Here is a 53465-nt window from a genome sequence, read left to right as displayed (position 1 = left end):
AACTCGGATGCATGACCTCAGTGCGCGGGCCGCGGCATTGTGCTGACCGGTCTAACTACTGCGGTCCTCTGTGGCGTCGAAGCGCTTTCCGCTCGTTGATGGAGCGGTTGGCGCAATTTCGCTTTGCGCGGATTGATTTGCGCAGGGCGGCCCCGTCGGGCGGGTGGCTCGAAAGAATTTGCGGTCCCGGCAACGGGCTGCGGCAAGACAGTGGATCCGGAAGGGTCTGCGCTAGAACAAAGGGTAAGGCCAGGATGCCGACGATCAACCAGCTGATCGCTCAACCGCGGGAAGTGCAGAAGTCGCGCAAGAAGGTGCCGGCGCTGCAGCAGTCGCCGCAGAAGCGTGGTGTTTGCACCCGCGTCTACACCACGACCCCGAAGAAGCCGAACTCGGCGCTTCGTAAGGTCGCCAAGGTGCGTCTGACCAACGGCTTCGAGGTGATCGGCTACATCCCCGGCGAGGGTCATAACCTCCAGGAGCACTCGGTGGTCATGATCCGCGGCGGCCGCGTCAAGGACTTGCCCGGCGTGCGCTACCACATCCTCCGCGGCGTTCTGGATACCCAGGGCGTCAAGAACCGTAAGCAGCGTCGTTCGAAGTACGGCGCGAAGCGTCCGAAGTAAGCGGGAACCAGCTCAATGTCTCGTCGCCACTCAGCGGAAAAGCGCGAAGTTCTTCCCGATCCGAAGTTCGGGAACATCATCGTCACGAAGTTTATGAACTCGGTGATGTACGCCGGCAAGAAGTCGGTCGCGGAAGGTATCGTCTACGGTGCGTTCGGCATCATCGAATCCAAGACCAAGCAGAACCCGCTCGGCGTGTTCGAGCAGGCGCTCGAGAACGTCATGCCGACGATCGAGGTTCGCTCCCGCCGCGTCGGCGGCGCGACCTACCAGGTGCCGGTCGAGGTTCGCTCGACCCGCCGTCAGGCGCTGGGCATCCGCTGGCTGATCTCGGCCGCGCGCGAGCGCAACGAGAAGACCATGACCGAGCGGCTTTCGGCTGAGTTGCTGGATGCGTCGAACAACCGTGGGAACGCCGTCAAGAAGCGTGAAGACGTGCACCGGATGGCGGAAGCCAACCGCGCCTTCTCGCACTATCGCTGGTAACGGCGAAACAAACGGACTCGCAAGGAACACCCCATGCCCCGCCAACATGCCATCGAGGACTACCGTAACTTCGGTATCATGGCGCATATCGACGCCGGCAAGACGACGACGACCGAGCGCATCCTCTACTACACCGGCAAGAGCCATAAGATCGGCGAAGTGCACGAAGGTGCCGCGACGATGGACTGGATGGAGCAGGAGCAGGAGCGTGGCATCACGATCACCTCGGCTGCGACCACCGCCTTCTGGGCCGGCAAGCGCCTGAACATCATCGACACTCCCGGCCACGTCGACTTCACCATCGAAGTCGAGCGTTCGCTGCGCGTGCTCGACGGCGCCGTCTGCGTGCTCGACTCGAACCAGGGCGTCGAGCCCCAGACCGAGACCGTCTGGCGCCAGGGTGACAAGTACAAGGTTCCGCGCATCGTCTTCGCCAACAAGATGGACAAGATCGGTGCGGACTTCTTCAAGTGCCTGTCCGACATCGTTGACCGTCTGGGCGCCAAGCCCGTCGCGATCCAGCTTCCGATCGGTGCCGAGAACAACTTCAAGGGTCTCGTTGACCTCGTGAAGATGAAGGGCGTCGTCTGGAACGATGAAGCGCTCGGCGCGAAGTTCGACTATGTCGACATTCCGGAAGACTTGGTCGACCAGGCCAAGGAATACCGCGAGAAGATGGTGGAAGCCGCCGTCGAGCTCGACGACGACGCCATGGCCGCCTATCTCGACGGCAAGGAGCCGGACGAGGCGACCCTCAAGCGCCTGATCCGCAAGGCGGTGCTGACCGGTGCGTTCTATCCCGTGCTGTGCGGTTCGGCCTTCAAGAACAAGGGCGTGCAGCCGCTGCTCGACGCCGTCGTCGACTACCTGCCGTCGCCGCTCGATGTGCCCGCGATCAAGGGCACCGACGACAAGGGCAACGAAGTCGTGCGCAAGGCGGACGACAAGGAGCCGCTGGCGCTGCTCGCGTTCAAGATCATGGACGATCCGTTCGTCGGCACCATCACCTTCTGCCGCATTTACTCCGGCGTTCTGCAGAGCGGCACCGGCGTCGTGAACTCGACCCGCGAGAAGAAGGAGCGGATCGGGCGCATGCTGCTGATGCATGCGAACAACCGCGAGGACATCAAGGAAGCCTATGCCGGCGACATCGTCGCGCTGGCCGGCCTGAAGGAAGCGCGCACCGGCGACACGCTGTGCGATCCGGACAAGCAGGTGATCCTGGAGAAGATGGAATTCCCCGAGCCGGTCATCGAGATCGCGATCGAGCCGAAGTCCAAGGCCGACCAGGAGAAGCTGGGCGTGGCGCTGGCCAAGCTCGCTGCGGAAGATCCGTCCTTCCGCGTGTCGACCGACCACGAGTCCGGCCAGACCATCCTCAAGGGCATGGGCGAACTCCATCTCGACATCAAGGTCGACATCCTCAAGCGCACCTACAAGGTCGACGCCAACATCGGCGCGCCGCAGGTGGCCTTCCGTGAGCGCGTCACCAAGCGGGTCGAGCACAGCTACACCCACAAGAAGCAGACCGGCGGTACCGGCCAGTTCGCGGCCGTGTCGTTCATCGTCGAGCCGAACGAAGCCGGCAAGGGCTACGAGTTCGAGTCGAAGATCGTCGGTGGCGCGGTGCCGAAGGAATACATCCCCGGCGTCGAGAAGGGCCTCGAGAGCGTGCTGTCGTCCGGCGTGGTCGCGGGCTTCCCTGTGGTCGACGTCAAGGTGCAGCTCGTCGACGGCAAGTATCACGACGTCGACTCGTCGGCGCTCGCCTTCGAAATCGCCTCGCGCGCCTGCTTCCGCGAAGCGCTCCAGATGGGCAAGTCCGTCCTGCTCGAGCCGATCATGAAGGTCGAAGTGGTGACCCCGGAAGACTACACCGGCTCGGTCATCGGCGACCTGAACTCCCGGCGCGGTCAGATCCAGGGTCAGGACATGCGCGGCAACGCCAACGTCATCAACGCGATGGTGCCGCTCATGAACATGTTCGGTTACGTGAACAATCTGCGCTCGATGAGCCAGGGTCGCGCGACCTTCACCATGCAGTTCGATCACTACGCAGAAGCGCCGGCCAACGTGTCGGCAGAAGTCCAGAAGAAGTTTGCCTGATTGTCGTCGGTCTCAAGCTGACGATTGAACGGAGAGTCAAATGGCCAAAGCAAAGTTTGAACGTACCAAGCCGCACTGCAACATCGGCACCATCGGTCACGTGGACCATGGCAAGACGTCGCTGACCGCGGCGATCACCAAGATCCTCGCCGAGACCGGCGGCGCGACGTTCACCGCGTACGATCAGATCGACAAGGCGCCGGAAGAGAAGGCTCGCGGCATCACCATCTCGACCGCGCACGTCGAGTACGAGACCACGAACCGCCACTACGCCCACGTCGACTGCCCCGGCCACGCCGACTACGTCAAGAACATGATCACCGGCGCCGCCCAGATGGACGGTGCGATCCTGGTCGTGTCGGCCGCTGACGGCCCGATGCCGCAGACCCGCGAGCACATCCTGCTCGCCCGCCAGGTCGGCGTGCCCGCGCTGGTCGTGTTCCTCAACAAGTGCGACATGGTCGACGATCCGGAGCTGCTCGAGCTCGTCGAGCTCGAAGTCCGCGAGCTGCTCTCGAAGTACGAATTCCCCGGCGACAAGATCCCGATCATCAAGGGTTCGGCGCTCGCCGCTCTCGAAGATTCCGACAAGAAGCTCGGCCACGACGCCATCCTCGAGTTGATGCGCAACGTCGACGAGTACATCCCGCAGCCGGAGCGTCCGATCGACCAGCCGTTCCTGATGCCGGTTGAAGACGTGTTCTCGATCTCGGGCCGCGGCACCGTCGTGACCGGCCGTGTCGAGCGCGGCGTCGTCAAGGTCGGCGAGGAAATCGAGATCGTCGGTCTGCGTGCGACCCAGAAGACCACCGTCACCGGCGTCGAAATGTTCCGCAAGCTGCTCGATCAGGGCCAGGCCGGCGACAACATCGGCGCGCTGCTCCGCGGTACCAAGCGTGAGGACGTCGAGCGCGGTCAGGTTCTGGCCAAGCCCGGTTCGGTCAAGCCGCACACCAAGTTCAAGGCCGAGGCCTACATCCTCACCAAGGAAGAGGGCGGTCGCCACACCCCGTTCTTCACCAACTACCGTCCGCAGTTCTACTTCCGCACCACCGACGTGACCGGTGTCGTGCACCTGCCGGAAGGCACCGAGATGGTGATGCCGGGCGACAACATCGCGATGGAAGTGCATCTGATCGTGCCGATCGCGATGGAAGAGAAGCTCCGCTTCGCGATCCGCGAAGGCGGCCGCACCGTCGGCGCCGGCGTCGTCGCCTCGATCATCGAGTAACAAGCGAATAGGGAATGGTGAGTGGCGAATAGGGATTTCTATTCGCTACTCGCTACTCGCCACTCACTAAAGAAAGCACGGCAATGAACGGCCAAAATATTCGTATCCGTCTCAAGGCGTTCGACCATCGTATCCTCGATACGTCGACCCGTGAGATCGTGAACACGGCGAAGCGCACCGGCGCGCAGGTCCGCGGACCCATTCCGCTGCCTACCCGCATCGAGAAGTTCACCGTCAACCGTTCGCCCCACGTCGACAAGAAGAGCCGCGAACAGTTCGAGATGCGCACTCACAAGCGCCTGCTCGACATCGTCGATCCGACCCCGCAGACCGTCGATGCTTTGATGAAGCTCGATCTGGCCGCCGGTGTCGACGTCGAGATCAAGCTCTGAGCAAGACCCCGAAAAGTGGGCAACGGTTTTCGGACCGGGTCTTGCTCACAACGAAGATTAGCTAGTCCGCAAGGACAGAAAGAACAGGAAGCAAGCCGATGCGCTCCGGAGTGATCGCACAAAAGGTCGGGATGACGCGGGTCTTCACGGAGGCCGGCGAACATATCCCCGTGACCGTGCTGAAGCTCGGCAATTGCCAGGTCGTAGGCCACCGCACCGAAGAGAAGAACGGTTACGTCGCGCTCCAGCTCGGTTCTGGCAGCCGCAAGACCGTTTACATGCCCAAGGCCGAGCGCGGCCAGTTCGCCGTCGCCAAGGTCGAGCCGAAGCGCCGGGTCGAGGAATTCCGCGTCACCGCGGATGCCATGATCCCGGTCGGCGCCGAGATCCAGGCCGACCACTTCGTCGTCGGCCAGTTCGTCGACGTCACCGGCACCTCGGTCGGTAAGGGCTTTGCCGGCGGTATGAAGCGCTGGAACTTCGGCGGTCTGCGCGCCACGCACGGTGTGTCGATCTCGCACCGCTCGATCGGCTCGACCGGTGGCCGTCAGGACCCCGGCAAGACCTGGAAGAACAAGAAGATGCCCGGCCACATGGGTGTCGATCGCATCACCACGCTCAATCTTCGTGTCGTCCAGACCGATGTCGAGCGCGGCCTGATCCTCGTCGAAGGCGCCGTTCCCGGCTCCAAGGGCGGCTGGATCCGCGTGCGCGACGCCGTCAAGAAGCCGCTGCCGAAGGAAGCTCCGAAGCCCGGCAAGTTCAAGGTTGCTGGCGACGCGGAAGCCGCTCCGGCTGCGCAGGAGGCGTGAGATGGAATTGAAGGTCACCACCCTCGAAGGTAAGGAAGCCGGCTCGGTCCAGCTGTCCGACGCCATTTTCGGCCTCGAGCCGCGCGAGGACATCATCGCGCGCTGCGTCCAATGGCAGCTCAACAAGCGCCAGGCCGGCACGCACAAGGCCAAGGGCCGCGCCGAGATCTGGCGCACCGGCAAGAAGATGTACAAGCAGAAGGGCACCGGCGGTGCTCGTCACGGCTCGGCCCGCGTGCCGCAGTTCCGTGGCGGCGGCCGTGCCTTCGGTCCGGTGGTGCGCTCGCACGCCACCGACCTGCCGAAGAAGGTCCGCGCGCTCGCGCTGAAGCATGCGCTCTCGGCCAAGGCCAAGGACGGCGATCTCGTCGTGATCGAGAAGGCCGCGCTGGAAACCGCCAAGACCAAGGCGCTGCTCGGTCACTTCTCGGGCCTGGGGCTCACCAACGCGCTCATCATCGATGGCGCCGAGCTCAATAACGGCTTTGCCGCGGCGGCCCGCAACATCCCGAACATGGACGTGCTGCCGATCCAGGGCATCAACGTCTATGACATCCTGCGCCGTCAGAAGCTCGTTCTGACCAAGGCCGCCATCGATGCGCTGGAGGCGCGCTTCAAATGACGAAGAACATCGAGCCTCGCCACTACGACGTGATCCTGTCGCCGGTTGTGACCGAAAAGGCGACGATCGCCTCGGAGCACAACAAGGTGCTGTTCAAGGTGGCCGCAAAGGCGACCAAGCCGCAGATCAAGGAAGCGATCGAGAAGCTGTTCGACGTCAAGGTCAAGAGCGTCAACACGCTGGTCCGCAAGGGCAAGGTCAAGGCCTTCCGCGGTAATCTCGGTTCGCAGTCGAACACCAAGCGCGCGATCGTGACCCTCGAAGAGGGCCACCGGATCGACGTCACCACCGGTCTGTAAGGTCGTACGACGATGGCACTGAAGACATTCAATCCCACGACGCCGGGCCAGCGCCAGCTGGTCATGGTCGATCGTTCGGCCCTGTACAAGGGCAAGCCGCTGAAGGCGCTCACCGAGGGCAAGAAGTCCTCGGGCGGCCGCAACAACACCGGTCGCATCACCGTGCGCTTCCGCGGCGGCGGTCACAAGCAGACGCTGCGCACCGTCGACTTCAAGCGCGAGAAGGTCGACGTCCCCGCGATCGTCGAGCGGCTGGAGTATGATCCGAACCGCACCGGCTTCATCGCCCTGATCAAGTATCAGGACGGCGAACAGGCCTACATCCTGGCGCCGCAGCGCTTGGCCGTGGGTGACACCATCATCGCCGGCAACTATGTCGACGTGAAGCCGGGTAACGTGATGCCGCTCGGCAACATGCCGGTCGGCACGATCATCCACAACATCGAGGTCAAGATCGGGAAGGGCGGCCAGCTCGCCCGTTCCGCGGGCACCTACGCCCAGCTCGTCGGTCGTGACCAGGACTACGTCATCATCCGCCTGAACTCGGGCGAGCAGCGCCTGGTGCACGGCCGTTGCCGCGGCACGATCGGCGCGGTGTCGAACCCGGATCACATGAACACCTCGATCGGCAAGGCCGGTCGCAAGCGTTGGATGGGCCGTCGCCCGCACAACCGCGGTGTTGCGATGAACCCGATCGACCATCCGCACGGCGGTGGTGAAGGCCGTACCTCGGGCGGTCGCCACCCGGTCACCCCGTGGGGCAAGCCGACCAAGGGCAAGAAGACCCGCACCAACAAGTCGACCAACAAATTCATTCTCCTAAGCCGCCACAAGCGGAAGAAGTAAGGAACGCCGGACATGGTTCGTTCAGTCTGGAAAGGCCCGTTCGTCGAGGGTTCTCTGCTCAAGAAGGCAGATGCCGCGCGCGCGTCCGGCCGTCACGACGTCATCAAGATCTGGAGCCGTCGCTCGACGATCCTGCCGCAGTTCGTCGGCCTGACCTTCGGCGTCTACAACGGTCAGAAGCACGTGCCGGTGGCCGTCAACGAGGAAATGGTCGGTCACAAGTTCGGCGAGTTCTCGCCGACCCGGACCTTCCATGGCCACTCCGGCGACAAGAAAGCCAAGAAGGCTTGAGGATTAAACGATGAGCAAACCTAAGCGCGAACGGAGCCTCGCCGACAATGAGGCCAAGGCGGTCGCCCGGATGCTGCGGGTGAGCCCGCAGAAGCTCAACCTGGTCGCCCAGCTCATTCGCGGCCGGAAGGCGTCTGCCGCGCTCGCCGACCTGCAATTTTCGCGCAAGCGGATCGCGGTCGACGTGAAGAAGTGCCTGGAATCGGCTATCGCCAATGCCGAGAACAACCACGATCTCGACGTCGACGATCTCGTCGTGGCGCAGGCCTTCGTCGGCAACGGCCTCGTGATGAAGCGCTTCGCCGCCCGCGGCCGTGGCCGCTCGGGCCGTGTCTACAAACCATTTTCGCAGCTGACGATCATCGTTCGTCAGGTCGAAGCCGAAGCAGCCGCTTAAGGGCGCAGGAGAACACGATGGGTCAAAAGATCAATCCGATCGGTCTGCGTCTCGGCATCAACCGGACCTGGGATTCTCGCTGGTTCGCCGGCAAGCAGGAATACGGCAAGTTGCTGCACGAGGACGTCAAGATCCGCGAGATCCTGCACAAGGAGCTCAAGCAGGCGGCCGTCGCCCGCATCGTGATCGAACGTCCGCACAAGAAGTGCCGCGTCACCATCCACTCGGCCCGTCCGGGCGTGGTGATCGGCAAGAAGGGCGCCGACATCGACAAGCTGCGCAAGAAGGTCGCGGACATCACCTCGTCCGACGTCGTCATCAACATCGTCGAGATCCGCAAGCCGGAGCTCGATGCGACGCTGGTGGCCGAGTCGATCGCGCAGCAGCTCGAGCGCCGCGTGGCGTTCCGCCGTGCCATGAAGCGCGCCGTGCAGTCGGCGATGCGTCTCGGCGCGGAAGGCATCCGCATCAACTGCTCGGGACGCCTGGGCGGCGCGGAAATCGCGCGCATGGAGTGGTACCGCGAAGGTCGCGTGCCGCTGCACACGCTGCGCGCCGACATCGATTACGGCGTTGCGACCGCGTTCACGACCTTCGGCACCTGCGGCGTCAAGGTCTGGATCTTCAAGGGTGAGATCCTCGAGCACGATCCGATGGCCCAGGACAAGAGAATGGCCGAGGGCGAGACGGGCGGCAGTGGTGATCGTGGTGGCCGTCAGCGCCGCGATACGGCTGCAGCCTGATCTGCACCAAGAATTTGAGGGCTTAAAGCCATGATGCAACCTAAGAAAACGAAGTTCCGGAAGGCGCACAAGGGCCGCATCCACGGCGTTGCGTCTTCGGGCGCGACGTTGGCGTTCGGCCAGTTCGGCCTGAAGGCGACCGAACCTGAGCGCGTCACCGCGCGCCAGATCGAAGCCGCCCGCCGCGCGCTGACCCGCCACATGAAGCGCGCCGGCCGCGTCTGGATCCGCGTGTTCCCCGACGTTCCGGTGTCGAAGAAGCCGGCCGAAGTCCGCATGGGCTCCGGCAAGGGCTCGCCGGAACTGTGGGTCGCGCGCGTCAAGCCGGGCCGGGTGCTGTTCGAGATCGACGGCGTCAACACCCAGATCGCGCGTGAGGCGTTGACCCTGGCGGCCGCCAAGCTGCCGATCAAGACGCGCTTCGTCGAGCGCATTGCGGAGTAATGGCCATGGCCCAGATGAAGATCGAAGACATCCGCGCGATGAGCCCCGACCAGCAGGATGACGCCATCCTGAACCTGAAGAAGGAGCGCTTCAACCTGCGCTTCCAGCGCGCCACCGGGCAGCTCGAGAACACCTCGCGCCTGCGCGAGGCTCGCCGTGACATCGCCCGGATCAAGACCGTCGCCGCGCAGACGCGCGCCAAGAAGAAGTAAGAGGCTTACGAAGATGCCGAAACGTACTTTGCAGGGCGTGGTCGTCAGCGACAAGCAAGCCAAGACCATCGTGGTGCGCGTCGATCGCCGTTTCACGCACCCGATCTACAAGAAGACGATCCGCCGTTCGAAGAATTATCACGCGCACGACGAGAGCAACCAGTTCAAGCCGGGCGACGTGGTGTGGATCGAGGAATCGAAGCCGATTTCAAAGTTGAAGCGCTGGGTCGTGATCCGGGGCGAGCACAAGAAAAGCGCCTGATCTGTTGGCTTTAGCCGACTGATTTCAGGGAAATGTTGAGCGCCGGCTGGGCTGGCGCAAAGAGAAAGAGGACGAGGTGCATCAATGATTCAGATGCAGACCAACCTCGACGTGGCCGACAATTCTGGCGCACGCCGTGTCATGTGTATCAAGGTGCTGGGAGGCTCCAAGCGCCGCTACGCGACGATCGGCGACATCATCGTCGTCTCGATCAAGGAAGCTATCCCGCGTGGCAAGGTGAAGAAGGGCGACGTGATGAAGGCCGTCGTGGTGCGCGTCCGCAAGGACATCCGCCGCGCCGACGGTTCGGTCATCCGCTTCGACCGCAACGCCGCCGTCCTGATCAACAACCAGGCCGAGCCGGTCGGCACCCGTATCTTCGGGCCGGTGCCGCGCGAACTGCGCGCCAAGAACCACATGAAGATCATTTCGCTCGCGCCGGAGGTGCTGTGATGGCTGCGAAGATCCGCAAGGGCGACAAGGTCGTCGTGCTGACCGGTCGCGACAAGGGCCGCACCGGCGAGGTGTTCGAGGTGCGTCCCGACGCCGGCACCGCGCTCGTGCGCGGCATCAACATGGTCAAGCGTCACCAGAAGCAGACGCAGGCCCAGGAGGGCGGCATCATCTCGAAAGAGGCGCCGATCCAACTGTCCAACATCGCGTATGTCGGCAAGGACGGAAAGCCGACCCGCATCGGATTCAAGATTCTGGCGGACGGCAAGAAGGTCCGCATCGCCAAGAGCTCGGGAGCTGAGATCGATGGCTGAGGCCGCTTACACGCCGCGCCTGCGCGCGGAATATGATGCGAAGATCCGCACGGCTCTGACCGAGAAGTTCGGTTACGAGAACGTCATGCAGGTTCCGCGTCTGGACAAGGTCGTGCTGAACATGGGCGTTGGCGATTCCGTCAACGACCGCAAGAAGGCCGAGACCGCCGCTGCCGAATTGACCCAGATCGCCGGCCAGAAGGCGATCGTGACCTATTCGCGCATCGCGATCGCGACCTTCAAGCTGCGTGAGAACCAGCCGATCGGCTGCAAGGTCACGCTGCGCAAGGCACGCATGTACGAGTTCATCGATCGCCTGGTGACGGTCGCGCTGCCGCGCGTCCGCGACTTCCGCGGCCTGAACCCGAAGAGCTTCGACGGCCGCGGCAACTACTCGCTCGGCATCAAGGAGCACATCATTTTCCCCGAGATCGACTTCGACAAGGTCTCGGAAGCCCGCGGTATGGACATCACCGTCTGCACCACGGCCAAGACCGACGAAGAGGCGAGGGCCTTGTTGACCGCTTTCAATTTCCCGTTCCGGCAGTGAGACGCTGACCTAAAGCCTCTCAAACGCGGATACCCAGGAGCCAAGCATGGCAAAGAAGAGTTCAGTCGAGAAGAACAACCGGCGCAAGCGGATGGTGAAGAACGCCGCCGCCAAGCGCGAGCGGTTGAAGGCGATCATCGCCGATAAGAAGCTGCCGATGGAAGAGCGCTTCGCTGCGACGTTGAAGCTGGCGGAAATGCCGCGCAACTCGTCAGCGACCCGCATCCGTATGCGTTGCGAGCTGTCGGGCCGCCCGCGCTCGAACTATCGCAAGAACAAGCTGTCCCGTATCGCGCTGCGCGATCTTGGCTCCAGGGGCATGGTCCCGGGCCTCGTGAAGTCGAGCTGGTAAGGAGGGTCGTTTAGATGTCTACGCACGATCCAATCAGCGATCTGATCACCCGCATCCGCAACGCGCAGATGCGCTCCAAGACCAAGGTCTCCACGCCCGGCTCGAAGATGCGGGAGAACGTGCTCGAGGTCCTGAAGTCCGAGGGCTACATCCGCGGTTATGCCACGCTCGAGCATCCCTCGGGCCGCAGCGAGATCGAGATCGAGCTGAAGTATTTCGACGGCGAGCCTGTCATCCGCGAGATCGAACGTGTTTCCAAGCCCGGGCGTCGCGTCTACGCCTCGGTGAAGGCTCTGCCGCGGGTCAACAACGGGCTCGGCATTTCGGTGTTGTCGACGCCGAAGGGGATCATGGCCGACCACAGCGCGCGCGACGCGAATGTGGGCGGTGAAGTCCTCTTCACGGTGTTCTGAGAAGGATTTTTCATCCATGTCACGTGTTGGCAAAAGGCCTGTGGCGGTTCCGTCGGGTGTTACCGCGACCGTTGATGGGCAGACCGTCAAGATGAAGGGGCCGAAGGGCCAGCTTCAGTTCGTCGTCCATGACGACGTCGAGGTGAAGCTCGAGAGCGGCCAGATCAAGGTCAAGCCGCGGGCAGAGACCAACCGCGCGCGGGCCCTGTACGGCACCGCTCGCGCCCAGGTCGCTAATCTGGTCGAAGGTGTCACCAAGGGCTTCGAGAAGAAGCTCGAGATCACCGGCGTCGGTTACCGCGCTGCGATGCAGGGCAAGAACCTCCAGCTCGCGCTCGGCTACAGCCACGACGTGATCTATCCGATCCCGGAAGGCATCACGATCGCTGTGCCGAAGCCCACCGAAATCACCGTGTCGGGCAGCGACATCCAGCGCGTCGGCCAGGTTGCGGCCGAGATCCGCGCCTATCGCCCGCCGGAGCCCTATAAGGGCAAGGGCGTGAAGTATGTTGGCGAATTCATCTTCCGCAAGGAAGGCAAGAAGAAGTAACGGAGCCGGTCATGTCGAAAGCCAAGGTTACGAATGCCCGGCGCAAGCGGAGTGTGCGGCTGAAGCTGCGCCGCTCCGGTGGCGGCCGTCCGCGCTTGTCGGTGTTCCGCTCGTCCAAGCACATCTACGCCCAGGTCATCGACGACCTCAAGGGCGAGACGCTGGCCTCTGCCTCCTCGCTCGAGAAGTCGATGCGCGACGGCGGCAAGACCGGCGCCGACATCGATGCGGCGAAGGCGGTCGGCAAGCTGCTGGCCGAACGCGCTGCCGAGAAGGGCGTCAAGGAAGTCGTGTTCGATCGCGGCAGTTATCTCTATCACGGGCGCGTCAAGGCTCTTGCCGACGCCGCGCGTGAGAGCGGGCTGAGCTTCTAACAGAATTTGAGGATTGAGGCGTAAGCCTCTGAAGGATTGGAAAAACCATGGCAGCTGAACGCGAACAACGTGGTGGACGCGATCAACGCGGCGGCGGACGTGAACGCAGGGAGCGCGAGGAGCGCGACAGCGAGTTCGTCGACAAGCTCGTCCACATCAACCGCGTGGCCAAGGTCGTCAAGGGCGGCAAGCGCTTCGGTTTCGCAGCGCTGGTCGTGATCGGCGATCAGAAGGGCCGCGCCGGCTTCGGTCACGGCAAGGCGCGCGAAGTGCCTGAGGCGATCCGCAAGGCGACCGAATCCGCCAAGCGCAACCTGACCCGCGTGTCGCTGCGCGAGGGCCGCACGCTCCATCACGACATCGCCGGCCGTCATGGCGCGGGCCGTGTCTACCTGCGTGCCGCCCCGGCCGGTACCGGCATCATCGCCGGCGGCCCGATGCGCGCCGTGTTCGAGACGCTCGGCGTCCAGGATGTGGTGGCGAAGTCGATCGGCTCGTCGAACCCGTACAACATGGTTCGCGCGACCTTCGACGCGCTGAAGCATCAGGATTCGCCGCGCTCGGTCGCTGCCCGCCGCAACATCAAGGTGTCCACCCTCCAGTCCCGTCGTATCGGCGGCGACGCCGAGGCGGCTGCCGACTAACGGAAGCTTTTCGGAGTAGACTCCCATGGCCAAGGCCGCAAAGACGATCAAGCTCGAGCAGACCGGCAGCGCGATCCGCCGCCATCACTCGCAGCGCTCGACGCTGATCGGGCTCAAGCTCAACAAGATCGGCCGCACCAGCGAATTGCCGGATACCCCGGCGGTCCGCGGCATGATCGAGAAGGTTCACCATCTCGTCCGCATCGTCGACGAGAAGTAAGAAGCGGCGCAGGATCCCGAAAAGCGGGCACCCGGTTTTCGGTGAAGATCGTGCGCAAGACACAAGGAGAAGGGCGATGAAGCTCAGCGATATCGCCGACAACGCCGGCTCGCGCAAGAAGCGTATGCGCGTCGGCCGCGGCATCGGTTCGGGCAAGGGCAAGCAGTCCGGCCGCGGCGGCAAGGGCCAGACCGCGCGTTCGGGCGTGCGCATCAAGGGTTTCGAAGGCGGCCAGATGCCGATGCATCGCCGTCTGCCCAAGCGCGGCTTCAACAACATCTTCCGCGTCGAGTTCGCCGAGATCAATCTCGACCGGCTCCAGGAAGCGGTCGATGCCAAGAAGATCGACGCCGGCAGCGTCGTGAACGTCGAGGCCCTGGTGAAGGGTGGCGTGCTGCGCCGCGCCAAGGCCGGCCTGCGCCTGCTCGGGCGCGGCGAGCTCAAGTCCAAGCTCAACATCGAAGTGCACGGCGCCTCCAAGACCGCGATCGCCGCGGTCGAAAAGGCCGGCGGTTCGGTGAAGATCCTCGCCCCGGCCAAGGAAGAAGGCGAGGCGGCGTAACAACTGCGTCATTGGCCCGCGCCACGCGGGCCTTTACGCATGCGGGACGATGGACTTATCGAAGCCGAGCCCCAGATAATGTCCGGCGTCCGCTAAAGTAGCCCGGCCGCGGGCATGACGGCGCAACAGGCGGCGGGAGAAAGTCCAAGATGGTCTCTGCAGCGGAACAACTGGCAGCCAATCTCAATTTCGGCGCGTTTGCCAAGGCCGACGAACTGAAGAAGCGCATCTGGTTCACCCTGGGTGCGCTGCTCGTTTATCGGCTGGGCACCTACATCCCGCTGCCCGGCATCGATCCCAACATCTGGGAACAGGTGTTCCGGTCCCAGGCGGGCGGCATCCTCGGCATGTTCAACATGTTCGCCGGCGGCGGCATCCACCGCATGGCGATCTTCGCGTTGAACATCATGCCGTACATCTCGGCCTCGATCATCATCCAGCTCCTGACCACCGTCTCGCCGCAACTCGAGGCGCTGAAGAAGGAAGGCGAGGCCGGCCGCAAGACACTGAACCAGTACACCCGTTATCTCACCGTTATCCTGGCCGCGTTCCAGTCCTACGGCATCGCGGTGGGCCTCGAGGGCGCCGGCAACGTCGTCAGTGATCCCGGCATGTTCTTCCGCCTGTCGACGGCGATCACGCTGACCGGCGGCACCATGTTCCTGATGTGGCTGGGCGAGCAGATCACCTCGCGCGGCATCGGCAACGGCATCTCGCTGATCATTCTGGCCGGCATCGTCGCCGAGCTGCCCGCCGCGCTCGCCAACATGCTCGAGCTCGGCCGTCAGGGTGCGATGTCGACCGGTCTGATCCTGGTCGTCATCATCATGGCAGTCGCCGTGATTGCCTTCATCGTGTTCATGGAGCGCGCGCAGCGCCGCCTGCTGATCCAGTATCCGAAGCGCCAGGTTGGCAACAAGATGTTCGAGGGCCAGTCCTCGCATCTGCCGCTCAAGCTCAACACCTCGGGCGTGATCCCGCCGATCTTCGCGTCCTCGCTGCTGCTTCTGCCGACCACGGTTGCGAACTTCAACGCGGGCAGCGGGCCGGAATGGTTCCAGTGGATCACCACCCAGCTCGGCCACGGCCGTCCGCTGTTCCTGATCATGTATCTGGCGCTGATCGTGTTCTTCGCCTTCTTCTACACCGCGATCGTGTTCAACCCGACCGAGACCGCGGACAATCTGAAGAAGCACGGCGGCTTCATTCCGGGCATTCGCCCCGGCGAGCGCACCGCCGAATACATCGACTACGTGCTGTCGCGCATCACTGTGTTAGGTGCGATTTATCTGGCGATCGTCTGCTTGATCCCGGAGATCCTGATCTCCTACGCCTCGGTGCCGTTCTACTTCGGCGGCACCTCGCTGCTGATCGTCGTCAGCGTCACCATGGACACGGTGGCGCAGGTGCAGGGCTATCTGCTGGCGCATCAGTACGAAGGCCTGATCCGCAAGTCGAAACTGCGCGGACGCCGACGCTAAGCGCGGCGTCTCCTGAAGGCGGCGCGATTGCGCCGCCGATTCGCCGTGCGAGCAACGCGCGGCGCCTGCACGGCACCAGCCAGCCATCGGCCGCATCGGCAGAGCTGCTCTCACTGCAGCGCAATCACAGATTTCAAAGCCCTTCTTGGCGTCAGCCCATCCGCTCCCCTATGATATGGGTGGCGGCGCAGCGCCGATTATGGTTTGCACTGTCCTTGATATCTTCAAACACAGGTGCGCGACGTATCGCTCACCAATCCGGGGGGCGTACGCCGATGAGAATTATACTTCTGGGACCGCCGGGGTCGGGCAAGGGGACCCAGGCGCAGCTCTTGGTGCAGCGCTATGGCATCGTCCAGCTCTCGACCGGCGAGATGTTACGCGCGGCCGTTGCGGCCGGAACGCCGGTCGGGCTGAAGGCCAAGGAGATCATGGCCGGCGGCGGCCTCGTGCCCGACGAGATCGTGGTCGGAATCATCTCCGACCGAATCGACCAGCCAGACGCCAAGAACGGTTTCATCCTCGACGGTTTCCCGCGCACAGTGCCGCAGGCCGAGGCGCTGGACGAGCTGCTCAAGCACAAGCATCTCAAGCTCGATGCGGTGATCGAGCTGCGCGTCAATGAAAGCGCGCTGCTGAATCGCGTCGAGACCCGCGTCGCCCAGATGCGCGAGCGCGGCGAGGAGGTCCGGGTCGACGACACCCCGGAGGTCCTGACCAAGCGCCTCGCCAGCTACCGCAGCCAGACGGAACCGCTGATTCACTACTATTCCGAGCGGCGGAAGCTCTCGACCATCGACGGCATGATGGCCATCGACGAGGTCACCCGCGCCATCCACCGCCTGCTCCTGGCGCTTGGGGCGGTCGAGCCCAAGACCCATGCCAGAAGTGCGGCCAAGGCGGCCCCGGCCAAGAAGGCCAAGGCGGGGAAGAAGGCGGCCGTAAAACCGGCGAAAACGACCAAAAAGGCTGCCAAATCCGGTAAAAAGGCCGCCAAGAAAGCCGTGAAGGGCACAGGGAAGGCAACCAAGAAAACGGCAAAGAAGGCGGCCAAAAAGACCGCCAAGAAGGCTGTCAAAAAGGGTGCCAAAAAGGCCGCAAAAAAGGTCACGAAAAAGCGAGCTAAACGCTAGCAGCGGTTGACGAAAGCCCCCGGAATCCCTTAATAAGCCCCGCATCCAAGTCGGATAGTTTCAGACGATGCCGGGCCCCAGGAAGACCGGGGGTGGGCGTCGTGTTCGCGTTTGTGAACACCTGCCCGAGAAAGCAAGCACTTAAAGCCCGATCCTGACGAGGATCGGCGACAGGAGAGAAGGCCGTGGCCCGTATTGCCGGCGTGAACATTCCCACCAATAAGCGCGTGCTGATCGCGCTCCAGTACATCCATGGCATCGGCCCGAAGATCGCCGGTGACATTATGGAGAAGGTGAAGATCCCCGAGGATCGTCGCGTCAATCAGCTCAGCGACGCCGAAGTGCTCCAGATCCGCGAAGTGATCGACCGCGACTATCTCGTCGAGGGCGATCTGCGTCGTGAGGTCGGTATCAACATCAAGCGTCTGATGGACCTCGGCTGCTATCGCGGCCTGCGTCATCGTCGCGGTCTGCCGGTGCGCGGTCAGCGCACCCACACCAACGCGCGCACGCGCAAGGGCCCGGCCAAGGCCATCGCCGGCAAGAAGAAGTAAGTTTTCGAACTCAGTCGCGGCGTGCGGCGAACCGGGGATGACCCGTTCGCCGCACGCCTTTCGTTCCACAGGTGTAGCCGCTGGCATTACGGCGGCGTTTGAGATCTCCAGGAAAGGTACTCAATGGGCAAGGAAGCCACCCGCGTTCGTCGTCGTGAGCGCAAGAACATCGCCTCCGGCGTCGCGCATGTGAACTCGTCGTTCAACAACACGACCATCACCATCACCGATGCGCAGGGCAACACCATTGCCTGGTCCTCCGCCGGCACGATGGGCTTCAAGGGCTCGCGCAAGTCGACCCCGTACGCCGCGCAGGTTGCCGCGGAAGACGTCTCGAAGAAGGCGCAAGAGCACGGCATGCGCACGCTGGAAGTCGAAGTCGCCGGCCCCGGTTCGGGCCGTGAGTCGGCGCTCCGCGCACTCCAGGCCGCGGGCTTCACCGTCACCTCGATCCGCGACGTGACCACGATCCCGCACAACGGTTGCCGTCCCCGCAAGCGTCGGCGCGTTTGATACGAGGTTGCGGGCGCATCGGCGCCCGCAATGACTTTTCTAAGAAGCCGCGGGAATGCTCTGCGGCCTTTCTCCAACGCCAGTATTTGAACTGTCAAATTGACTGGCCTGTATGGGTGAAACAGTGACGATCCAGAAAAATTGGCAAGAACTGATTCGGCCGAACAAGCTCCAGGTGTCCCCCGGCAGCGATCCCTCGCGTTTCGCGACCATCGTCGCCGAGCCGCTCGAGCGCGGCTTCGGCCAGACCCTCGGCAACGCCCTGCGCCGCATCCTGCTCTCCTCGCTTCAGGGCGCGGCGGTGCAGTCGGTGCACATCGACGGCGTGCTGCACGAGTTCTCCTCGATCGCGGGCGTCCGTGAGGACGTCACCGACATCGTGCTCAACATCAAGGACATCTCTATCAAGATGCAGGGCGAAGGCCCCAAGCGCATGGTCGTGAAGAAGCAGGGCCCGGGCGTCGTCACCGCCGGCGACATCCAGACCGTCGGCGACGTCACCGTGCTCAACCCGGACCTGCAGATCTGCACCCTCGACGAGGGCGCGGAGATCCGCATGGAGTTCACGGTCTCGACCGGCAAGGGCTACGTGCCCGCCGAGCGCAACCGCCCCGAGGACGCGCCGATCGGCCTGATCCCGGTCGACAGCCTGTACTCGCCGGTCCGCAAGGTCTCCTACAAGGTCGAGAACACCCGCGAGGGCCAGATCCTCGACTACGACAAGCTGACCATGACGATCGAGACCAACGGCGCGATCTCGCCGGATGACTCGGTGGCTTACGCCGCGCGCATCCTGCAGGATCAGCTCAACGTGTTCGTCAATTTCGAAGAGCCGCGCAAGGAAGTCGCCCAGGAGATCATCCCGGACCTCGCCTTCAACCCGGCCTTCCTCAAGAAGGTGGACGAGCTCGAGCTGTCGGTGCGTTCGGCCAACTGCCTGAAGAACGACAACATCGTCTACATCGGCGATCTCGTGCAGAAGTCGGAAGCCGAAATGCTCCGCACCCCGAACTTCGGCCGCAAGTCGCTGAACGAGATCAAGGAAGTGCTGGCCCAGATGGGTCTGCACCTCGGCATGGAAGTGCCGGGCTGGCCGCCGGAGAACATCGACGAGCTCGCCAAGCGCTTCGAAGATCACTACTGATCGACTTCACCGTGACGGCCGGGCTCTCCGGCCGTTATTTTCATGGGCGAACGCAGGCAGCCCACCTGAGCAACATGTCCGACGAACCGTCGCGGCAGTTTTAAAGTAAGGACTACACACATGCGTCACGGCAAGGTTCATCGGAAGCTCAACCGCACGGCCGAGCATCGCAAGGCGATGTTCGCCAACATGGCGGCCGCGCTGATCAAGCACGAGCAGATCGTCACCACGCTGCCCAAGGCCAAGGAGCTTCGCCCGATCGTCGAGAAGCTCGTCACCCTCGGCAAGAAGGGCGGCCTGTCGCTGCGCCGCCAGGCGATCGCGGAGCTGCGCGACGTCGACATGGTCAAGAAGCTCTTCGACACGCTCGCGACCCGCTACAAGGACCGCCAGGGCGGCTACACCCGCATCATCAAGGCCGGCTTCCGCTACGGCGACAACGCCGCGATGGCCGTGATCGAGTTCGTTGATCGCGACGTCGATGCCAAGGGCCAGGATTCCGGTCCGGTGCAGGAGAAGGAAGCCGAGGCGGCGTAAGTCGGATCGGCAGATACGGATTGAAAACGGCGCCCTTCTGGGCGCCGTTTTTGTTTCGAGGAATAGGGCGCGTCGGAAGGACTATTCCTCCTTGATCCCCGCCTTTTGCGCGATGTCCTTCATTTCAGCGGTCTCCTTGCCGATGGCTCCCGCCCAATCGCTGTAGCGCGCAAAGCCGGGCTCGAACCCGACCTTGGCGAAGCGTTCGGCCACGGATGGGCTGTTGATCGTATCCTCCAGCGTTGCCGTCAGCTTGTCACGAACGGCCGGCGGCAGCCCCTTGGGCGCGACCACCGCGCCCCATGAGGCGAAGTCGATGTTGCCATAGCCGAGTTCGGCGAGCGTCGGCACGTCAGGCAGGAACGGCGTGCGCTTGCCCGAGAACACAGCGAGCACTTTGACGGTGCCGGCCTCGATCTGCGGTTTCACGGCGATCACCGTGTCGACGTGTACTGGATGTGCTTGCCGATAAGGTCGTTCATCGCCGGCGCACTGCCCTTGTAGGGCAGGTGGACCATCTTGATTCCGGCGGCCGATTTGAACAGCTCACCGGCGAAATGCGAGACGGTCGCGACGCCGAACGACGCCAGCGACAGCTTGTCGGGATTGGCCTTCGCCTCAGTGACGAGCGCAGCCACGTCCTTGATCGGGTTGTCCTTGTAAGTGACCAGCGCCAGCGTGATCTTGCCGACCTGACCGAGCGGCTCGAAATCCTTGGCCGCGTCGTAAGGCACGCTTTCTTTGACGGCCGCCGGCAGCGTGAAGCTCGAATTCGAGCTGAAGAACAGGGTGTATCCGTCGGGCGCCGAGCGCGCGACTTCCTTGGCCGCGATCGTAGTGCCGCCACCGGGACGGTTCATGATGATCACGGGCTTGCCGAGACGCGTCTCCAGTTCGCCGCCAATGATGCGCGCGACCACGTCGGAGGCGCCGCCGGGCGGGAAGGGGACGATCAATTGCAACGGTTTTTCCGGATAGACCGCTTGGGCCTGCGCGAGCGAATTGCCGCTGATCAGACCCAGCAACCCGAGCGCAACAGTGAGGGCCGTTCTTTTCATCGCAAGGTCCTTCCGTGTTCACATGAGCAAAAGAGCTCGGTCAGGCTTAGCAATAATCGTTCCAGCCGCGATAGGGGCGTACGAGGCGCCATGTCGCCGCCGGAACAGCTCGTGATCGTCACTGATTGGTGAGCGCCAATTGCGGCCCAATCCGCCACGTCCGATATCCCCGTCATCGTTCTGATGGAGATACTACATGAACATCGACCTTTCGGGAAAAACTGCACTGGTGACCGGCTCGACCGCCGGCATCGGCCACGCCATCGCCAAGGGCCTCGCCGCTTCGGGCGCCAGCGTCGTGATCAACGGTCGCGGCCGGGACAAGGTCGATGCGGCCGTCCGCAAGCTGGAAGGGACCGGCGCCAAGGTCCGCGGCATCGCCGCCGACGTCTCGACGGCGGAAGGCTGCAAGGCGCTTGTGGCAGCGCTTCCCGAAATCGACATCCTCATCAACAATGCCGGCATCTTCGAACCGAAGGAGTTTTTCGAGATTCCCGACGAGGACTGGACGCGCTTCTTCGAGGTCAACGTGATGAGCGGCGTGCGGCTGTCGCGCGCGTACATGAAGGGCATGCTGAAGCGCAACTGGGGCCGCATCGTCTTCATCTCCTCGGAGTCCGGGCTCAACATTCCCGTCGAGATGATTCATTACGGCATGACCAAGACGGCCCAGCTCTCGGTTGCGCGCGGGCTCGCGCAGCTCACCCGCGGCACCGGCGTCACCGTCAATTCCGTGCTGCCGGGCCCGACCATGTCGGAGGGCGTCGAGACGTTCGTGAAGGATCTGGCGAAGCAGAACGGCCAATCGGTGGACGAAGCCGCTGCCAATTTCGTCAAGCAGCATCGTCCGAGCTCGCTGATCCAGCGCTTTGCCAGCGTGGACGAGATCGCCAACATGGTGGTTTACGTCGCGTCGAAAGAGGCGTCCGCGACCAACGGCGCGGCGCTGCGCGCGGAAGGTGGTATCGTCAACACCATCGCTTGAGGTCGTGCATGACAGCTTATGTGATTTCCGAAGTCGAGATGCGCGATCCCGATGGATTTGAAGCCTATCGCACGCTCGCAGCGAAGACGATCACGCAGTATGGCGGGCGCTATCTCGTCCGCGGCGGCAAGGCCGAGCTTGCCGAAGGCAATCTTCCGCCGAAGGCTATCGTCATCGTCGAATTCGCCTCGATGGCGAGGCTGAAGGAATGGTACGCCTCGCCGGAATATGCCGAAGCACTGAAGCTGCGGCAGACGGCGCTGGAGCGGCGGTTGATGTTCGTGGAGGGTGCGGTTCCAGACTAGCTGATCTGCCCACTTGCCCCTTCAATTCGGCACATGAAGGGCTAAAACAGGGCTTCCATGCTCTGGCCCCTGTCGACCCGCCATAAACGTCTGTTCAGGCTGACATCCGCGCGGTGGCAGCGGCGGGCGATCTTTCTCCTCGGCGGGATCGGGGTCGGCGCCACAGCGGTGGCGCTGGCACAACTGGCCGATCTCGCCCAGCATGCCTTCTCGCTGCTGCTCGCGAAGTCCCGCTATGCCGTGCTGGCGGTGACGCCGTTCGGCTTCGTGTTGTCGACCTATCTCACCATCCGTCTATTCCCAAACGCGCAGGGCAGCGGCATCCCGCAGGCGATCGCGGCACGGCATTTGACCGATCAAAGCGCGCGGGAGAGCCTGGTCTCGATCCGGATTGCGATCGGAAAGGTGATCCTCACTCTGTTCGGTCTGTTGTGCGGCGGCTCCGTTGGGCGGGAAGGGCCGACGGTGCAGGTCGGTGCTTCCTTGATGTTCGCACTCGGCCGCGTCTCGCCGCGGCGCCAGCCCGGATTGATCCTGGCCGGCGCCGCCGCCGGCGTTGCCGCGGCGTTCAACACGCCGCTGGCCGGCATCGTCTTCGGCATCGAGGAGATGAGTCGCGCTTTTGAGACCCGCACGTCCAGCCTCATCATTGCGGCCGTAATCGCGGCTGGCCTGACTTCGCTCGCGCTGGCGGGCAACTACGCCTATTTCGGCAGCAGCGCGATGTCGCTGGCGCGTGGCACGGACTGGCTGGCCGTTCCGCTCTGTGGCGTGGCCGGCGGCCTCGCGGGCGGCCTGTTCAGCCGCATCGTCATTGCGATGGCGCGCGGTTTCAATAATCCGCTTGGACGCGCGATCAAGGGCCACCCGCTCTGGTTCGCATTCGCGTGCGGACTGGCCGTCGCGATCTGCGGCCTGGTATCCGGCGATAAGATCTACGGCACCGGCTATGAGCAGGTGAAGACGGCACTGGAGCACAGCTCGCCGTTACCGCAGGATTTCGGCGTGCTCAAGCTCCTGGCGACGACCTTTGCTGCGATCAGTGGCATACCGGGCGGCATTTTCTCGCCGTCGCTCGCCGTCGGTGCCGGCATCGGCAGTAACATCGCCTCGTTCTTTCACGATGCGCCGCTCGGCGCGATCATGCTGCTCGGCATGGTCTCGTACTTCGCCGGCGTGGTGCAGGCGCCGATCACGGCGTTCGTGATCGTGACCGAGATGACAGACAATCACGGCATGGTCGTGCCCTTGATGGCGGCCGCGCTGATCGCGCACACGACCTCGCGAATGATCTGCGAGGAGGGCATCTATCATGCGCTGGCCAAGGGCTTTGTCGAGCGGGCGACGCGTCCGCCGGACGCGAAGGCGCCACCCGCTGCGAACTAAAGCCTACCAACCCTCCAGCACGATCTTGCCACGCGACTTGCCGCTCTCGAGCAGCGCGTGGGCGCGCTTGAGGTTGACCGCGTTGATGGTGCCAAAGGTCTGGTCGAGAGTGGTGCGCAACACGCCCTTGTCGATGAGGTCGGCGACGTCATTGAGCAGGTGATGCTGCGCGATCATGTCAGGCGTCTGGAACGAGGAGCGCGTGAACATCGATTCCCAGTGCACCGAGATGGCCTTGCCCTTGAATGTGCTCATGGCGAATTCCGGCGGATCGTCAATCAGGCCGAACTTGCCCTGCGGCGCCATGAACTCCGCGATCGCCTTGTAGTGCTGGTCGGTGAAGGTGAGGCTAGCGACCAGCGCGACCGGCGGCAGCTTCAATTTCTCGATCTGCTCCTTCATCGGCTTACCGTGGTCGATCACCGCATGCGCGCCGAGATCGAGGCACCATTTTTGCGACTCCGGCCGCGTCGCGGTCGCGAGCACGGTCAGCCCGGTGAGACGACGCGAGAGCTGGATCAGGATCGAGCCGACGCCGCCGGCGCCGCCGATGATCAGCAGCGTGCGCGGATCGACGCTCTTGCCGGGGACCGCGCCCAGCCGGTCGAACAGCAGCTCCCAGGCGGTGATGGAGGTGAGGGGAAGGGCGGCCGCTTGCGCGAACGACAGGCGCTTCGGCTTGTTGCCGACGATGCGCTCGTCGACCAGGTGGTATTCCGAGTTGGTGCCCTGGCGCAGGATCGAGCCTGCGTAAAATACCTCGTCGCCCGGCTTGAACAGCGTGACGTCGGGGCCGACGGCATCGACCACGCCGGCCGCGTCATAGCCGAGGATCTTCATCTCGCCCTCGGGCGGGGCGGCGCGCTTGCGCACCTTGTAATCGACCGGATTGGCCGAGATCGCTTTCACGGCGACGCGGATGTCGCGCCCTTCGGGCTCGGGTTTTGCGGTCTCGAAATCGATCAGTGAATCCGCGTCCTCGATCGGAAGCGATTTCTTGTAGCCGACGGCCTTCATGGCTTGTCTCCATCAGATGGCTTTGTTCGCCCGCCATCCTAACTGTCGCTCTGGCCCCGATTTGGCAAGTACTGTAAATTCGGGGATATAGTCCCTGTTTGGATACTATTGGAAAAACACGCATGAAACGGCGCAATTTTGCCCGGCGCCCGGGCTGCTCGGTCGAGGCGACGCTGGACCTGATCGACGGCAAATGGAAGGGCGTGATCCTCTACCACCTCCAGAGCGGCACCCAGCGCTTCGGCGAATTGCGCCGCCGGATGCCGGGCATCACCCAGCGCATGCTGACCAAACAGCTTCGCGCGCTGGAGGAGGACAAGCTCGTCATCCGCAAGGTCTATGCCGAGGTGCCGCCGCGCGTGGAGTATTGCCTCTCCGAGCTCGGCGAGAGCCTCAGGCCCGTGATCGATATCCTGAAGGCCTGGGGCGAGAACCACCAACAGCGGCTGTCCTGCGCGCCCGCGCCGGTGGCGGTGAAGAAACCGAAACGGGCGGCGTAACTGACTGAAGGCCGCCGTCGTTCTTCACCTCTCCCCAGTGGGGAGAGGTCGAATTGCGAAGCAATTCGGGTGAGGGGGCGCCGCATCCTCGATCGAGCGTAACGCCTCACCCGCGCCGGAGCTGTCATCGGGCGCGCCTTTGGCGCGACCCGTTGGGCGCGACCTCTCCCAATGGGAGAGGTGTAGAGCCTAGAACGCGAACTGCGTGCGCATCGCGACGGCGTCGAACTTCGAGCCGACATCGGCGGTCGAGATCGGCGAGGCCTGCCGCGATACCGTTCCGTGCAGATAGTCGAGCATGAAGCGGACGTTGCCGTTGACGTACCAGTTCAGCGCGAGCGTATAGACGGTCTGCCGGCCGCCGGCGATGCCGGTCGCTGCTCCCAACTGATTGTTGAGATCGATCGTCGAGAAGCGTCCCGCGATCTCCCATGCGCCCCAGCCGCCACCGTCGAGCGAGAACGGATGCGCCGGCTTGACGCCGCTATAGGCGGCGTTCGCCGCATTGTAGGTCCGGCCTTCGCCCGTCAGCACGTAGCCGGCCTGGGCGTAGCCGCCCTGGAATTTCAGGCTCGGTGCGCCAACCAGCGGCACGCCGGTGTTGGCCGTGCGATCGACATTGTACCAGAAGTACTCGCCCTGGACGATGAAGGGTCCGTAGGTCGCCGCTGCCTCGACGCTGTAGACCTGCGCGCCTGAGGCATTGGCGATGGCGCCGGTGGAGATCAGCGTGGTCGGGTCGAGACGCAATTCCGGGCGATCGCTGAGCGTGACCGTCTGCGTGTTGGCGATCAGGTTGCGTGGCGGCTGGATCAGCCATTGCGCGTCGGCGCCGATATGCACCGAATAGTCCTTGCCGCTGATCGGATTGCCGGCCACGCGCGCCACGGCGCCATATTGCTCGCTGGTGCCGGCTGGCGCCGCACTCGAGGCGGAGTGGATCGCTCCGGTCGACGGTCCCGTGACATAGCCGCCGATCCAGAGCTGGTCGTTGAACCAGCGCGCACCGGCTGCGGAGCGGAAGTCACCGGCGGCGATGTTGGTTGCGATCACGCCGGGCGAGGCGCGCTCCATGAACATGATGTCGTTGGAGCTCGTGGCTTCGTCCATGGTGTAGGGCAGGTCCATGATGCCGGCCTCGATCGCCATCCGTCCGCCGAACGGTTTTAAGCCGGTATAGCTGAGATAGGCATTCTCGACGCCGGAGACGCCACCGCCCGGAAGGGATCCCGGCGCGGTGCCGCCAAATCCGTCGGATGAGCCGCCGAAGTCGTAGACCAGCGCGAAGTTCCAGTCGTTGAAGAACTTGCCGGTGACGCCGATGCGCGCGCGGCGAACGTTCTGGCCGCTGTCGAGCTTCTGCGGCACGGTCGCCGCGGTGTCGGGGCGATAGTCATAGCCGCCGACATCCCAATGCAGGCGGCTGGTGATGGCGACGCAGTTCGCCTGGTCGGCGGTGCAGATGGTTGGCCGGTTGTTCGGCATCGTCACGACGACGCCGGAGGCCGGCGTCGGTCCCTTGACCGGGATTGCCGCATTGGCGTTGGCAACCGCGGCCTTTGCCTCCGAGCGCGCCTCGGCCTTGGCTTCAGCTTTCGCTTCGGCTCTGGCTTTCGCCGTGGCCGCCGTATTCGCCGCGGTTTGGCTCTGGAGCTTGTCGAGCTTCTGCTCCAGCATCTTCAATTGCTGTTTCAGCAGCGCGATCTCCTGCTCGCTGCTGCTTGCCGATTGGGCCTGGGCCTGCGAGGCCGCCAGCGCGCCGGCGAGTCCAATCGCCGTGGCTGCAATTCTTGTCCTGCTCACGTCATGACTCCATCGTTTGACGAACTTCCCCAAGTCGCAACGGGAGAGCCTAGGTGTGATCGATGACTGCCCCGCGACGCTGCGCCCGGTTGCGCGGTTCCCACTGATGCCAATTCGCCGCAACCGAATCCGCTCGACACCACAATGCTGGATGACGCGCATCATGCCAATCCACCGCTCTGGCAAATTGCCGATTCGCACGCTGTGCTTGCATCTCGGACACACTGGAAAGGGGCTGAATATTGCCGCCTGGCGCCCTTCTATTGGCGGGCGAACGCGCCTATATTCCGGCGTCTTTTCCAAGAGGTAGGAATGTTTCGATCGACCTGGACCGCCGTCGCCACGGCCTTGTGCATAGCGTTTTCAGCCCACTTCAATCCGACTGCTGCGCAGGACCGCCGGGTCCCGTCGTCGCCGGCCGAGTTGCGGCTGTCCTATGCACCGATCGTGCAGCGGGTGCAGCCGGCCGTCGTCAACGTCTACGCCGCCAAGGTGGTGCAGAACCGCAATCCGCTGCTCGACGACCCGATCTTCCGTCGCTTCTTCGGCGTGCCGGGCCAGCAGCCCGAGCAGATGCAGCGTTCGCTCGGCTCCGGCGTCATCGTCGATGCCTCCGGCCTCGTCGTCACCAACGTCCATGTCATCGAGGGCGCGGACCAGGTGAAAGTGTCGTTGTCGGACAAGCGCGAGTTCGAGGCCGAGATCCTGCTGAAGGATTCCCGCACCGATCTCGCCGTGCTCCGCCTGAAGGACACCAAGGAGAAATTCCCGACGCTCGACTTCACCAATTCCGACGAATTGCTGGTCGGTGACGTCGTGCTCGCCATCGGCAATCCCTTCGGCGTCGGCCAGACCGTGACCCACGGCATCATCTCGGCGCTCGCGCGGACGCAGGTCGGCATCACCGACTACCAGTTCTTCATCCAGACCGATGCGGCGATCAATCCCGGCAATTCCGGCGGCGCCTTGGTCGACATGAGCGGCAGGCTCGCCGGCATCAACACCGCGATCTATTCGCGCTCCGGCGGCTCGCAGGGAATCGGCTTTGCCATCCCTGCCAACATGGTGCGCGTCGTCGTCGCTTCCGCCAAGAGCGGCGGCAAGGCGGTGAAGCGGCCGTGGTTGGGGGCGAGGTTGCAGGCGGTGACGCCCGAGATCGCCGAAAGCCTCGGCCTGCGCTCGCCGACCGGTGCGCTAGTCGCAAGCGTGGTGCCGAATGGGCCGGCGGCGAAGGCCGGCCTGAAATCCTCCGACCTCATCACTGGGATCGATGGCCAGACCGTGGATGATCCCAACGCCTTCGATTACCGCTTCGCGACCCGTCCGCTCGGCGGCACCGCGCAGATCGACGTGCAGCGCGGCAGCAAGCCGGTCAAGCTGACCGTGGCGCTGGAGACTGCTCCCGACACCGGCCGCAACGAACTCGTCGTCACCGCGCGCTCGCCTTTCCAGGGCGCGAAGGTCTCGACCATCACGCCGGCGGTCGCCGACGAGCTGCACCTGGATGCCGACACCGACGGCGTTGTGATCACCGATATCGGCGGCGATACCGCGGCCGCAAGTGTCGGCTTCCAGAAAGGCGACATCATCCTGGCGGTCAACAATCAAAAGATCAGTAAGACCGGCGACCTCGAGAAGGCCGCAGGTGAACGGCCACGGATCTGGCGCATCACGCTGGTGCGCGGCGGCCAGCAGATCAACGTCACGCTGGGCGGATGAGTTCGAAGCGACCACAGGAGACGCCAACCCTCTTCGCCGCGGCGGGGCTCGATCACGACGCCCCGCATCCGCTGCCGGACCGGCTGCGCCCGCGCGCATTGTCGGAGGTTGTAGGCCAGGATCACATCCTCGGTCCGGACGGGGCGCTGACGCGCATGCTGGAAACGCGCACGCTCGGCTCGCTCATCTTCTGGGGCCCGCCCGGCACCGGCAAGACCACGGTGGCGCGGCTGTTGGCGGATGCGACCGATCTGCATTTCGAGCAGATTTCCGCGGTGTTCTCCGGCGTCGCGGATTTGAAGAAGGCGTTCGATGCCGCGCGGTCCCGCCGGGAGATGGGTAAGGGCACGCTGCTGTTCGTCGATGAGGTGCATCGCTTCAATCGCGCCCAGCAGGATTCGTTTCTGCCCGTGATGGAAGACGGCACGGTGGTCATGGTCGGCGCCACCACCGAGAATCCGTCGTTCGAGCTCAACGCGGCGCTTCTGTCGCGCGCGCGTGTGCTGGTGTTTCGCTCGCTCGACGCGGCCGCGATCGAAAGGCTGTTCGCGCATGCCGAGGAGGTCGAAGGCCGCAAGCTTCCGCTCGATGCCGAGGCACGCGCGGTGCTGGTCCGCATGGCCGATGGCGATGGCCGCGCCTCGCTAACGCTCGCCGAGGAAGTCTGGCGCGCCGCGCGCAAGGACGAGATATTCAACGCCGCGCAGTTGCAGGAGATTCTGCAACGCCGTGCCCCGATCTACGACAAGTCGGCCGACGGCCATTACAACCTGATCTCGGCGCTGCATAAGTCGGTGCGCGGCTCCGATCCCGATGCCGCGCTGTATTACCTCGCGCGCATGCTCGATGCCGGCGAGGATCCGTTGTTCCTGGCCCGCCGCGTCGTGCGCATGGCGGTCGAGGATATCGGACTTGCCGATCCGCAGGCGCTGGTCATCGCCAACGCCGCCAAGGATGCGTTCGACTTTCTGGGTCACCCAGAGGGCGAACTCGCGATCGCGCAGGCCGTGGTCTATCTCGCCACGGCGCCGAAATCGAACGCGGTCTATACCGCCTTCGGCACGGCGATGCAGGTGGCAAAGCAGGCCGGCTCGCTGCTGCCGCCCAAGCACATCCTCAATTCCCCGACCAAGCTGATGAAGTCGGAAGGATACGGCTCCGGCTACGAATACGACCACGACGCGCCGGATGCCTTTTCAGGCCAGGACTATTTCCCGGAAGCCCTCGGCCGCCAGACCTTTTACGACCCGCCCGAGCGCGGTTTCGAGCGCGAGATCAGGAAGCGGCTGGATTACTGGGCCAAGCTGCGCAAGGAGCGGGGCGGCTGAGGCCAAATCGCCATTTCGTCGTGACGAAACGGCACTTTTGGGCTAGGCAGGCAGCCATGAGCCGCCGCATCAAGAGAATGAACCCAAAGCCCCGTTCGCGTGACGAGCGCGATGACGCGCGTCCATTGAAGGCGCGCAGTGCGCAGAAGGCGGGGTCGCGGCCGGGCGGCAAGCCAGGTAGCAAGCCGCCGCGCTTTGCGGGCGAGCGCGCCGAGCGGCGTGCGCCCAAGGCCGCAATGGAAAAGCCTGCGCGGGAAAAGCCCGTTGAGGCATTGCTGCCGACCAAGGTGCAGACCGTTACCGTGACGGCGGACGAGAACAACATGCGCGTCGATCGCTTCCTCGAAGCGCGCTTTCCCGGCCTCTCATTCTCCCACATCCAGCGCGTCGTGCGCAAAGGCGAGCTGCGCGTCGACGGCAAGCGCGTCGACAGCAAGGACCGGCTGGAGGAGGGCCAGAGTGTCCGCATTCCGCCGCTGAAGCTCGACACGCCGAAGACGGCCGGCCCGCTCTCGGAAGCTGCGCAGAAGACGCTCAAGGCGCTGAAGGAGATGACCATCTGGGAAGACGACGACGTCCTCGTCCTCAACAAGCCCGCCGGCCTTGCTGTGCAGGGCGGCTCGGGCATGACCCGGCACATCGACCAGATGCTGGAGGTGATGCGCGATTCCAAGGGCCAGAAGCCGCGCCTCGTGCACCGTATCGACCGGGAGACGTCGGGCTGTCTCCTGATCGCCAAGACGCGCTTTGCCGCCTCGCATTTGACCGGCGCGTTCCGCTCGCGCTCGGCGCGAAAGGTCTACTGGGCATTGGTGCCGGGCCTGCCGAAACCGAAGCAGGGCCGCATCTCGACCTTCCTCGCGAAGGAGGAGGGCGAGGACGACACCATCATGCGCATCGCCCAGCATGGCGACGAGGGCGCCAGCCACGCGGTGACGTACTATGCGATGGTCGAGACCGCCGGCAACAAGCTGACCTGGGTGTCGCTGAAGCCCGTGACGGGCCGCACCCATCAGCTGCGCGCCCACATGGCCCATATCGGCCATCCCATCATCGGCGATCCCAAATATTTCAACATCGAGAACTGGGAGCTGCCGGGCGGCCTGCAAAACCGGCTGCATCTGCTCGCGCGCCGCATCGTCATCCCGCATCCACGCGGCGGCGTGATCGACGCCACCGCGCCGCTGCCGCCGCATATGCAGCAATCGTGGAATCTGCTCGGGCTCGATGCAAGCCGGTTTGATCCGATCGAGAACGCGCCGGAGGAGTAGGGCTCGGCGCCGCAGCCAGCCAAAGCCCGGCGAACAGGGCCGCAATGCCCGCAAGTTCCCTTATGCCAGCCGCTCGCTTTATCGGCCGCCGCTCTTATCTTGAAAGCTTAGCATTCAGCGACCGGGACCGAAGACTCAACATGCGCGAATTGTTCGAAGAAGCTGCGGGGCAACCCCCGCCGGATCCGCGGGAATCGGCGCGCGCCTCCGCGCGCACGCCCCCGCGCAAGCGCTTCTACAAGGAGGCCGGCGCAGTCGAGGCCGAGGGCGGCTTCGCCATCACCCTTGACGGCAAGCCGATCCGCACGCCCACCGGGCGCCAGGTGGTTATTTCCTCGCGCGACCTCGCCGATGCGGTTGCTGCCGAATGGGCGGCGCAGGGCGAGACGATCGATCCCGTGACCATGCCACTGACGCGGATCGCCAACAGCGTGGTCGAGGGCGTCGTCGACCGCGTCGAACTCGTCAGCGACGATCTCGCGAAATACTTCGAGACCGACCTGTTGTTCTATCGCGCCGGCCACCCCGAAGGGCTGGTCGCCCGCGAGGCCGCACATTGGGACCCCGTGCTGTTCTGGGCCGCGGAGACGCTGGGCGCGCATTTCATCCTGTCCGAGGGCATCATGCATGTGAAGCAGCCGGACGAGGCGCTGAAGGCCGCCCGCGCCGCCCTCCCTGGAGATGCCTGGTCGGTCGCGGCGCTCCATATGGTGACCACCTTGACCGGCTCGGCGCTGCTCGCGCTGGCGCTGGCCCATGGCGTGCGCGACGCTGGCCAGGTCTGGGCAGCCGCCCATGTCGATGAGGACTGGAACATCGACCAATGGGGCGTGGACGAGGAAGCGGCCGCTCGCCGGGCCACGCGCCTCCGGGATTTCGAGGCCGCCGTGACGGTTTTGGCGGCGGTAAAGCCGCAAGCGGCCAAAGGTCCTTAACGAGAGGTTTACGACGGCGGTCTTAGGGTGACGCTAGCATTCCCTGGGCCCTCCGAGATGCCGACGCCGATAAGCTCGATCCTTCCGGTCAGTGCTGCCAGCCCCGCGGCTGATGCGGCGACGCCCGATCTCGTGTTGCAGGCCGGCAGCGTCGTTGACGCACGAGTCGTCAGCATGCTCGCCGACAATATGGTGCGGATCGCGATCGCGAACCTCTCGATGGACGTGATGTCGGAAGTGGCGCTGACACCGGGGCAGAATCTCCAGCTCGCGGTGTCGCAGAACGACGGCACCATCCGGCTCGCGGTCGTCGGCGGGGCAGGCGGGGCGGCGTCCGATCAGATTACGCTGACGCCGGCTGCGGCCTCGCTGGTGGAGAGCCCGCCGCTCGCGCCGTCCGCGAGCGCGGCGCGCAATACGCTGACCCCGCTGGAGCAAGTCGCCGTCACCGTGGCGTCCGCCGAGGCCGTCACTAGGCAAGGCAGCCAGGCGCCGCTGTTCGCCAATCTCGCCGCGGTCGTCACCGGCAGCGATTTGCCAGCGGGACTGAAGCAGGCCATGCTGGACGTGCTGGCGCAGCAGACGCCGCTCAACGCCCGCCTCGATGGTGGCGATATCGAGACTGCCTTCCAAAAGTCCGGCTTGTTCCTCGAGGCCTCGCTGGCTGCCGGCGCGATGCCGTCGTCCGGCGCAATGCCCGATCTGAAGGCGGCGCTGCTCGTGCTGCGCCAGACGCTGGCCACGCTCGAAACCACCGCGCCCCAGACGCAAGGCGCCGCCATGCCTGCCAGCGTCGCGGGCGCGCCGCAGCTGGCCGCTGCGTCGGCTCGGCCAGCAGCCGAGGCCGCGCAGGCCGCATTGTCGTCAATGGCCCCCGACATCGCCCAACCGGCGCAACAGCCGCGCAATGCCAATTTCTCGGCCGCGGTGCTCGCCGACATGGCTGGCGACGCGCCACAAATGGCGATGCCGCGAAACATGACCGCCGGCCTTGCCGCCAGCCTCTTGCAGGAGATGACGCAAAACTTGCCGCGCCTGATCGGCAACGTGCCCGGCTCCAACAAGGCCGTGCCGGATGGCCACATCTTCGAGGCGGCCACCCACGCGACCACGCCGCCGCCATTCCGTGGCGCATTGCCGGCGCCCCAATCCATCGCATCGCCATCGCTCGCGCCCGATACGCCGCTGGCCGCCACCGTGCACCGCCTGCTCGACGACACCGATGCCGCGATCGCGCGGCAGACATTGCTCCAGGTCGCCTCGCTTCCCGATCGCACTGATGCCAGCGGCCACCGCATCGACCCGGCCGTGCCGCAGTGGAATTTCGAGATTCCCTTCGCAACCCCGCAGGGCACCGCGATGGCGCAGTTCGAGATCTCGCGCGACGGCGGCAATGAATCCGCCGATCCCGCCACGCGTGCCTGGCGCGCGCGCTTTTCGCTCAATGTGGAGCCGGCCGGCCCGGTGCATGCGCTGATCACGCTGAGCGGCGACAAGACCCTCGTGCGGATGTGGGCGGAGCGGCCCGCGACGGCGCAGCAGCTCCGCGCCGGCGTCGGTGAGCTCAGCCAGGCATTGTCCAGAGCTGAGCTCAAGCCCAGTGATATCGTGGTGCGCGACGGCACCCCGCCGCAGGCCACACAGGCTCGCGCCGGCCATTTCCTGGATCGCGCCACATGAGCGACCCATCCAAGCTCGCGATTGCCCTGCATTACGAGAAGGGCACCAACGCCCCGGTTGTCGTCGCCAAGGGCAAGGGCACGATCGGTGAAAAGATCGTCGAGATCGCCAAGGCCCATGACATCCCGATCGAGGAGAACGAAGTCCTGGCCGGCGCGCTCTCCAAGGTCGAGCTCGGCGAGGAGATCCCGCCGGACCTCTACAAGGCCGTCGCCGAAGTGCTGGTGTTCGTGCTGCGGCTGTCCGGCCGGGGGCGGTAAACACTACCTGTCATCGTTTCACCAGATATTGGCGGCATTGTCGCGGCCACTCTCATCATCATCGGATACCAATCTTGCTGACCCGTCGTTCCACCCTCGGCCTGCTTGCCGCAGCCGCCACCCTGCCGTCACGCGCGCTCGCTCATGTCGCCCCGCCGCGCAACGAAATCCGCGACAGCTTGGCCAAACGCTTCACCGATCTCGGCACATCAGGCACCTTCGTCGGCTACAAGGTCGAGGACTATCTGATCGTCGCCAGCGACAAGGAGCGCTCGGGCGAGGGGAAGCTGCCGGCCTCGACCTTCAAGATTCCAAACTCGTTGATTGCGCTCGAGACTGGCGTGGTCGCTGACCCCGACAAGGACGTATTTCCCTGGGACGGCGTGAAGCGGCCGATCGAGGCTTGGAACAAGGATCACACACTACGCAGTGCGATCGCGGTCAGCGCGGTGCCGGTCTATCAGGAGATCGCGCGCCGCATCGGCCAGGAGCGCATGCAGAAATATGTCGACGAGTTCGACTACGGCAACCGTGACATCGGCGGCGGCATCGACCAATTCTGGCTCACCGGGAATTTGCGCATCGATCCGGTCGAGCAGGTCGACTTCGTCGACCGGCTGCGCCGCCGTGCTTTGCCCATCAGCAAGCGGAGCCAGGATCTCGTCTGCGACATCCTGCCGGTGACCAAGGTCGGCGATAGCGTCATCCGCGCCAAGTCGGGCCTCTTGGGCGCCGAACGCGGCGAGCCCTCGCTCGGCTGGATGGTCGGCTGGGCCGAGAAGGGCGGGGCCCACACCGTGTTCGCGCTCAACATGGACTGCCGCGAGCCGCGTCTCATCAGCGAGCGCATGCCGCTGACGCAAGCCTGCCTTGCCGAGATTGGCGCGATCTAGCGCTACCGCGCTGGCGCCGCTCAACTAGCATCCTCCCGCCAAAGAAAAACCGGGAGGATAACAATGAACTCAACGCCGCTCTGGCTGTCGTCGCTCACGCTTGCGGCAGCTGCCGGCTGGCTCGGCGCCACGATGTTCGCCGGCCCCGCCACCAGCAAGGAGCCACGCTTTCCGCAGCTCACCATGGATCAGCTGGACGCCAGGCAGAAGCCGCTCGGCGAACAGATCATGAAGGTGTCGAGCGTCGGCATCGGCGGGCCCTACAATCCGATGATCCGCAGTCCTGTGCTCGGCCAGCGCCTGTTCGACCTGTTCCACTATCTGCGCTGGGAGACCTCGGTCCCGGTCAAGCTCAACGAGTTCGCGATCCTGATCATCGGGCGGCAGTGGCGCTCGCAGGTGGAATGGTACGCACACGCGCCGCTGGCGGCGAAGGCGGGCCTGTCGGCCGACATCATCGCAGAGCTGAAGGCCAACAAGCGGCCCTCGAAGATGGCCGATGACGAGGCGGTGGTCTACGATTTCGTCACCGAGCTCACCACCACCAAGAAGGTCACCGACGAGACTTACGCGCGCGCGAAGAAAGTGTTCAACGACCAGCAGATCGTCGACCTCACCGCAGTCGCCGGCAATTACGTGATGGTCGCGATGCTGCTTGCCATGTCGGAGGAGACCGTGCCGCCGGACAAGCAGGAACCGTTTAGGCCGGGTGAGCCGTAGGACTCGTTATTGCAAGGAGCCGGCGACAAACTGCGGTACCGTAGGGTGGGCAAAGGCGCGCAGCGCCGTGCCCACCTTCTCTCCGTGTCATGATCTGTGATTGGTGGGCACGCTCTGCTTTGCCCACCCTACGAGAGCTGGGGCGGAGCAAACAGTCTCAACCCAGCTTCAACAGCACCTGCAAAAACTCCTCCACGGCCTTGCGCGCTTCAGCGGCTGTCTTCGGATTGCCGCCGACATGCGGGTTGAGCTCGACACAGGCGTCCTTGTAGGAGAAGGGCGCGTTGGTATCGCCGTTCATCAGCACGCCGCCGTCACCTTCCTTGATGCGGCAGTTGCGCACGGTTTGCGCGTTCGCGGACACGGCGACGGTGTTGAGGCCGAGCAGGCCGCTGTCAAATCCGTGCGCGCTATCGGGATATTCGGTCAGCGACACGTCGCGCCCGGCCGCTTTGAGCCGTTCGACAAAGGCCTTGCAGCTCTTCACGGGATTGTAGTCGTCGGGTGCGCCGTGGAAGATGCGGATCGGGCGCGCGGCGACCTCGGCATCGCTCTGATACGTCGTTGAACAGTCCGGATAGAACGGGATGTAAGCCGCGAACTGGATACCGGACTTGTTCCAGAGCTTGTGGAAGCGCTCGAGGCTCGCATAGAGCGTCGCCTGTCCGCCGCGCGAAAAGCCCATCAGCACGATGCGATCAGGATCGACGCGGGGATGCTTTGCCAGGATCTCCAGCGAGCGGTAGATATCGACGATCAGATTGAGCCGGCCGAGCAAGGCCTGGTTCGGCCCGACCACCGTGAGGCCACGCCCCGTAAAACCATCGATCACGAAGGTGGAGATGCCCATGGCGTTGAGCGCGTGCACCCAGGCTTCCGTGGTGGCGCCGACGCCGCTCGAGCCGTGCATCAGCACCACCACGGGAAGCTTGCCGGTGCCCTGGGCCACGCGGAGTTCGCCCGCGACGGTCACCGGCTTGCCGGCCGCCGCATCGCCGCTGAGGAATTGCTGGTCGGAGAGGGTGAGCGAGGAGATCGGATAGATCTCGGCGCGCGTGGCGACTTCCTTGGGAAGGGATTGTGCGTTGGCGCCAATGCCGACCAACAGAATTGAAATGCAAAGCGCCATAGCGACGCGGAATGCCGTCGGCATCGGGTCCCCCTTGTGATTTTGATCGAGTAGAACAACAGGCCCGCGCGCTGTCAATTTGGCGTGCGGCAGCTCTCAGGCGGGATCGGCCGTTTTCTTCGCCGTCAGCGCCTGGTCGATCGCAAAGCCGCCGATCTCGCTCATCGCCTGCGAGATCACGTCGCCGCGTCTAGCAAAGCCGTTCGAGAGATACTCGAACTGCGTCCGCGCCAGCCGCAGCACCTCGATCGGCACGGAGACCACGGTCTCGTTGAAACTGTCGACAGAGGCGCGCAGCGTGTCGAGCTCCGTGCTGAGCTTGCCGATATGACTCTCGGCATGCTGCATCAGGCCAAGCAGCTTGCCGCGCTCGGCATCGAATGCGGCTCGCTCGGCCGCGGTCGCTGCGGTGACCTCGGCAAGCTGCGTCCGCAGCGCTGCGATCTGGCTCACCATGGCATCGCGAGCAAGCTCGGCGGCCTCGCGCAGCTCGGTGTTGCGCGTGCTCTCGACCTGCTGTTCGTGATAGAGCCGCTCGGCCGACATCGCCCGCTGTGCCAGCGATACGATCAGGCTTGCTGCGCGCAGTAGCATCTCGCCGTTCCGTCCCGACACCATGCTGGCCATGCGCCGCAGGAAGTCGATGATTTCCGACGATGAGTTCGGCGGCAGGGGGACGACCGTCGCGGACATCTCAGTGATGCTTGCGTGATGCTCGAGCCGAGGCGTAATGACCGCCGCCGTACCGACTGGGCTCACGCAACATTCGGCGCCTGATCGTGAGCTTGAAGCAAGCCTGAATCGGCTGGCCTGGTCAACTGGGCCGGACCACCAAATTTGCAGGCCGCGCGCGGGTCAGGCGTCCTTCTGCCGGCCGATCCGCCCCAGATGGGTGAAGCCGAACCCCGCGGAATATTTCAGGCCATAGCCGAGCGCCCGGTCGATGCCGATATGGGCGAGCCAGATCAAGGCGATGGACAGAGTCAAAGGCGAGGCGAGGCCGAAGCCAAGTGTCAGCAGCGACACCGGCGCCATGTAGCTGTGGGCGGCATTGTAGACCAGTGCGCCGAGTTTTGCGTCGGAGAGGTATGCCAGGAAGCTCAGGTCGGGGACGAGGAAGAGCAGGGCAAACACTAGCCAGGAGCCGTCCCACGCCCAGTAGAGCATCACCATGCCAGCGAACAGGGTGAGGCCCTCCAGCCGCAGCAGGATGTTGACACCGCCCGTCGCCGCACCAGTCTCGGCCGTTCCTTCGTCCATGCTCGCCTCCCAGGCAAAACTTTGTAATTCCTTGCGCTTTCACGCTGCGGCAGGGCAGCCCTGCGGCACCGAAAGGCGCTTTCCGGCCCGCAAAATGCCGTGTTAGAACCCCGCATCACTTAAGAACTGGCGGGAGCAAATGAAACACATCCTGGACGCCCTTGAAGATCGTCGTGCCGGTGCCAAGCTCGGCGGCGGGGTAAAGCGCATCGAGGCGCAGCACGCCCGCGGCAAGCTGACAGCGCGCGAGCGCATCGAGCTCTTGCTCGACAAGGGATCGTTCGAGGAATTCGACATGTTCGTCGAGCATCGCTCCACCGAGTTCGGCATGGAGAAGACCAAGGTGCCGGGCGATGGCGTCGTCACCGGCTGGGGCACCGTCAACGGCCGCAAGACCTTCGTCTTCGCCAAGGATTTTACGGTGTTCGGCGGTTCTCTCTCGGAAACGCACGCGCTGAAAATTACGAAACTTCAGGACATGGCGATGAAGGCGCGGGCGCCCATCATCGGTCTCTATGACGCCGGTGGCGCCCGCATCCAGGAGGGCGTCGCCGCGCTCGCCGGCTATTCCTACGTGTTCCGCCGCAACGTGCTCGCCTCGGGCGTGATCCCGCAGATATCAGTCATCATGGGCCCCTGCGCCGGCGGCGACGTCTATTCGCCTGCGATGACCGACTTCATCTTCATGGTGAAGAACACCAGCTACATGTTCGTCACCGGCCCGGACGTGGTGAAGACCGTCACCAACGAGGTCGTCACCGCCGAAGAGCTCGGCGGCGCCTCGGTGCACGCCACGCGCTCCTCGATCGCCGATGGCGCCTTCGAGAACGACGTCGAGACGCTGCTGCAGATGCGCCGTCTGATCGACTTCCTGCCGTCCAACAACACCGACGGCGTGCCGGAATGGCCGAGCTTCGACGACATCGGCCGGGTCGACATGTCGTTGGACACGCTGGTCCCCGACAATCCGAACAAGCCCTACGACATGAAGGAATTGATCCTGAAGGTCGTGGACGAGGGCGATTTCTTCGAGATCGCGGAAGCCTTCGCCAAGAACATCGTCACGGGCTTTGGCCGCATCGCCGGCCGTACCGTCGGCTTCGTCGCCAACCAGCCGATGGTGCTGGCTGGCGTGCTCGACAGCGATGCTTCGCGGAAAGCGGCGCGCTTCGTTCGTTTTTGTGATGCCTTCAACATCCCGATCGTCACCTTCGTCGACGTGCCGGGCTTCCTGCCGGGCACGAGCCAAGAATATGGCGGCCTGATCAAGCATGGCGCAAAGCTCTTGTTCGCGTACTCGCAATGCACCGTGCCGCTGGTGACCATCATCACCCGTAAGGCCTATGGCGGCGCCTTCGACGTCATGGCCTCCAAGGAGATCGGCGCCGACATGAACTACGCCTGGCCGACCGCCCAGATCGCGGTGATGGGCGCCAAGGGCGCGGTCGAGATCATCTTCCGCTCCGACATCGGTGACCCCGACAAGATCGCGGCGCGAACGAAGGAATACGAAGACCGCTTCCTGTCCCCCTTCATCGCCGCCGAGCGCGGCTATATCGACGACGTCATCATGCCGCACTCGACAAGGAAGCGGATCGCCCGGGCGCTGGCGATGCTGAAGGACAAGAAGACGGAAATGCCGGCGAAGAAGCACGACAATTTGCCGTTATGAGAAAGATGTCGCTCGGATGAGCGTAGCGACATCCGGTCTTTGCTTAAGCCCCGCATGTCGCTTCGCTCATGTGGGCTGCTGGTTTCTTCTGATTTGGTATCCTTGATCCAATGACCGAAGACGATCCGACCGACGAGATTTCCGATATTGAGGCACGGATCGAAGCGCTCGCCGAGATCGCCGAGCGCTGCCGGAAGTACATCCTGGCCTCCAAGATCGCGATCGGCGGCGGTGCGGCGCTGCTCTTGATCACGATCCTCGGCCTGTTCGGGACAGGTCAGACCGCTGCACTCGGGTCGATCGCGCTGGTGCTGGGCGGGATCGTGTCGCTCGGCTCGAACATCAGCACGTTGCGGCAGACGGACGAGGCCATCAGTGCCGCGGAGGCGCGTCGTTCGGCCTTGATCGGAAGCATCGATCTTCGCGTTGTTGCCGACGCACCGCTGAAGCTGGTGTGACGCGCCGCGTCTACGGTGCGTAGGGTGGGTTAGCCCTGCAGATGCGCAAAGCGCATCTGCAGGGCTAACCCACCTCTTTTCTCTCCGCGGCGACAGAATTGGTGGGTTACGCCCAGCGGACTGCGCTTCGCGCAGCCGCAAGGCTAACCCACCCTACGAGATCCCGCGCGCCTTATCCGCCGCAACGAAATGCGCCATCTGGTCGGCACGGGCCTTGGCGAAGGCTGGGCGGGCCGTGGCCCGGGCGAGGTAAGCACGGCAAGCCGGGTGGTTCGCCAGTCCCTCGAAGCGGTCGACGGGGCGCAGCACGTCCGACATCAGGATGTCGGCGACGGAGAAGGACCCCGCCAACCATTCGCGGCGGGCTAGAACCAGTTCGAGATGCTTGAGGCGAACCCCAAGGAACCCGTCCAGGAATTTCCATGCCGGCGTGTCGTCCGCATCGCCCATGAACTTCAGCATCGCCCAGGGCAGGCTCGCCATCTCCACCGAATTGAGCGCGGCGAACACCCATTTCGTCGCCTCAACGCGGCCGCGCGGATTTGACGGCATCAGCTTGTCGCTGCGCTCGCCGAGATGCAGCAGGATCGCGCCGCTTTCGAAGATCGAGAGGTCGCCGTCGGTCAGCCACGGCACCTGGCCGAAGGGCTGGTGCGCGAGATGCGCGGGGCCGCGGTCGTCGAATGGCACGCTTGCGACGCGATAGGGCAAGGCGGCTTCTTCGAGCGCCCAGCGCACACGGAGGTCGCGCACGAAACCTCTGGGCATCTCGGGAACCCAATCGAAGGTAGTCAGCGTGAGATCGGCCATGTGTTGTCTCCGTGTCCTGATTCAGATCAAGGACGAGCGAAGGGCACGCGTTCCGACACCGCTGCCAACTGTTTTTGTCGCCGTCGGATGAAGCAGCTAGTCTCGCCCAAACAATGGGAGGAAACCCGATGCCATCAGCCTTCTTCGTCGTCCGTGCCACCGTCTCCGACGGCAGCAAGCGCGCCGCCTTCGACAGATGGTACGAGACGGAACATCTGCCCGACGCGGTGAAGGCGTTTGGCGTCAGCAGAGCCTGGCGGTTCTGGAGCCTGGACGATCCCTCGCTGCACCAGGCCATGTATCAATTCGATGACGAGACGAAGCTCGCCGCGATGCTGAAGGGTGATGCGCTCAAGCGCCTGACCGCCGACTTCAACCGCGACTGGCCCGATGTGACGCGCACGCGCGAGACGCTGGTGCTGGCGCAGGAGTTCGCGACGTAGGGCGGAGGGCTACGAATTCTCCAATTAATCTGAACGCCTGATTCAGCTTTGGTTCATGTCGTGACCACGACACTTCTTCTGCATCACAGGCACGATGATCCAAGAGGAAGAAGCCATGGAGCGCCGGAACTTTTTGAAACTTGCATTGGGGGTGACGGCGGGAGCCGCCGCCTTCGCTGCGACCGCGCAGGCCGCGCCGCTGTCACCGCAGCCGGTCGCTGATCCCACCCGCATGCCGCAGGGCAGTTCCGATGCTCATCCCGCAGTCACCACCAGCGAGGAAGCCGCGCAGGCGAAGCCTGAGCAGGTGCACTGGCGTGGGCGCGGCCGGCATTGGGGCTGGCGCCGCCGACACTGGGGTTGGCGTCGCCGGCGCTGGCATCGCCGTCATTACTGGTAAGCTCGCGACAATTCGCGAATTGGACGGGGATCGCCGCCGGCGGTCCCCGTTTCGATTCTGGAGCCGCTCCGATTCCACGGCGGACGCAAGTCGGCAGCGGTGCCCAAACGAAAATGGCCGCGCAGGCTGATCCCGCGCGGCCATTTTGCAATACGAAAGGATCAGAATGGACGGCAGCGGCCGGCGTACCAGCGGAAGCCGTAGGGGCACACGCGCGCGCGGGGCACCACGACGACCGGCGCCGGCGCGACTACGACGGGGCCGGGACGCACCACGACCGGGCCGCGCATCGGACGGCAGCCGCCATAGGGGCCGCGATACCAGCCGGGGCCGCAGCCGCCGGCGGCGCTGGCCGCCTCGCTGAAACCGACGACTGCGCTGGCGAGCATGACGGCGGCAAACAGATATTTCATTTGATCTTCCTTCTGGTCCTTGGGGCAGGCTTAGGGGGATGGCGCTTGCGGCGCACAATGAATCAAAAGACACGATTCGACACGCTAAACCTATGCGTGCCGACACGTCGCGATCCAAACCTGCCAATCATGACCTGAATGCGGCGTGAACGTTCCTCCGCATACGGCTTCAGGCGACAACGATGGCGCTAGATGCTTTGTTTGACGCGTTTTCTTTACGCGAGCCGGTGTCCACTTCGCTCGAAACGCTCTAGCGGCCAAGAAAGCCCAGCACCAGCTCCCGATACTTCTCCGGCGCCTCCAGGAAGACGAGGTGACCGGTGTCCGGGATCACCTCGGCCCGCGCATTCGGCATCTTCGCGGTGAGCGCTTTGGTGAGTTCGGCGTTCTGTCCCATCTTGGCGCGCAGCGCCTCCGGCGCGCTCAGTCGTCCCGGTGCGTTGTGATCGTCGGCACCCATCACGAACAGCGTGGGCAGCGTGATGAGCGGGATCTCGTGCGCGACCGGCTCGCGATAGATCATCTGGCCGGAGCTGACGAAGGCGCGCAGCCAGCGCGGATAATCGGGGCTGCCTTTGATGTTGAAACGGGCATCGATGAACGGCGTGATCGCCTCCGGCGGCAGCTTGATTGCGTAATTGGTCTGGAGTTGCTTGCGATAGCCGTCCGCCGTGAGCTTGTCCTCGGTCTCGATCATCTTCTCGGTTGGCGTCGGCGGCACGTAGAGGCGATAGTCCTCCAGTCCGATCGGCGCGGTCAGCACCAGATGGGCGATACGGTCGGGATAGGCGCGGGCGATGCGTACACCGAGCATGCCGCCAAGGGAGTGGGCGACGATGTCGGCCTTGTCGATCTTGAGCTGATCGAGCAGCGCAATCGTGTTGCGCGCCAGCGTGTCGAAATGCAGCTCGCCGGCCGGCTTGGATGATTTGCCGAAGCCGATCTGGTCCGGCACGACGACGCGATAACCCGCCTCGCTCAGCATCTTGATCACGGGGGCCCAGTAGCTCGACGGGAAATTGCGCCCGTGCAGCAGCACGACGGTGCGGCCGTTCGGCCGTGCGGGGGACACGTCCATATAGGCCATGCTGAGCTGCTCGCCGTCATTGACGAGCGGCAAGAGGTGCACGGGATAGGGATAGGCAAAGCCTTCGAGCGCGATGCCATAGGGCTCGCGGGGCGCGGTGTCGGTGGCGCGGGATGCAAGCGGGATGCTGAAGAGGGCGGCAGCGAGTGCGGCCGAGAAGATGCGGTTCATTGAGGTCTCCGGTGTGCCCGGGCAAAAGCGCGAAGCGCGTCTTCGCGAACTTGTCCCGGGCATCCACGTGCCAGCCGCAATAAAGACGTGGCTTGCCGGGTCAAGCCCGGCCATGACGAGAGGCGGAGTTCACACGGGATTGTGTGCCGTCACGCAGCTTGCGTGATCAGTCCTTCCTATTCCCGAACAGCGCGGCGAACTGCTTCTCGCCGGTGCGGGTGAAATTCACGACGCGGCTGCCGGGCGTGGCGTCGCGTGCGGCCCATTTGAGTTCGGCGAAGCGCTGCATCATCGCGGCCCCCAGCGTGCCGGCGAGATGATGCCGCCGCTCGCTCCAGTCGAGGCAGGCCTTGCACACCGGGCGGCGCGGATGGGTGAGCATGTCGGGCGAGATCTGCAAATGCTTGGCGAGGAAGCGCTCGCCCTCGGCCGTCAGCTCGATCTCCTGCTTCCTCTGCCTGACCAGCTGTCGCGCGCGCATGGTGTCGAGCATCTGCACGCCGAGATCGCCGGCGAGATGATCATAGCAGATCCGCGCGCGCCGCAACGCCGGATCCTTCGGCCCGGTACGCACGCGCATGTGGCCGGTCCGCGCGGCAAGCCCCGCGAGACCTTCGAGCACGCCGGCGACGTCGTCGTCGGTGAGGCGGTAGTAGCGGTGCCGGCCCTGCTTCTCCGGCTCGACGAGGCCGCCGGCCTCGAGCTTCGACAGGTGCGAGCTCGCAGTCTGCGGCGTGATGCCGGCCTCCTGCGCCAGCTCGCTGGCAGTGAGCGCACGGCCGTTCATCAGCGCGGTCAGCATGTTGGCGCGGGCGGGATCGCCGACCAGCGAAGCAACCATGGCGATGTCAGGGCCTGATTTCATGCTTCGATGGTAGCCGAAGCATCGCCGTCGGGCAAGGGCGTAGTCTCTCACCGCGCTGTCATTGCGAGCGCAGCGAAGCAATCCAGAGATGTTTCCGCGGAGGGATTCCTGGATTGCTTCGCTGCGCTCGCAATGACGATGTGGAATAGGAGAGCCCATCATGTCCGTCACCGTCTTCATCCGCTACCAGCTCGATCCGTTCAAGCGCGCGCAGTTCGAGGAATATTCGAAACGCTGGCTCACCATCATCCCGAAATGCGGCGGCGAGCTGATCGGCTATTTCATGCCGCATGAGGGCACCAACAACATCGCCTTCGCGTTGATCACCTTCGAGAGCCTGGCCGCCTATGAAGCCTATCGTGCGCGGCTGCGGCAGGACGCCGAAGGCATGGCGAACTTCCATTTCGCCGAGGAGAACAACTTCATCCTCGCGGAAGAGCGCACCTTCCTACGCAAAGTGGTATTGTAGGCCACGACATCGTTAGCAGGAGACGCCCATGATCGCCGTGATCTTCGAAGTCTGGCCGAAGCCGGAACACCGCCAGGACTATTTCGACCTTGCGGCCGACCTGAAGCCGATCCTGCAAACCATCGACGGTTTCATCTCGGTCGAGCGTTTCGAGAGCCTCACCGAAAAGGGCAAGATCCTGTCGGTGTCGTTCTGGCGGGATGAGGCGGCCGTCGAGGCCTGGCGCAACACGATGGAGCATCGCCGCACCCAGGCCAAGGGCAGGGCGAAGATATTCGCCGACTATCATTTGCGCATCGCCAGCGTCATCCGTGACTATGGCATGAACGATCGGGAGCAGGCGCCGAAGGACAGCCGCGCGGTGCACGACGCGCACTAATGCTGCCGGGCGCGCACTAGCGCTGCCCTGAATGCGCGCCTATGTCTTCGCGGCCAATCAGGGAGAGAAACATGCACGTGACAACCGCTGACAAGCGCGCAACCTTCAAGAAGATGCACGAGAGCGGCTGCTTCATCCTGCCCAATCCGGTCGATGTCGGCAGCGCCAAAGCATTGCAGCATCTCGGCTTCAAGGCGATTGCGTCATCGAGCGCGGGCTTTGCCTGGACCATCGGCAAGGCCGATAATCACGTCAGTGTCGAGGACGTCTGTCAGCATCTGGCAGCATTGAGCTCCGCCGTCGACATCCCCGTCAACGCGGATTTCGAGGGCGGCTTTGCTGTCGAGCCGGACAAGGTCGCCGACAACGTCGAGCGCTGCGTGCGCACCGGCGTTGCCGGCCTGTCGATCGAGGATTCCACCGGCGACAAGGCCAAGCCGCTCTACGACCGCGCGCTTGCGGTCGAGCGGATCAAGGCCTCGCGCAAGGCGATCGGCGACAGCGGCACGCTGCTGGTCGGCCGCTGCGAGGCGTATTTGTGGGGTGTGACCGACCTCAAGCTGGTCATCGACCGGCTCACCGCCTACGCGGATGCCGGCGCCGACTGCCTCTATGCGCCGGGTCTGAAGAGCCGCGAGGACATTGCGGCGGTGGTGAAGGCGGTGCATCCAAAACCGTTCAATCTCCTGATCGGCGGCGCCGGCCTGTCGTTGCAGGAGGCTGCCGATCTCGGCGTGCGCCGGATCAGCGTTGGTGGCTCGCTCGCCCGCGCCGCCTGGGGCGGTTTCATGCGGGCGGCGAAGGAAATGGCGGAGCAGGGAACCTTCACCGAGCTCGGCAACGGCTATTCCGGCGGCGAGCTCAACAAGATGTTCAGCTGACCCAAACGAAAAGCGGCGGGATCTGAGGTCCCGCCGCTCTCGCATCCTCTCGGTGTCATGCCCCGCCTGGTGCGCAATTGCGCACGGGGGGCGGGGCATCCATTACGCCGCGACTTCTCGATTCAGCCACGACTGTCTCGGAGTGCTGGGTCGCCCGGTCAAGCCGGGCGACGGCAGCTATCGTGTTACTCTACTTCGCGCCATCAGACGGCGTCTGCGTATCCGGAGCCTGCTTGCTCGGTGCCGCACCCGTGGTCACGCCCGGCCCGGTGTTGTTGCGCGGCGTTACGTCGCGCATACCGGGAGGCGAGGCCGGATTGGTCGGCTGCGTCTGCGCGGTCTGCGAGGCCGGTGTGTTGCTGGCCTGGTTGGTCGTGCTGGTATTGTTCAGACCGTAGAACACGGCACCCAGCACTAGCGCAATCGCAACGGCGAACAGCGCAACTTTGCCGCTGGAGGCGGGGCCTTCGCCAAGTTCGGGATCGGCCTGAAGGTCGGCGTCCCGGCGCGCCGCGCGAAGATACTCATCGTCGGCGAGGTTCGGGCGGTACGGATCGTTGGGAAAACGGTCGTCAGCCATCGATTGGTCTCCTCGGGTTATTGCCGCGGGACAACCCGTGGATGCGAGATTCTGTTCCCGGCGCTTTATGCTTTCGTCGCATGTTGCTCCCGCCGCGGGAATCAGGAACCTGTCCAGGGAACCGTGGGCTAAGTTCCACGGCGGACCGGGGAACAAATCCATGTGGAGCCTGCCGCCGACCGACAGCGTGCTGCATCTTCTGGCGTTCGTCGCCTTGACGGCAGAGGGCATGACGGCCGCGCTGGCCGCCGGTCGGCGCAGCATGGACTATGTCGGCGTTTGTCTTCTCGCCTGCGTGACCGCGCTTGGCGGCGGCACGCTGCGCGACCTGTTTCTCGGGCACTATCCGCTGGTGTGGGTCGCCAACCCGATCTACCTCGCGCTGCCGGGCGGAGCAGCTCTGCTGACGATCCTGATCGCGCGGCTGGTGCATCGGCTGCACCTCGCCTTCATCGTGCTCGATGCCATCGGCCTCGTCGTCTTCACCATGATCGGCTGCAACGTCGGCTGGCAGATGGATGCCTCGCTGCCGATCGTGATCGTCTCGGGCATGGTGACAGGCTGCGCCGGCGGCGTGTTGCGCGACGTGCTCTGCAACGATGTGCCGCTCCTGTTCCGATCCGAGCTCTACGCCAGCGTCTCGGTCGTGACCGGGCTGTTCTACGCCACCGCCTTCGGTCTCAATCTCAATGCCGAGCTCTGGACGATCTTGACCTTCGTGCTCGGCCTCAGCTTCCGTCTGCTCGCGGTCCGCTACCGATGGGAGATGCCGAAATTCGTGTTCACGGGAGACGAAAAGAAATAGCGCGCACTCTTCGCCTCGCCTCGCTTGCGGGGAGAGGCCGACGCGCGAAGCGTGGCGGGTGAGAGGGAGTCGAGTCGAGCTGGTCGGCATACGCACAGCTCCATCCACGTCGTCATTGCGAGCCAACGGGTCCGCGCGAAGCGCGGCCCGATGACAGGCTCCGCGAAGCAATCCAGAATCCCTCGGCGGTGGCAGTCTGGATTGCTTCGTCGCAAGAGCTCCTCGCAATGACGGTGAGGATGCGACGGTGACCTACTCCTCCTCTTTCCTCGCCTTCGCCACCTGCGATGGCGTCACCAGCGGGCCCGCATTGCCCCAGGAATTGCGCATGTAGTTCGTCACCGCGGCGATCTCGTCGTCGGACAATTGCTTGGCATAGGCCGGCATCTCGCCGGTGTTGGGCGCGCGCGGCGTCGTCACGGTGTGGGCGCCGTCGAGGATGATGCGCAATGTAGAGGACGGATTGATCGATTGCAGCAGCGCGTTGCCGGGCAGCGGCGGATAGATCCGCGGGCTGCCCGTGCCGTCGGCCTCATGGCAGGCGACGCAGAGCTTTGCGTAGACCGCCTGACCGGCCTTCATCTCGGCATCGTCAGGGGGCGTCACGATGGTCTCGCGCCGCGCCGGCGGCAGGCTCTTCAGATAGACCGCGATTGCTTGCACATCGGCATCGCTCATCTTCGAGGTCGAGTTGACGACCACCTCCGCCATCGGCCCGCCAGCATGGCTTTTGGTGTTGCGGCCGCTTTGCAGATATTCGGTGATATCGTCGGCGCTCCACGACTTCAGCCCGGTGCGGGCGGCGCCGTCGAGCCTTGGTGCATACCAGCCGCCGATCTCGCTGCCGGACAGCGCCTGCGCCTGCTTGTCCACGCCAAAATAGTTCTTCGGCGTATGGCAGGCGCCGCAATGACCGAGACCGGTGACGAGATAGCCGCCTCTGTTCCACGCGGCGCTCTGGCTCTGGTCCGGCTCGAACAGGCCGGGCTTGAAGTACAGATAGTTCCAGACCCGCATCAGGCCGCGATAGCCGAACGGCCAGCGCAGCTCCGGCGGCTTGTTGCGGTTAGCTAGGGGCACCAGCGTTCCCAGGTAGGCGCGGATCGCCAGCGTGTCGTCCTTCGTCATCCGCGTGAAGTAGGGATAGGGAAACGCCGGGTAGTAGTTCGAACCATCAGGCGCGACGCCATAGCGCACGGCGCGCGTGAAGTCGGCATCGGTCCAGGCGCCGATCCCGGTGTCGCGGTCAGGTGTCAGGTTCGGCGCATAGATCGCACCGAAGGGCGTGTCGATGCGCTTTCCGCCCGCGAACGGCTTAGCCGGATCGGCAGTGTGGCAGCCCGCGCAGCCACCGGCCTCGACCAGCGTCTTGCCGTAGGCGATCAGCTCCGGTGAGGGCTCGGCGGCGCGGGCCGCGCTTCCAACTGCACTGCACAACGCCAAACCCACGAGAGCCGAGCCAACCAGAATCGTCCGCATCGAAAGCCTCTCCTGCGACCAATCGCCCGCATCCGGCATGACGGGGCATCAATTCATTTCGCGACGGCGGGGGTATGGTGACACAAATTGAAAATGCCCAGCGTGTTTCAGGCCACGAAATTGCGATTTTTACCCGGCGCTGCCTTTGGTCCAGATTTGTGATGCGGAGCGTGAAATTTCCGACATAAAGTGGCGCAGGTGGTCGGCGCGCCCTAGCTAAAAACGACGGGCAGGCAACGGCTTAAGTGGCCAAACGCCAAGAAGGGTGGAAGAGGACAGCATGGGCATCAACCAGGGTCCGATCAGTCTCGATCAGAAATATACCCAGCAAACTGGACACGTCTTCACCACCGGCATTCAGGCGCTGGTGCGCCTGCCCATGGCCCAGATTCGGCGCGATCGCGCCAACGGCCTCAACACTGCGGGCTTTATCTCCGGCTATCGCGGCTCGCCGCTCGGCGGTTATGACCAGCAGCTCTTCGCGGCGCGAAAACACCTCGAACAGTACAACGTCAAGTTCCAGCCCGGCGTGAACGAGGATCTTGCCGCAACCGCCGTGTGGGGCTCGCAGCAGCTCAATCTCTCGCCCGGCGCCAAATATGATGGCGTCGTCGGCATTTGGTACGGCAAGGGCCCCGGCGTCGACCGCTGCGGCGACGTGTTCCGCCACGGCAATGCCGCCGGCTCGGCCAAGAACGGCGGCGTATTGTGTCTTGCCGGCGACGACCACGGCGCAAAATCCTCCACCGTCCCGCATCAGTCCGACCATGCCTTCATCTCGGCGCTGATGCCGTATCTCTACCCCTCGAGCATCCACGAGATGATCGAGATGGGTCTGCTCGGCATCGCGATGTCGCGCTACTCGGGCTGCTGGGTCGGCATGAAGGTGATCACGGAGACGGTCGAGACCACCGCCGAGATCGACCTCACCGACGAGATGAAGCCCTTCATCATCCCCTCCGATTTCGAGCTGCCGCCCGGCGGGCTCAATCTGCGCTGGCCCGATGACCGTTTCGAGCAGGACCGCCGTCTGCAGGACTACAAGGGCTTTGCCGCGATCGCCTTTGCGCGCGCCAACAGGGTCAACCGCATCACCATGGATTCGCCGAACGCCCGCTTCGGCATCATGGCATCGGGCAAGAGCTACGAGGACGTACGGCAGGCGCTGCGCGAGCTTGGGATCACCGAGGAGGTCGCCGCCAAGATCGGCCTGCGCCTCTACAAGATCGGCATGCCCTGGCCGCTGGAGCCGGAAGGCGTACGGCAGTTCGCCATCGGGCTCGAAGAGATCTTCATCGTCGAGGAGCGCCGCGAGATCGTCGAGAACCAGGTTAAGCAGGAGCTGTTCAACTGGCGTGACGACGTTCGTCCGCGCATCGTCGGCAAGATGGACGAGCACGACAAGCGCTTTTTGACCTTCGCCGCCGAGCTCAGCGTCGCCTCGCTTGCGACCTCGCTGACCGAGCGCCTGCTTCGACTTAATCTCAACCCTGAAATTGCGGAGATGCTCCGCGTCAAGGCCGACTGGTTCAACGGCCGCCAGGCCACGCAGATGCAGGCGGTCGCGCCTGTTTCCCGCACCCCGTATTTCTGCTCGGGCTGTCCCCACAACACCTCGACGAAAGTCCCCGAAGGCAGCCGCGCGCTTGCCGGCATCGGCTGTCACTTCATGGCGCTGTGGATGGACCGTTCGACCGAGACGTTCACGCATATGGGCGGCGAGGGCGTGCCGTGGGTCGGCATCGCGCCGTTCACCAACGAGAACCACATCTTCGCGAATCTCGGTGACGGCACCTATTTCCATTCGGGCATTCTCGCCATCCGCCAGGCGATCGCCTCCAAGGCCAACATCACCTACAAGATCCTCTACAACGACGCCGTTGCCATGACCGGCGGTCAGCGCCATGACGGCGATCTCTCGCCGCAGAAGATCATGGCGCAGCTTTATGCCGAGGGCATCAGCGAGATTTACCTCGTCTCCGAGAATCCCGACGCTTACCCGGCCGACACCATCGCGCCCGGCGTGAAGAAGTATCACCGCGACGAGCTCGACAACGTCATGAAGATGTGCCGCGAATACAAGGGCACGTCTGCGATCGTGTTCGTTCAGACTTGCGCGGCCGAGAAGCGTCGCCGCCGCAAGCGCGGCTTGATGGAAGATCCGGCGCGCCGGGTGATGATCAACCCGGCGGTCTGCGAAGGCTGCGGCGACTGCTCGGTGCAGTCGAACTGCATCTCGGTCGAGCCGCTGGAGACCGAGTTCGGCCGCAAACGGGCCATCAACCAGTCGTCCTGCAACAAGGACTATTCCTGCCTGAAGGGCTTCTGCCCGTCTTTCGTCACGATCGACGGCGGTGCGCCGCGCCACCGCGCGCCGGCGGAGCTTGCCGACATCGGAGAACTGCCGGAGCCTGTGTCGCGTCCCACGCTGGATAAGCCTTACAATATCGCGGTCGGCGGCGTCGGCGGCACCGGTGTGCTCACCATCGGCGCGCTGCTCGGCATGGCCGCTCATATCGAGGGCAAGGCCTCGATGATCCTCGACATGTCGGGTCTGGCGCAGAAGGGTGGGGCGGTGCTCAGCCACGTCCGCCTGTCGGATCATCCGGCCGAGGTGACTTGCTCGCGCATCGTCACCGGAACGGCCGATCTCGTGCTCGCGGCCGACGAGGTGGTCGCGGTTGCCAAGGATACGATCTCACTCTGTGACTCCAGCCGCACGCACGGCATCATCAACAGCCACGTCATCCCCACCGCCGACTTCATCCTCAACCGCGATTTCAACTTCCAGACCCGCAAGCTGAACGCGGTGCTGGAGACGGCCTTGCACAAGGACTCCGTATTCTTCGATTTCACCAGACCGGCCGAGCAGCTCCTCGGCGATGCCATCGCCACCAACATGATGATGATGGGCTATGCCTATCAGAAGGGGCTGTTCCCGCTGTCGGCGGAGTCGATCGAGCAGGCCATCGAAGTCAACGGCGTCTCGATCAAGATGAACAAGGAGGCCTTCCGCCTTGGACGTCTCGCGGTCGCCGACCCCAAGCGCCTCGCCGACATGCTGAAGGGGACGGACGAGGTCATTGCGCCCAAGACGCTGGAGGCGATGACGCTGGACGAGGTCATCGAGCATCGCGCCAAGCACCTCACCGCCTACCAGAACAATCGTCTCGCCAAGCGTTATCGCAAGCTGGTCGACCAGGTTCGCGATGCCGCCAAGCAGGGCGGCTATGGCGATGCACTGCCGCGCGCGGTCGCGGTCAACTACGCCAAGCTCCTGGCCTACAAGGACGAATACGAAGTCGCACGCCTCTACACCGACGGCGCCTTCGAGCAGCAGCTCCGCGACCAGTTCGAGGGCGACTTCAAGTTCAACTTCAACCTGGCACCACCGATCCTCAGCAGCGGCGTCGATGCGCAGGGCCGTCCGAAGAAGCGCGCCTTCGGCCCGTGGATGCTGAACGTCTTCCGCGTGCTGGCAAAATTCAAATTCCTGCGCGGCACCCCTTTCGACATCTTCGGCCGCAGCGCCGACCGCAAGCTCGAGCGCGATTTGATCGCCGGCTACGAGAAGGATGTCTCAACCGTGCTCGGCCTGCTGTCGCCGGTCACGCACGACACCGCCGTCGAGCTGTTGTCACTGCCCGACCGCATCCGCGGCTATGGCCCGGTGAAGGAGAAGGCGGTGAACGACGCCAAGGCCCGCTATGCCCAGCTCGCCGCCGACCTCGCCAACCCGCCGCCCGCGCCAAGGCAGATCGCAGCGGAGTAGGCAGTCCTATAGGGTGGGCAAAGCGAAGCGTGCCCACGTCTTCAGGATTGATCTCGGCGAGATGGTGGGCACGGCGCGTTGCGCCTTTGCCCACCCTACAGCACCACCCCTTGCGTTGCCCGTCGGGCAAAACACTCATGCCATGGGTCAATCCGCTAGCGGAAAAATATTCCACTTTACCGAAATTCGGAATTGTCGTAGCTATCGCTCACCTCATCCCAGTCGGAGGGGCGTATCGCGATCGTCACGAAACGCGGGGTGAGTGGCGGTGGACGTGGGCTGCGTCGCACGGGGGATTGTCTCGCGTGCACGACGGGCGCGGTCTCGCGTACGGCAAAATCGTGTGGTCCTGACGCCCGGGGTCTGTGCGTCAAGTCTTGCGGTCACTCGCAAGGCGACGGGGGCAATAGTGCATCGCTCCCCGGGGAGAGCGCGACATAAGCCGTAAAGCTACTGCGCAGGGAAGGCCGGATGTTTGGCTTCACCTGTATGCCGCTGTGCATCTGTTCTTCGCGCATTTCGCGCACAGCGGACCGTGGGTGCCCAGCCGGCACCCGGTCTTCCCTGCGCCCTCTGTTCAAGGAGGGAGTAAGACGGGAGCAAAACTCGGGCGACACGCGCCGCGAGGACGCGGGTGTGTGTCTGGGAACGCGTTTTGAGTTGAAAGAGCGCTATCAGTGCCCACGAACTCCGTCATTGCGAGCCACCGGGTCCGCGCGAAGCGCGGCCCGATGACAGGCTCCGCGAAGCAATCCAGAATCCTTCCGCGGAGGGACTCTGGATTGCTTCGTCGCATCAGCGCAAAATTGCTCTGCAATTTTGTCGCGAGCTCCTCGCAATGACGACGGGGAGGCAGCGAGCGAGCAATGCATGACCGTCATCCTGAGAGCCTGACTCAAAAAGGGCGGCGAGCTTTTTAGGGTGCAGCGAGGCGTCTTGTCAGCAGCCTGAGATGGGCAACATGAAGCC

Annotated in this window: 65 protein-coding genes; 52 read left to right on the top strand and 13 right to left on the bottom strand. The window is 64.1% G+C overall.

Annotated elements, in window-relative coordinates; all coding sequences use genetic code 11:
* Positions 1-254 precede the first annotated feature (254 nt).
* The 31 genes from rpsL to rplQ all read left to right on the top strand — a co-directional run bounded on the left by rpsL (position 255) and on the right by rplQ (position 19563).
* Entirely contained in the window at positions 255-626 is a 372-nt protein-coding gene (rpsL, locus tag BLV07_RS34425) for a 30S ribosomal protein S12 (protein WP_007603006.1), read from the top strand.
* Between the two features lie 15 nt (positions 627-641).
* The gene (gene rpsG, locus BLV07_RS34420) at positions 642-1112 is read left to right on the top strand and encodes a 30S ribosomal protein S7 (RefSeq protein WP_008136420.1); all 471 of its coding nucleotides are present in this window, start codon (positions 642-644) and stop codon (positions 1110-1112) included.
* A gap of 33 nt (positions 1113-1145) precedes the next feature.
* Positions 1146-3218 carry an elongation factor G gene (gene fusA, locus BLV07_RS34415; protein ID WP_091894754.1) on the top strand — a complete coding sequence of 691 codons (2073 nt, stop codon included), beginning with the start codon at positions 1146-1148 and terminating at the stop codon, positions 3216-3218.
* A 40-nt stretch (positions 3219-3258) separates the two neighbouring features.
* Positions 3259-4449: an elongation factor Tu gene (tuf, locus tag BLV07_RS34410; protein WP_027574053.1), complete on the top strand. Its 1191-nt coding sequence runs from the start codon at positions 3259-3261 to the stop codon at positions 4447-4449.
* Positions 4450-4532: 83 nt separating this feature from the next.
* Positions 4533-4841, top strand: a complete 309-nt coding sequence (gene rpsJ / locus BLV07_RS34405) for a 30S ribosomal protein S10 (protein ID WP_002712302.1) — start codon at positions 4533-4535, stop codon at positions 4839-4841.
* A 98-nt stretch (positions 4842-4939) separates the two neighbouring features.
* A complete protein-coding gene (gene rplC, locus BLV07_RS34400; RefSeq protein WP_025036993.1) occupies positions 4940-5653 on the top strand; it encodes a 50S ribosomal protein L3 in 714 nt (237 codons plus the stop codon).
* 1 nt (position 5654) lies between these two features.
* The gene (rplD, locus tag BLV07_RS34395) at positions 5655-6275 is read left to right on the top strand and encodes a 50S ribosomal protein L4 (RefSeq protein ID WP_091894751.1); all 621 of its coding nucleotides are present in this window, start codon (positions 5655-5657) and stop codon (positions 6273-6275) included.
* Complete coding sequence (locus BLV07_RS34390; protein ID WP_018647244.1) at positions 6272-6574, top strand: 50S ribosomal protein L23; 303 nt, start codon at positions 6272-6274, stop codon at positions 6572-6574. Before rplD ends, BLV07_RS34390 begins: the two co-directional genes overlap by 4 nt.
* Positions 6575-6586: 12 nt before the next feature.
* The gene (gene rplB, locus BLV07_RS34385) at positions 6587-7420 is read left to right on the top strand and encodes a 50S ribosomal protein L2 (protein ID WP_091894749.1); all 834 of its coding nucleotides are present in this window, start codon (positions 6587-6589) and stop codon (positions 7418-7420) included.
* A 12-nt stretch (positions 7421-7432) separates the two neighbouring features.
* Positions 7433-7711, top strand: a complete 279-nt coding sequence (gene rpsS / locus BLV07_RS34380) for a 30S ribosomal protein S19 (protein ID WP_008136357.1) — start codon at positions 7433-7435, stop codon at positions 7709-7711.
* Between the two features lie 10 nt (positions 7712-7721).
* A complete protein-coding gene (gene rplV / locus BLV07_RS34375; protein ID WP_008549264.1) occupies positions 7722-8108 on the top strand; it encodes a 50S ribosomal protein L22 in 387 nt (128 codons plus the stop codon).
* 17 nt (positions 8109-8125) lie between these two features.
* Positions 8126-8851 (top strand): 30S ribosomal protein S3, encoded by a 726-nt coding sequence (gene rpsC / locus BLV07_RS34370; RefSeq protein ID WP_014494500.1) that lies wholly within the window; start codon positions 8126-8128, stop codon positions 8849-8851.
* Positions 8852-8881: 30 nt separating this feature from the next.
* Positions 8882-9295 carry a 50S ribosomal protein L16 gene (gene rplP / locus BLV07_RS34365; RefSeq protein ID WP_035709578.1) on the top strand — a complete coding sequence of 138 codons (414 nt, stop codon included), beginning with the start codon at positions 8882-8884 and terminating at the stop codon, positions 9293-9295.
* 5 nt (positions 9296-9300) lie between these two features.
* Positions 9301-9507 carry a 50S ribosomal protein L29 gene (gene rpmC, locus BLV07_RS34360; RefSeq protein ID WP_011088144.1) on the top strand — a complete coding sequence of 69 codons (207 nt, stop codon included), beginning with the start codon at positions 9301-9303 and terminating at the stop codon, positions 9505-9507.
* A 13-nt stretch (positions 9508-9520) separates the two neighbouring features.
* Entirely contained in the window at positions 9521-9769 is a 249-nt protein-coding gene (rpsQ, locus tag BLV07_RS34355) for a 30S ribosomal protein S17 (RefSeq protein ID WP_008549247.1), read from the top strand.
* An 84-nt stretch (positions 9770-9853) separates the two neighbouring features.
* Positions 9854-10222 carry a 50S ribosomal protein L14 gene (gene rplN, locus BLV07_RS34350; RefSeq protein WP_008549246.1) on the top strand — a complete coding sequence of 123 codons (369 nt, stop codon included), beginning with the start codon at positions 9854-9856 and terminating at the stop codon, positions 10220-10222.
* Complete coding sequence (gene rplX / locus BLV07_RS34345) at positions 10222-10536, top strand: 50S ribosomal protein L24 (RefSeq protein ID WP_024342453.1); 315 nt, start codon at positions 10222-10224, stop codon at positions 10534-10536. Before rplN ends, rplX begins: the two co-directional genes overlap by 1 nt.
* Positions 10529-11086: a 50S ribosomal protein L5 gene (rplE, locus tag BLV07_RS34340; RefSeq protein WP_091894746.1), complete on the top strand. Its 558-nt coding sequence runs from the start codon at positions 10529-10531 to the stop codon at positions 11084-11086. The genes rplX and rplE overlap by 8 nt, the downstream gene beginning before the upstream one ends.
* A gap of 46 nt (positions 11087-11132) precedes the next feature.
* Entirely contained in the window at positions 11133-11438 is a 306-nt protein-coding gene (gene rpsN, locus BLV07_RS34335; RefSeq protein WP_091894744.1) for a 30S ribosomal protein S14, read from the top strand.
* 14 nt (positions 11439-11452) lie between these two features.
* Positions 11453-11851, top strand: coding sequence for a 30S ribosomal protein S8 (gene rpsH / locus BLV07_RS34330; RefSeq protein WP_008549240.1), 399 nt, complete (start codon positions 11453-11455; stop codon positions 11849-11851).
* Between the two features lie 16 nt (positions 11852-11867).
* Positions 11868-12401: a 50S ribosomal protein L6 gene (gene rplF / locus BLV07_RS34325; RefSeq protein ID WP_091894742.1), complete on the top strand. Its 534-nt coding sequence runs from the start codon at positions 11868-11870 to the stop codon at positions 12399-12401.
* 11 nt (positions 12402-12412) lie between these two features.
* Positions 12413-12775, top strand: a complete 363-nt coding sequence (rplR, locus tag BLV07_RS34320; RefSeq protein ID WP_007603036.1) for a 50S ribosomal protein L18 — start codon at positions 12413-12415, stop codon at positions 12773-12775.
* 47 nt (positions 12776-12822) lie between these two features.
* Positions 12823-13419, top strand: coding sequence for a 30S ribosomal protein S5 (gene rpsE / locus BLV07_RS34315; protein ID WP_014494507.1), 597 nt, complete (start codon positions 12823-12825; stop codon positions 13417-13419).
* A gap of 25 nt (positions 13420-13444) precedes the next feature.
* Entirely contained in the window at positions 13445-13639 is a 195-nt protein-coding gene (gene rpmD, locus BLV07_RS34310) for a 50S ribosomal protein L30 (protein WP_011088137.1), read from the top strand.
* Positions 13640-13715: 76 nt separating this feature from the next.
* Positions 13716-14201 carry a 50S ribosomal protein L15 gene (rplO, locus tag BLV07_RS34305; RefSeq protein ID WP_008549236.1) on the top strand — a complete coding sequence of 162 codons (486 nt, stop codon included), beginning with the start codon at positions 13716-13718 and terminating at the stop codon, positions 14199-14201.
* Between the two features lie 149 nt (positions 14202-14350).
* Entirely contained in the window at positions 14351-15682 is a 1332-nt protein-coding gene (gene secY / locus BLV07_RS34300) for a preprotein translocase subunit SecY (protein ID WP_091894740.1), read from the top strand.
* A 275-nt stretch (positions 15683-15957) separates the two neighbouring features.
* Positions 15958-16815 (top strand): adenylate kinase, encoded by an 858-nt coding sequence (locus tag BLV07_RS34295; protein WP_091894738.1) that lies wholly within the window; start codon positions 15958-15960, stop codon positions 16813-16815.
* A 185-nt stretch (positions 16816-17000) separates the two neighbouring features.
* Positions 17001-17369: a 30S ribosomal protein S13 gene (gene rpsM, locus BLV07_RS34290; RefSeq protein WP_027574068.1), complete on the top strand. Its 369-nt coding sequence runs from the start codon at positions 17001-17003 to the stop codon at positions 17367-17369.
* Between the two features lie 123 nt (positions 17370-17492).
* Complete coding sequence (gene rpsK / locus BLV07_RS34285) at positions 17493-17882, top strand: 30S ribosomal protein S11 (RefSeq protein ID WP_007603045.1); 390 nt, start codon at positions 17493-17495, stop codon at positions 17880-17882.
* A 112-nt stretch (positions 17883-17994) separates the two neighbouring features.
* Positions 17995-19026: a DNA-directed RNA polymerase subunit alpha gene (locus tag BLV07_RS34280; protein ID WP_091894736.1), complete on the top strand. Its 1032-nt coding sequence runs from the start codon at positions 17995-17997 to the stop codon at positions 19024-19026.
* A gap of 120 nt (positions 19027-19146) precedes the next feature.
* Positions 19147-19563 (top strand): 50S ribosomal protein L17, encoded by a 417-nt coding sequence (rplQ, locus tag BLV07_RS34275; RefSeq protein ID WP_080137232.1) that lies wholly within the window; start codon positions 19147-19149, stop codon positions 19561-19563.
* An 81-nt stretch (positions 19564-19644) separates the two neighbouring features.
* Here the strand turns inward: rplQ and BLV07_RS49850 are convergent, their stop codons facing one another.
* Both BLV07_RS49850 and BLV07_RS49845 read right to left on the bottom strand, forming a co-directional pair.
* Positions 19645-19992, bottom strand: a complete 348-nt coding sequence (locus tag BLV07_RS49850) for a Bug family tripartite tricarboxylate transporter substrate binding protein (protein ID WP_283806561.1) — start codon at positions 19990-19992, stop codon at positions 19645-19647.
* Positions 19993-19997: 5 nt separating this feature from the next.
* Positions 19998-20621, bottom strand: coding sequence for a Bug family tripartite tricarboxylate transporter substrate binding protein (locus BLV07_RS49845; RefSeq protein WP_283806560.1), 624 nt, complete (start codon positions 20619-20621; stop codon positions 19998-20000).
* A 196-nt stretch (positions 20622-20817) separates the two neighbouring features.
* Between BLV07_RS49845 and BLV07_RS34265 the strand changes: the two genes are divergently transcribed.
* From BLV07_RS34265 to BLV07_RS34255, 3 genes are read left to right on the top strand one after another with little or no spacing between them, the layout of a single operon-like run.
* The gene (locus tag BLV07_RS34265) at positions 20818-21606 is read left to right on the top strand and encodes an SDR family NAD(P)-dependent oxidoreductase (protein ID WP_091894734.1); all 789 of its coding nucleotides are present in this window, start codon (positions 20818-20820) and stop codon (positions 21604-21606) included.
* Positions 21607-21614: 8 nt separating this feature from the next.
* Positions 21615-21911, top strand: coding sequence for a DUF1330 domain-containing protein (locus tag BLV07_RS34260; protein WP_091894732.1), 297 nt, complete (start codon positions 21615-21617; stop codon positions 21909-21911).
* 57 nt (positions 21912-21968) lie between these two features.
* Positions 21969-23297 (top strand): chloride channel protein, encoded by a 1329-nt coding sequence (locus BLV07_RS34255; protein WP_091894730.1) that lies wholly within the window; start codon positions 21969-21971, stop codon positions 23295-23297.
* Between the two features lie 3 nt (positions 23298-23300).
* Here BLV07_RS34255 and BLV07_RS34250 read toward each other — a convergent pair whose 3' ends face one another.
* Positions 23301-24314, bottom strand: a complete 1014-nt coding sequence (locus BLV07_RS34250) for a zinc-binding alcohol dehydrogenase family protein (RefSeq protein ID WP_091894727.1) — start codon at positions 24312-24314, stop codon at positions 23301-23303.
* 122 nt (positions 24315-24436) lie between these two features.
* Between BLV07_RS34250 and BLV07_RS34245 the strand changes: the two genes are divergently transcribed.
* Entirely contained in the window at positions 24437-24814 is a 378-nt protein-coding gene (locus tag BLV07_RS34245; RefSeq protein WP_091894725.1) for a winged helix-turn-helix transcriptional regulator, read from the top strand.
* A 189-nt stretch (positions 24815-25003) separates the two neighbouring features.
* Here BLV07_RS34245 and BLV07_RS34240 read toward each other — a convergent pair whose 3' ends face one another.
* The gene (locus BLV07_RS34240; RefSeq protein WP_176945945.1) at positions 25004-26617 is read right to left on the bottom strand and encodes an OprO/OprP family phosphate-selective porin; all 1614 of its coding nucleotides are present in this window, start codon (positions 26615-26617) and stop codon (positions 25004-25006) included.
* Positions 26618-26929: 312 nt separating this feature from the next.
* Here BLV07_RS34240 and BLV07_RS34235 point away from each other — a divergent pair, with 312 nt between their 5' ends.
* From BLV07_RS34235 to BLV07_RS34200, 8 genes are all read left to right on the top strand, one after another.
* Positions 26930-28336 carry a DegQ family serine endoprotease gene (locus tag BLV07_RS34235; RefSeq protein ID WP_176945944.1) on the top strand — a complete coding sequence of 469 codons (1407 nt, stop codon included), beginning with the start codon at positions 26930-26932 and terminating at the stop codon, positions 28334-28336.
* On the top strand, positions 28333-29664 hold the full coding sequence (locus tag BLV07_RS34230; RefSeq protein ID WP_091894721.1) for a replication-associated recombination protein A: 1332 nt from the start codon (positions 28333-28335) through the stop codon (positions 29662-29664). The genes BLV07_RS34235 and BLV07_RS34230 overlap by 4 nt, the downstream gene beginning before the upstream one ends.
* Before the next feature lie 56 nt (positions 29665-29720).
* Entirely contained in the window at positions 29721-30935 is a 1215-nt protein-coding gene (locus BLV07_RS34225; RefSeq protein ID WP_091894719.1) for an RluA family pseudouridine synthase, read from the top strand.
* 140 nt (positions 30936-31075) lie between these two features.
* Positions 31076-31870: an ATP12 family chaperone protein gene (locus tag BLV07_RS34220; RefSeq protein WP_091894717.1), complete on the top strand. Its 795-nt coding sequence runs from the start codon at positions 31076-31078 to the stop codon at positions 31868-31870.
* A gap of 57 nt (positions 31871-31927) precedes the next feature.
* Complete coding sequence (gene fliK / locus BLV07_RS34215; protein ID WP_176945943.1) at positions 31928-33550, top strand: flagellar hook-length control protein FliK; 1623 nt, start codon at positions 31928-31930, stop codon at positions 33548-33550.
* Positions 33547-33810 carry an EscU/YscU/HrcU family type III secretion system export apparatus switch protein gene (locus tag BLV07_RS34210; protein ID WP_028140989.1) on the top strand — a complete coding sequence of 88 codons (264 nt, stop codon included), beginning with the start codon at positions 33547-33549 and terminating at the stop codon, positions 33808-33810. Before fliK ends, BLV07_RS34210 begins: the two co-directional genes overlap by 4 nt.
* A 74-nt stretch (positions 33811-33884) precedes the next feature.
* Positions 33885-34703: a class D beta-lactamase gene (gene blaOXA / locus BLV07_RS34205; RefSeq protein WP_091894715.1), complete on the top strand. Its 819-nt coding sequence runs from the start codon at positions 33885-33887 to the stop codon at positions 34701-34703.
* A gap of 63 nt (positions 34704-34766) precedes the next feature.
* The gene (locus BLV07_RS34200; RefSeq protein WP_091894712.1) at positions 34767-35423 is read left to right on the top strand and encodes a carboxymuconolactone decarboxylase family protein; all 657 of its coding nucleotides are present in this window, start codon (positions 34767-34769) and stop codon (positions 35421-35423) included.
* A gap of 157 nt (positions 35424-35580) precedes the next feature.
* Here BLV07_RS34200 and BLV07_RS34195 read toward each other — a convergent pair whose 3' ends face one another.
* The 3 genes from BLV07_RS34195 to BLV07_RS34185 all read right to left on the bottom strand — a co-directional run bounded on the left by BLV07_RS34195 (position 35581) and on the right by BLV07_RS34185 (position 37812).
* Complete coding sequence (locus BLV07_RS34195) at positions 35581-36576, bottom strand: dienelactone hydrolase family protein (RefSeq protein ID WP_091894710.1); 996 nt, start codon at positions 36574-36576, stop codon at positions 35581-35583.
* 72 nt (positions 36577-36648) lie between these two features.
* Positions 36649-37245 (bottom strand): hypothetical protein, encoded by a 597-nt coding sequence (locus BLV07_RS34190; protein WP_176945942.1) that lies wholly within the window; start codon positions 37243-37245, stop codon positions 36649-36651.
* 162 nt (positions 37246-37407) lie between these two features.
* Positions 37408-37812 carry a DUF4260 domain-containing protein gene (locus tag BLV07_RS34185; RefSeq protein ID WP_091894706.1) on the bottom strand — a complete coding sequence of 135 codons (405 nt, stop codon included), beginning with the start codon at positions 37810-37812 and terminating at the stop codon, positions 37408-37410.
* Positions 37813-37951: 139 nt separating this feature from the next.
* Here BLV07_RS34185 and BLV07_RS34180 point away from each other — a divergent pair, with 139 nt between their 5' ends.
* Positions 37952-39484: an acyl-CoA carboxylase subunit beta gene (locus tag BLV07_RS34180; protein ID WP_091894704.1), complete on the top strand. Its 1533-nt coding sequence runs from the start codon at positions 37952-37954 to the stop codon at positions 39482-39484.
* Positions 39485-39594: 110 nt separating this feature from the next.
* Positions 39595-39942 (top strand): hypothetical protein, encoded by a 348-nt coding sequence (locus BLV07_RS34175; RefSeq protein WP_091894702.1) that lies wholly within the window; start codon positions 39595-39597, stop codon positions 39940-39942.
* Positions 39943-40095: 153 nt separating this feature from the next.
* On the opposite strand, the gene BLV07_RS34170 is transcribed toward BLV07_RS34175, so the two are convergent.
* Complete coding sequence (locus BLV07_RS34170) at positions 40096-40752, bottom strand: glutathione S-transferase family protein (RefSeq protein ID WP_091894700.1); 657 nt, start codon at positions 40750-40752, stop codon at positions 40096-40098.
* Positions 40753-40880: 128 nt separating this feature from the next.
* Here BLV07_RS34170 and BLV07_RS34165 point away from each other — a divergent pair, with 128 nt between their 5' ends.
* Together BLV07_RS34165 and BLV07_RS34160 are read left to right on the top strand one after the other, a co-directional pair.
* Positions 40881-41195, top strand: coding sequence for a hypothetical protein (locus BLV07_RS34165; protein WP_143035574.1), 315 nt, complete (start codon positions 40881-40883; stop codon positions 41193-41195).
* A gap of 115 nt (positions 41196-41310) precedes the next feature.
* Positions 41311-41595 carry a twin-arginine translocation signal domain-containing protein gene (locus tag BLV07_RS34160; RefSeq protein ID WP_091894783.1) on the top strand — a complete coding sequence of 95 codons (285 nt, stop codon included), beginning with the start codon at positions 41311-41313 and terminating at the stop codon, positions 41593-41595.
* A 161-nt stretch (positions 41596-41756) separates the two neighbouring features.
* Here the strand turns inward: BLV07_RS34160 and BLV07_RS34155 are convergent, their stop codons facing one another.
* The 3 genes from BLV07_RS34155 to BLV07_RS34145 form a co-directional block, all read right to left on the bottom strand.
* A complete protein-coding gene (locus BLV07_RS34155; protein ID WP_091894698.1) occupies positions 41757-42008 on the bottom strand; it encodes a GCG_CRPN prefix-to-repeats domain-containing protein in 252 nt (83 codons plus the stop codon).
* A gap of 250 nt (positions 42009-42258) precedes the next feature.
* The gene (locus BLV07_RS34150; RefSeq protein ID WP_091894696.1) at positions 42259-43266 is read right to left on the bottom strand and encodes an alpha/beta fold hydrolase; all 1008 of its coding nucleotides are present in this window, start codon (positions 43264-43266) and stop codon (positions 42259-42261) included.
* A gap of 166 nt (positions 43267-43432) precedes the next feature.
* Entirely contained in the window at positions 43433-44131 is a 699-nt protein-coding gene (locus tag BLV07_RS34145) for a winged helix-turn-helix domain-containing protein (protein ID WP_176945941.1), read from the bottom strand.
* 160 nt (positions 44132-44291) lie between these two features.
* On the opposite strand from BLV07_RS34145, the gene BLV07_RS34140 reads away from it, so the two are divergent.
* The 3 genes from BLV07_RS34140 (at position 44292) to BLV07_RS34130 (ending at position 45860) form a co-directional block, all read left to right on the top strand.
* A complete protein-coding gene (locus tag BLV07_RS34140) occupies positions 44292-44600 on the top strand; it encodes an NIPSNAP family protein (protein WP_091894694.1) in 309 nt (102 codons plus the stop codon).
* A 28-nt stretch (positions 44601-44628) separates the two neighbouring features.
* Positions 44629-44979 carry an antibiotic biosynthesis monooxygenase family protein gene (locus BLV07_RS34135; RefSeq protein WP_091894692.1) on the top strand — a complete coding sequence of 117 codons (351 nt, stop codon included), beginning with the start codon at positions 44629-44631 and terminating at the stop codon, positions 44977-44979.
* Positions 44980-45050: 71 nt separating this feature from the next.
* On the top strand, positions 45051-45860 hold the full coding sequence (locus BLV07_RS34130; protein ID WP_091894690.1) for an isocitrate lyase/PEP mutase family protein: 810 nt from the start codon (positions 45051-45053) through the stop codon (positions 45858-45860).
* Between the two features lie 190 nt (positions 45861-46050).
* On the opposite strand, the gene BLV07_RS34125 is transcribed toward BLV07_RS34130, so the two are convergent.
* Entirely contained in the window at positions 46051-46440 is a 390-nt protein-coding gene (locus tag BLV07_RS34125) for a hypothetical protein (RefSeq protein ID WP_091894688.1), read from the bottom strand.
* A 160-nt stretch (positions 46441-46600) separates the two neighbouring features.
* On the opposite strand from BLV07_RS34125, the gene BLV07_RS34120 reads away from it, so the two are divergent.
* A complete protein-coding gene (locus BLV07_RS34120) occupies positions 46601-47245 on the top strand; it encodes a trimeric intracellular cation channel family protein (protein WP_091894686.1) in 645 nt (214 codons plus the stop codon).
* Between the two features lie 252 nt (positions 47246-47497).
* On the opposite strand, the gene BLV07_RS34115 is transcribed toward BLV07_RS34120, so the two are convergent.
* Entirely contained in the window at positions 47498-48724 is a 1227-nt protein-coding gene (locus BLV07_RS34115) for a c-type cytochrome (RefSeq protein WP_091894779.1), read from the bottom strand.
* 280 nt (positions 48725-49004) lie between these two features.
* Between BLV07_RS34115 and BLV07_RS34110 the strand changes: the two genes are divergently transcribed.
* The gene (locus tag BLV07_RS34110; RefSeq protein ID WP_091894684.1) at positions 49005-52496 is read left to right on the top strand and encodes an indolepyruvate ferredoxin oxidoreductase family protein; all 3492 of its coding nucleotides are present in this window, start codon (positions 49005-49007) and stop codon (positions 52494-52496) included.
* Positions 52497-53465 lie beyond the last annotated feature (969 nt).

This window comes from Bradyrhizobium sp. Rc2d (assembly GCF_900099855.1).
Taxonomy (GTDB): Bacteria; Pseudomonadota; Alphaproteobacteria; order Rhizobiales; family Xanthobacteraceae; genus Bradyrhizobium.
This window is presented reverse-complemented; position numbering and strand designations above follow the sequence as displayed.

Excerpts from the sequence above, each read along its gene's own strand:
- rpsL (WP_007603006.1), top strand. The coding sequence starts at position 255 with ATGCCGACGATCAACCAGCTGATCGCTCAACCGCGGGAAGTGCAGAAG.
- rpsG (WP_008136420.1), top strand. The coding sequence starts at position 642 with ATGTCTCGTCGCCACTCAGCGGAAAAGCGCGAAGTTCTTCCCGATCCG.
- fusA (WP_091894754.1), top strand. The coding sequence starts at position 1,146 with ATGCCCCGCCAACATGCCATCGAGGACTACCGTAACTTCGGTATCATG.
- tuf (WP_027574053.1), top strand. The coding sequence starts at position 3,259 with ATGGCCAAAGCAAAGTTTGAACGTACCAAGCCGCACTGCAACATCGGC.
- rpsJ (WP_002712302.1), top strand. The coding sequence starts at position 4,533 with ATGAACGGCCAAAATATTCGTATCCGTCTCAAGGCGTTCGACCATCGT.
- rplC (WP_025036993.1), top strand. The coding sequence starts at position 4,940 with ATGCGCTCCGGAGTGATCGCACAAAAGGTCGGGATGACGCGGGTCTTC.
- rplD (WP_091894751.1), top strand. The coding sequence starts at position 5,655 with ATGGAATTGAAGGTCACCACCCTCGAAGGTAAGGAAGCCGGCTCGGTC.
- BLV07_RS34390 (WP_018647244.1), top strand. The coding sequence starts at position 6,272 with ATGACGAAGAACATCGAGCCTCGCCACTACGACGTGATCCTGTCGCCG.
- rplB (WP_091894749.1), top strand. The coding sequence starts at position 6,587 with ATGGCACTGAAGACATTCAATCCCACGACGCCGGGCCAGCGCCAGCTG.
- rpsS (WP_008136357.1), top strand. The coding sequence starts at position 7,433 with ATGGTTCGTTCAGTCTGGAAAGGCCCGTTCGTCGAGGGTTCTCTGCTC.
- rplV (WP_008549264.1), top strand. The coding sequence starts at position 7,722 with ATGAGCAAACCTAAGCGCGAACGGAGCCTCGCCGACAATGAGGCCAAG.
- rpsC (WP_014494500.1), top strand. The coding sequence starts at position 8,126 with ATGGGTCAAAAGATCAATCCGATCGGTCTGCGTCTCGGCATCAACCGG.
- rplP (WP_035709578.1), top strand. The coding sequence starts at position 8,882 with ATGATGCAACCTAAGAAAACGAAGTTCCGGAAGGCGCACAAGGGCCGC.
- rpmC (WP_011088144.1), top strand. The coding sequence starts at position 9,301 with ATGGCCCAGATGAAGATCGAAGACATCCGCGCGATGAGCCCCGACCAG.
- rpsQ (WP_008549247.1), top strand. The coding sequence starts at position 9,521 with ATGCCGAAACGTACTTTGCAGGGCGTGGTCGTCAGCGACAAGCAAGCC.
- rplN (WP_008549246.1), top strand. The coding sequence starts at position 9,854 with ATGATTCAGATGCAGACCAACCTCGACGTGGCCGACAATTCTGGCGCA.
- rplX (WP_024342453.1), top strand. The coding sequence starts at position 10,222 with ATGGCTGCGAAGATCCGCAAGGGCGACAAGGTCGTCGTGCTGACCGGT.
- rplE (WP_091894746.1), top strand. The coding sequence starts at position 10,529 with ATGGCTGAGGCCGCTTACACGCCGCGCCTGCGCGCGGAATATGATGCG.
- rpsN (WP_091894744.1), top strand. The coding sequence starts at position 11,133 with ATGGCAAAGAAGAGTTCAGTCGAGAAGAACAACCGGCGCAAGCGGATG.
- rpsH (WP_008549240.1), top strand. The coding sequence starts at position 11,453 with ATGTCTACGCACGATCCAATCAGCGATCTGATCACCCGCATCCGCAAC.
- rplF (WP_091894742.1), top strand. The coding sequence starts at position 11,868 with ATGTCACGTGTTGGCAAAAGGCCTGTGGCGGTTCCGTCGGGTGTTACC.
- rplR (WP_007603036.1), top strand. The coding sequence starts at position 12,413 with ATGTCGAAAGCCAAGGTTACGAATGCCCGGCGCAAGCGGAGTGTGCGG.
- rpsE (WP_014494507.1), top strand. The coding sequence starts at position 12,823 with ATGGCAGCTGAACGCGAACAACGTGGTGGACGCGATCAACGCGGCGGC.
- rpmD (WP_011088137.1), top strand. The coding sequence starts at position 13,445 with ATGGCCAAGGCCGCAAAGACGATCAAGCTCGAGCAGACCGGCAGCGCG.
- rplO (WP_008549236.1), top strand. The coding sequence starts at position 13,716 with ATGAAGCTCAGCGATATCGCCGACAACGCCGGCTCGCGCAAGAAGCGT.
- secY (WP_091894740.1), top strand. The coding sequence starts at position 14,351 with ATGGTCTCTGCAGCGGAACAACTGGCAGCCAATCTCAATTTCGGCGCG.
- BLV07_RS34295 (WP_091894738.1), top strand. The coding sequence starts at position 15,958 with ATGAGAATTATACTTCTGGGACCGCCGGGGTCGGGCAAGGGGACCCAG.
- rpsK (WP_007603045.1), top strand. The coding sequence starts at position 17,493 with ATGGGCAAGGAAGCCACCCGCGTTCGTCGTCGTGAGCGCAAGAACATC.
- BLV07_RS34280 (WP_091894736.1), top strand. The coding sequence starts at position 17,995 with ATGGGTGAAACAGTGACGATCCAGAAAAATTGGCAAGAACTGATTCGG.
- rplQ (WP_080137232.1), top strand. The coding sequence starts at position 19,147 with ATGCGTCACGGCAAGGTTCATCGGAAGCTCAACCGCACGGCCGAGCAT.
- BLV07_RS49845 (WP_283806560.1), bottom strand. The coding sequence starts at position 20,621 with ATGAAAAGAACGGCCCTCACTGTTGCGCTCGGGTTGCTGGGTCTGATC.
- BLV07_RS34265 (WP_091894734.1), top strand. The coding sequence starts at position 20,818 with ATGAACATCGACCTTTCGGGAAAAACTGCACTGGTGACCGGCTCGACC.
- BLV07_RS34260 (WP_091894732.1), top strand. The coding sequence starts at position 21,615 with ATGACAGCTTATGTGATTTCCGAAGTCGAGATGCGCGATCCCGATGGA.
- BLV07_RS34255 (WP_091894730.1), top strand. The coding sequence starts at position 21,969 with ATGCTCTGGCCCCTGTCGACCCGCCATAAACGTCTGTTCAGGCTGACA.
- BLV07_RS34250 (WP_091894727.1), bottom strand. The coding sequence starts at position 24,314 with ATGAAGGCCGTCGGCTACAAGAAATCGCTTCCGATCGAGGACGCGGAT.
- BLV07_RS34245 (WP_091894725.1), top strand. The coding sequence starts at position 24,437 with ATGAAACGGCGCAATTTTGCCCGGCGCCCGGGCTGCTCGGTCGAGGCG.
- BLV07_RS34235 (WP_176945944.1), top strand. The coding sequence starts at position 26,930 with ATGTTTCGATCGACCTGGACCGCCGTCGCCACGGCCTTGTGCATAGCG.
- BLV07_RS34230 (WP_091894721.1), top strand. The coding sequence starts at position 28,333 with ATGAGTTCGAAGCGACCACAGGAGACGCCAACCCTCTTCGCCGCGGCG.
- BLV07_RS34225 (WP_091894719.1), top strand. The coding sequence starts at position 29,721 with ATGAGCCGCCGCATCAAGAGAATGAACCCAAAGCCCCGTTCGCGTGAC.
- BLV07_RS34220 (WP_091894717.1), top strand. The coding sequence starts at position 31,076 with ATGCGCGAATTGTTCGAAGAAGCTGCGGGGCAACCCCCGCCGGATCCG.
- fliK (WP_176945943.1), top strand. The coding sequence starts at position 31,928 with ATGCCGACGCCGATAAGCTCGATCCTTCCGGTCAGTGCTGCCAGCCCC.
- BLV07_RS34210 (WP_028140989.1), top strand. The coding sequence starts at position 33,547 with ATGAGCGACCCATCCAAGCTCGCGATTGCCCTGCATTACGAGAAGGGC.
- BLV07_RS34200 (WP_091894712.1), top strand. The coding sequence starts at position 34,767 with ATGAACTCAACGCCGCTCTGGCTGTCGTCGCTCACGCTTGCGGCAGCT.
- BLV07_RS34195 (WP_091894710.1), bottom strand. The coding sequence starts at position 36,576 with ATGCCGACGGCATTCCGCGTCGCTATGGCGCTTTGCATTTCAATTCTG.
- BLV07_RS34190 (WP_176945942.1), bottom strand. The coding sequence starts at position 37,245 with ATGTCCGCGACGGTCGTCCCCCTGCCGCCGAACTCATCGTCGGAAATC.
- BLV07_RS34185 (WP_091894706.1), bottom strand. The coding sequence starts at position 37,812 with ATGGACGAAGGAACGGCCGAGACTGGTGCGGCGACGGGCGGTGTCAAC.
- BLV07_RS34180 (WP_091894704.1), top strand. The coding sequence starts at position 37,952 with ATGAAACACATCCTGGACGCCCTTGAAGATCGTCGTGCCGGTGCCAAG.
- BLV07_RS34175 (WP_091894702.1), top strand. The coding sequence starts at position 39,595 with ATGACCGAAGACGATCCGACCGACGAGATTTCCGATATTGAGGCACGG.
- BLV07_RS34170 (WP_091894700.1), bottom strand. The coding sequence starts at position 40,752 with ATGGCCGATCTCACGCTGACTACCTTCGATTGGGTTCCCGAGATGCCC.
- BLV07_RS34165 (WP_143035574.1), top strand. The coding sequence starts at position 40,881 with ATGCCATCAGCCTTCTTCGTCGTCCGTGCCACCGTCTCCGACGGCAGC.
- BLV07_RS34160 (WP_091894783.1), top strand. The coding sequence starts at position 41,311 with ATGGAGCGCCGGAACTTTTTGAAACTTGCATTGGGGGTGACGGCGGGA.
- BLV07_RS34155 (WP_091894698.1), bottom strand. The coding sequence starts at position 42,008 with ATGAAATATCTGTTTGCCGCCGTCATGCTCGCCAGCGCAGTCGTCGGT.
- BLV07_RS34150 (WP_091894696.1), bottom strand. The coding sequence starts at position 43,266 with ATGAACCGCATCTTCTCGGCCGCACTCGCTGCCGCCCTCTTCAGCATC.
- BLV07_RS34145 (WP_176945941.1), bottom strand. The coding sequence starts at position 44,131 with ATGAAATCAGGCCCTGACATCGCCATGGTTGCTTCGCTGGTCGGCGAT.
- BLV07_RS34140 (WP_091894694.1), top strand. The coding sequence starts at position 44,292 with ATGTCCGTCACCGTCTTCATCCGCTACCAGCTCGATCCGTTCAAGCGC.
- BLV07_RS34135 (WP_091894692.1), top strand. The coding sequence starts at position 44,629 with ATGATCGCCGTGATCTTCGAAGTCTGGCCGAAGCCGGAACACCGCCAG.
- BLV07_RS34130 (WP_091894690.1), top strand. The coding sequence starts at position 45,051 with ATGCACGTGACAACCGCTGACAAGCGCGCAACCTTCAAGAAGATGCAC.
- BLV07_RS34125 (WP_091894688.1), bottom strand. The coding sequence starts at position 46,440 with ATGGCTGACGACCGTTTTCCCAACGATCCGTACCGCCCGAACCTCGCC.
- BLV07_RS34120 (WP_091894686.1), top strand. The coding sequence starts at position 46,601 with ATGTGGAGCCTGCCGCCGACCGACAGCGTGCTGCATCTTCTGGCGTTC.
- BLV07_RS34115 (WP_091894779.1), bottom strand. The coding sequence starts at position 48,724 with ATGCGGACGATTCTGGTTGGCTCGGCTCTCGTGGGTTTGGCGTTGTGC.
- BLV07_RS34110 (WP_091894684.1), top strand. The coding sequence starts at position 49,005 with ATGGGCATCAACCAGGGTCCGATCAGTCTCGATCAGAAATATACCCAG.